The sequence below is a fragment of the Streptomyces sp. x-80 genome (assembly GCF_046549095.1).
In the GTDB taxonomy this organism is placed as follows: domain Bacteria; phylum Actinomycetota; class Actinomycetes; order Streptomycetales; family Streptomycetaceae; genus Streptomyces; species Streptomyces celluloflavus.
The window spans coordinates 286050-343720 of record NZ_JAJPWM010000006.1 but is presented as its reverse complement, the minus strand read 5'-3'; the positions used below and the strand labels follow the sequence as shown (position 1 = coordinate 343720).

The 57671-nt window shown below is 72.7% G+C and carries 38 protein-coding genes (2 of these 38 cut by a window edge); 31 read left to right on the top strand and 7 right to left on the bottom strand.

Features of this window, described 5'->3' with window-relative positions:
* The 17 genes from eccB to ACLJWH_RS14390 all read left to right on the top strand — a co-directional run.
* Window positions 1-535 carry the final stretch of a type VII secretion protein EccB gene (gene eccB, locus ACLJWH_RS14470; protein ID WP_411142071.1) on the top strand. Its footprint begins 977 nt before the window's first position, so only the last 535 of its 1512 coding nucleotides appear in the window; its start codon lies off the left edge, out of view; it ends in the stop codon at window positions 533-535.
* 130 nt (window positions 536-665) lie between these two features.
* Entirely contained in the window at window positions 666-965 is a 300-nt protein-coding gene (locus ACLJWH_RS14465) for a WXG100 family type VII secretion target (protein WP_411142070.1), read from the top strand.
* An 82-nt stretch (window positions 966-1047) separates the two neighbouring features.
* Window positions 1048-1347 carry a WXG100 family type VII secretion target gene (locus tag ACLJWH_RS14460; RefSeq protein WP_411142069.1) on the top strand — a complete coding sequence of 100 codons (300 nt, stop codon included), beginning with the start codon at window positions 1048-1050 and terminating at the stop codon, window positions 1345-1347.
* Between the two features lie 102 nt (window positions 1348-1449).
* The gene (locus ACLJWH_RS14455; protein ID WP_411142068.1) at window positions 1450-1902 is read left to right on the top strand and encodes a hypothetical protein; all 453 of its coding nucleotides are present in this window, start codon (window positions 1450-1452) and stop codon (window positions 1900-1902) included.
* A gap of 132 nt (window positions 1903-2034) precedes the next feature.
* Window positions 2035-4224, top strand: a complete 2190-nt coding sequence (locus ACLJWH_RS14450; RefSeq protein ID WP_411142067.1) for a hypothetical protein — start codon at window positions 2035-2037, stop codon at window positions 4222-4224.
* Window positions 4115-4477, top strand: a complete 363-nt coding sequence (locus tag ACLJWH_RS14445) for a YbaB/EbfC family nucleoid-associated protein (RefSeq protein WP_411142066.1) — start codon at window positions 4115-4117, stop codon at window positions 4475-4477. The genes ACLJWH_RS14450 and ACLJWH_RS14445 overlap by 110 nt, the downstream gene beginning before the upstream one ends.
* A gap of 133 nt (window positions 4478-4610) precedes the next feature.
* Complete coding sequence (locus ACLJWH_RS14440; RefSeq protein WP_411142065.1) at window positions 4611-4940, top strand: hypothetical protein; 330 nt, start codon at window positions 4611-4613, stop codon at window positions 4938-4940.
* Between the two features lie 19 nt (window positions 4941-4959).
* The gene (locus ACLJWH_RS14435) at window positions 4960-17508 is read left to right on the top strand and encodes a glycosyltransferase (protein WP_411142064.1); all 12549 of its coding nucleotides are present in this window, start codon (window positions 4960-4962) and stop codon (window positions 17506-17508) included.
* Window positions 17505-19277: a hypothetical protein gene (locus ACLJWH_RS14430; RefSeq protein WP_411142063.1), complete on the top strand. Its 1773-nt coding sequence runs from the start codon at window positions 17505-17507 to the stop codon at window positions 19275-19277. The genes ACLJWH_RS14435 and ACLJWH_RS14430 overlap by 4 nt, the downstream gene beginning before the upstream one ends.
* Before the next feature lie 52 nt (window positions 19278-19329).
* Window positions 19330-22749, top strand: a complete 3420-nt coding sequence (locus ACLJWH_RS14425) for a right-handed parallel beta-helix repeat-containing protein (RefSeq protein WP_411142062.1) — start codon at window positions 19330-19332, stop codon at window positions 22747-22749.
* Between the two features lie 274 nt (window positions 22750-23023).
* The gene (locus ACLJWH_RS14420; protein ID WP_411142061.1) at window positions 23024-24463 is read left to right on the top strand and encodes an MFS transporter; all 1440 of its coding nucleotides are present in this window, start codon (window positions 23024-23026) and stop codon (window positions 24461-24463) included.
* 24 nt (window positions 24464-24487) lie between these two features.
* Complete coding sequence (locus tag ACLJWH_RS14415) at window positions 24488-26083, top strand: FGGY family carbohydrate kinase (RefSeq protein ID WP_411142217.1); 1596 nt, start codon at window positions 24488-24490, stop codon at window positions 26081-26083.
* 114 nt (window positions 26084-26197) lie between these two features.
* On the top strand, window positions 26198-27901 hold the full coding sequence (locus ACLJWH_RS14410; RefSeq protein WP_411142060.1) for an FAD-dependent oxidoreductase: 1704 nt from the start codon (window positions 26198-26200) through the stop codon (window positions 27899-27901).
* A gap of 89 nt (window positions 27902-27990) precedes the next feature.
* Window positions 27991-29547 (top strand): FAD-binding oxidoreductase, encoded by a 1557-nt coding sequence (locus ACLJWH_RS14405; RefSeq protein WP_411142059.1) that lies wholly within the window; start codon window positions 27991-27993, stop codon window positions 29545-29547.
* A gap of 27 nt (window positions 29548-29574) precedes the next feature.
* Entirely contained in the window at window positions 29575-30225 is a 651-nt protein-coding gene (locus ACLJWH_RS14400) for a glycerol-3-phosphate responsive antiterminator (RefSeq protein WP_411142058.1), read from the top strand.
* Window positions 30226-30228: 3 nt separating this feature from the next.
* Window positions 30229-30531 carry a putative quinol monooxygenase gene (locus ACLJWH_RS14395; RefSeq protein ID WP_411142057.1) on the top strand — a complete coding sequence of 101 codons (303 nt, stop codon included), beginning with the start codon at window positions 30229-30231 and terminating at the stop codon, window positions 30529-30531.
* Window positions 30528-31682, top strand: a complete 1155-nt coding sequence (locus tag ACLJWH_RS14390; RefSeq protein WP_411142056.1) for a zinc-binding dehydrogenase — start codon at window positions 30528-30530, stop codon at window positions 31680-31682. The genes ACLJWH_RS14395 and ACLJWH_RS14390 overlap by 4 nt, the downstream gene beginning before the upstream one ends.
* 397 nt (window positions 31683-32079) lie before the next feature.
* Here the strand turns inward: ACLJWH_RS14390 and ACLJWH_RS14385 are convergent, their stop codons facing one another.
* Window positions 32080-32616, bottom strand: a complete 537-nt coding sequence (locus ACLJWH_RS14385) for a DUF4232 domain-containing protein (RefSeq protein ID WP_411142055.1) — start codon at window positions 32614-32616, stop codon at window positions 32080-32082.
* 511 nt (window positions 32617-33127) lie between these two features.
* Here ACLJWH_RS14385 and ACLJWH_RS14380 point away from each other — a divergent pair.
* The 5 genes from ACLJWH_RS14380 (at window position 33128) to ACLJWH_RS14360 (ending at window position 41318) form a co-directional block, all read left to right on the top strand.
* Complete coding sequence (locus tag ACLJWH_RS14380; RefSeq protein WP_411142054.1) at window positions 33128-34864, top strand: purple acid phosphatase family protein; 1737 nt, start codon at window positions 33128-33130, stop codon at window positions 34862-34864.
* A gap of 203 nt (window positions 34865-35067) precedes the next feature.
* A complete protein-coding gene (locus ACLJWH_RS14375; protein WP_411142216.1) occupies window positions 35068-35901 on the top strand; it encodes a M55 family metallopeptidase in 834 nt (277 codons plus the stop codon).
* On the top strand, window positions 35894-37228 hold the full coding sequence (locus ACLJWH_RS14370) for a M20/M25/M40 family metallo-hydrolase (RefSeq protein ID WP_411142053.1): 1335 nt from the start codon (window positions 35894-35896) through the stop codon (window positions 37226-37228). The genes ACLJWH_RS14375 and ACLJWH_RS14370 overlap by 8 nt, the downstream gene beginning before the upstream one ends.
* Before the next feature lie 69 nt (window positions 37229-37297).
* Window positions 37298-39325: a S9 family peptidase gene (locus ACLJWH_RS14365; protein ID WP_411142052.1), complete on the top strand. Its 2028-nt coding sequence runs from the start codon at window positions 37298-37300 to the stop codon at window positions 39323-39325.
* Between the two features lie 175 nt (window positions 39326-39500).
* On the top strand, window positions 39501-41318 hold the full coding sequence (locus ACLJWH_RS14360) for a CocE/NonD family hydrolase (RefSeq protein ID WP_411142051.1): 1818 nt from the start codon (window positions 39501-39503) through the stop codon (window positions 41316-41318).
* Between the two features lie 109 nt (window positions 41319-41427).
* On the opposite strand, the gene ACLJWH_RS14355 is transcribed toward ACLJWH_RS14360, so the two are convergent.
* Both ACLJWH_RS14355 and ACLJWH_RS14350 read right to left on the bottom strand, forming a co-directional pair.
* Entirely contained in the window at window positions 41428-41622 is a 195-nt protein-coding gene (locus ACLJWH_RS14355) for a ferredoxin (protein WP_052858286.1), read from the bottom strand.
* Between the two features lie 35 nt (window positions 41623-41657).
* Window positions 41658-42845 carry a cytochrome P450 gene (locus ACLJWH_RS14350; RefSeq protein ID WP_411142050.1) on the bottom strand — a complete coding sequence of 396 codons (1188 nt, stop codon included), beginning with the start codon at window positions 42843-42845 and terminating at the stop codon, window positions 41658-41660.
* A 356-nt stretch (window positions 42846-43201) separates the two neighbouring features.
* Here ACLJWH_RS14350 and ACLJWH_RS14345 point away from each other — a divergent pair, with 356 nt between their 5' ends.
* From ACLJWH_RS14345 to ACLJWH_RS14325, 5 genes are all read left to right on the top strand, one after another.
* A complete protein-coding gene (locus ACLJWH_RS14345; RefSeq protein WP_411142049.1) occupies window positions 43202-44614 on the top strand; it encodes a CoA transferase in 1413 nt (470 codons plus the stop codon).
* Between the two features lie 88 nt (window positions 44615-44702).
* Window positions 44703-45254: a GNAT family N-acetyltransferase gene (locus ACLJWH_RS14340; protein ID WP_411142048.1), complete on the top strand. Its 552-nt coding sequence runs from the start codon at window positions 44703-44705 to the stop codon at window positions 45252-45254.
* A 32-nt stretch (window positions 45255-45286) separates the two neighbouring features.
* Window positions 45287-45655, top strand: a complete 369-nt coding sequence (locus ACLJWH_RS14335; protein WP_411142047.1) for a glyoxalase superfamily protein — start codon at window positions 45287-45289, stop codon at window positions 45653-45655.
* A 275-nt stretch (window positions 45656-45930) separates the two neighbouring features.
* Window positions 45931-47982, top strand: coding sequence for a DUF5107 domain-containing protein (locus ACLJWH_RS14330; RefSeq protein ID WP_411142046.1), 2052 nt, complete (start codon window positions 45931-45933; stop codon window positions 47980-47982).
* A 98-nt stretch (window positions 47983-48080) separates the two neighbouring features.
* Complete coding sequence (locus ACLJWH_RS14325; RefSeq protein WP_411142045.1) at window positions 48081-49001, top strand: NADP-dependent oxidoreductase; 921 nt, start codon at window positions 48081-48083, stop codon at window positions 48999-49001.
* 69 nt (window positions 49002-49070) lie between these two features.
* On the opposite strand, the gene ACLJWH_RS14320 is transcribed toward ACLJWH_RS14325, so the two are convergent.
* On the bottom strand, window positions 49071-49424 hold the full coding sequence (locus tag ACLJWH_RS14320) for a VOC family protein (protein WP_411142044.1): 354 nt from the start codon (window positions 49422-49424) through the stop codon (window positions 49071-49073).
* Between the two features lie 174 nt (window positions 49425-49598).
* On the opposite strand from ACLJWH_RS14320, the gene ACLJWH_RS14315 reads away from it, so the two are divergent.
* Entirely contained in the window at window positions 49599-50198 is a 600-nt protein-coding gene (locus ACLJWH_RS14315) for a TetR/AcrR family transcriptional regulator (RefSeq protein WP_411142043.1), read from the top strand.
* A 92-nt stretch (window positions 50199-50290) separates the two neighbouring features.
* Window positions 50291-51019 carry a hypothetical protein gene (locus ACLJWH_RS14310; protein WP_411142042.1) on the top strand — a complete coding sequence of 243 codons (729 nt, stop codon included), beginning with the start codon at window positions 50291-50293 and terminating at the stop codon, window positions 51017-51019.
* Window positions 51020-51095: 76 nt separating this feature from the next.
* On the opposite strand, the gene ACLJWH_RS14305 is transcribed toward ACLJWH_RS14310, so the two are convergent.
* The gene (locus ACLJWH_RS14305; RefSeq protein ID WP_411142041.1) at window positions 51096-51911 is read right to left on the bottom strand and encodes a class I SAM-dependent methyltransferase; all 816 of its coding nucleotides are present in this window, start codon (window positions 51909-51911) and stop codon (window positions 51096-51098) included.
* 257 nt (window positions 51912-52168) lie between these two features.
* Entirely contained in the window at window positions 52169-54526 is a 2358-nt protein-coding gene (locus tag ACLJWH_RS14300; RefSeq protein WP_411142040.1) for a collagenase, read from the bottom strand.
* Between the two features lie 402 nt (window positions 54527-54928).
* On the opposite strand from ACLJWH_RS14300, the gene ACLJWH_RS14295 reads away from it, so the two are divergent.
* Both ACLJWH_RS14295 and ACLJWH_RS14290 read left to right on the top strand, forming a co-directional pair.
* Window positions 54929-55642 (top strand): GntR family transcriptional regulator, encoded by a 714-nt coding sequence (locus tag ACLJWH_RS14295; RefSeq protein ID WP_411142039.1) that lies wholly within the window; start codon window positions 54929-54931, stop codon window positions 55640-55642.
* 130 nt (window positions 55643-55772) lie between these two features.
* Entirely contained in the window at window positions 55773-56231 is a 459-nt protein-coding gene (locus tag ACLJWH_RS14290; RefSeq protein WP_411142038.1) for a GNAT family N-acetyltransferase, read from the top strand.
* 51 nt (window positions 56232-56282) lie between these two features.
* On the opposite strand, the gene ACLJWH_RS14285 is transcribed toward ACLJWH_RS14290, so the two are convergent.
* Window positions 56283-57671 carry the 3' portion of a DUF6297 family protein gene (locus ACLJWH_RS14285; RefSeq protein WP_411142037.1) on the bottom strand. 291 nt of this gene lie beyond the right edge of the window, so the window shows 1389 of its 1680 coding nt (coding positions 292-1680); its start codon lies beyond the right edge, outside the window; it ends in the stop codon at window positions 56283-56285.

Genomic DNA, 57671 nt, shown 5'->3' with positions numbered 1-57671 from the left:
CGCGCCCAAGGACGGCGCCGGACCGGCCGCCGGCCTGCCCGCCACCCCGCCGAAGGACGTGACGCGCCAGGCGGGCACGGTCCCCTGTCTGCGGGTCACCCCGCAGGGCGGTACGCCCGACCAGCAGCTCACGCAGGTGCCGGTGCGGTACGCGGTCGGCCAGCCGGCCGCCGAACGCGACGGCGTCACGGCCGGCTGCCCGGCCCCCGAACTCATCGGCGCGCGCCCCGGCTTCGGCGTCCTGGCCGAACCGCTGCCCTCCGGCGCGGGCTCCGGGACCCGCTACCTGGTCACCGGCGAAGGCATCAAGTACCCGCTGGCCTCCGCCGATGCGGCCAAGCGGCTCTCCTACGACGGGGTCGAGCCCGTACGGCTGCCGTCCGCGCTGCTGCGGCTGCTGCCGACGGGACCGGTCCTCGATCCGGCGCGGGCGGCCCGGCCGGCGGACGCGGGCCCGGCAGCCAAGCCGGACCCGGGGTGCGCGAACGCCGCGGCGGCCGGCAAGGGCGTGCAGAAGGGCGGGGCGTCCGGATGAGCGCGGGCACGAACCGGCGGACCCGGCCCACGCGGGGCCGCACCACAGACCCGGACGGCGGGAGCACCTCTCCCGGCGTCCGGCAGGAGATCCGATACGAGTCAAGGGTGTGAGCGTCATGGTTGAGCGGATGCGCAGTACCGAACACGCGATGAACGTCGGCAGGGATGCCATCAGCGAGGCGGAAGCCTCGTGCCGGAAGATCTACACCGAGGTCGAGAACAGCAAGCAGACCCTCAGCGGCGGCTGGACCGGCGACGCGTCGACCGGCTTCGGCGCCTCGGTCTCCGAGTGGCTCGTGCAGCTGAAGGCGCTGGGCCAGAGCATGGACGAGATGGGCGTGCAGCTCGGCGGCACCCGGCACGAGTTCACGGCGAACGAGGAAGAAGCGGTCATCAAGGCCCAGTGGACCCAGCGGGTGAACCGCTGACCGGCACCGCCCGGCTGAACGGGCGCACCGGACCTCCCGGGCGCCCCACGCGTAACGACCCGATCCGAGGGAGCAGGAGCAGATGACCAACTTCAGCGTTCAGTACGGAGTTGTCGAGCAGGCGCGGGACTACATGATCCAGCAGACCAACGCCATCCAGACGGCCATCGACGACCTGCACGACAAAGTCAAGGTGGTGCTCACCGAGCTGGACGGTGTGACCGCCCAGGCGTACGAGGCCAAACACCGTGAGTGGCTGGCCAAGGTCGAGGAGATGCGGACCACGCTCACCGCCGGCCACCAGGTCCTCGGCGACATCCGGGACGGCTACAAGACCACCGACACCCGCGAGGGCAACCGCTGGGAGTCGCTGCGCGCCTGACCCCGGTCACGGCGGTGCGGGCGGGACCACCGCCCGCCCGCACCGTAGCCCCTGCGGCGGACAACGTTCCGCTCTCGTCCCAGGTTTGTGGAGGCAGACACCATGGCGAGCAACGACAAGACGACGTTCACGAAGCAGACGCTTCAGAACTACCGCGATTCGCCCAAGTATTTGAACGGGTTGCAAACGGACGCGAACGCCGCGCTGTACGACCTCGTGGGATTCCAGGAGGAATACGGCAAACTGCTGCCCGGTGGGCCGACCTTCGGGGCCGCCGTGGAGCTTCAGAAGTCGCTGCTGGCGGTCGACACCTCGGTCAAGGAACAGCTGGACACCGCCTACAACCTCTTCAACAAGATGGTCATCATGCTCCGGGACACCAGCACGTCGATGACCGAGATGGAGGACTCCACCGCCCAGCTCTCGGTCGAGCAGCTCAGGAAGCTCATCGGCGGCGCCCTCCAGCCGACCACCCCGCCCCCCGCGACGACCCCTCCGCCCAGCACGACCCCGCCGGGCACGACCCCGCCCCCCACCACCGAGCCGCCGAGCTAGCACGACGTGACACACCGGACCGATCCGTCGGTCACCGGCCGGCTTCCCGGCCACTGACCGATTCGCCGGTCAACGCACGGTCCGCAGCGCGGCGGACCTGCGGATCCGATCCGCGGGAGAAGGAGAACGAGGGTGGCAGACCCCACTCGCTGGCACGAGCTGATGGCTGTCTTCGCCAACTCGGGGCAGAAGGGCGCCAGTGGGCTGCTCGTCACGGTCCCCAGTCCGGAGGAGGTGACGGCGCCGCGCTGGACGCGTGCGTACTGGAACTACTGGGCGGCGTTCCCCTGGTCCGCGATGAAGACCTGGAAGTACTCCGACGGCAAGTTCTTCACGCTCCAGCGGCAGGCGGGAATCGGCCTGGCCGACGGCGAGAACAACCTCGACCGCGAAGGCGGCCCCTGGCCGAACTTCAACATGGGCAGCTCCCATCTGCTGAGCGCCCTGGGCGGGGCCGGCACCAACACCACCAGCCTGCCCAGCTTCGCCGAAGCCAGGAAGCAGCTGACGGCCGCCATCAACTTCTTCCACACCTGGCAGCCGGAGCTGGAGAAGTGGCAGAAGGACCTCGGTGAGCCGTCCCAGGGCTGGGAGGGCTCGGCCGCCGGCGCGTTCGCCGGGATCCTGGGGAAGCTCTCCAACGCGTACAAGGACATCCTGAGCTTCACCGGCGATGCGACGGGCACGTCCAAGAGCGGCTATCTGTACGAGCTGGAGCAGGCCGAGACGGGGCTGCGGACCGCCCTCACCTCCATGTGGAGCGCCTACGACAGCTGGCAGCAGGACCCCACGTTCTCGCCCGCCGGGGCCATCGAGGCGTACATCAAGGACCTGACCGTGGACCAGGTCTCCGCCGAGAAGGACCGGGTCGGCAAGCTCATCCACGGCGCCGACGGCGAGGTCGGCTACGTCGACCGGCAGGCCACCTGGGACACGGTCGAGGCCAAGGCCAAGGCCATCTGGGCGAAGACCGTCGCCGACAAGCTCGACAGCCAGGTGCCGGCGATCGTCACGGCTCTGAACACGGCGTACCGCACCTCCGCGCTGGGGCTCAAGCCGCTGCCGCAGAGCATCCAGGAGGCCCTGGCGAGCGGCGGATACACCGTCACCACCCCGCCGCCGACCGGCCCCGGGGGCGACACGGGGGGCGACAAGGACGGTCCGGGCGGCACCGACGACAAGGACGGTCCCGGCGGCAAGACCGACACCGACGGCCCGCCCGGCGGCAAGACCGACACCGACAGTCCGCCCGGCGGCACCGGGGGAGACGGCCCGCCGCCGCCCGGGTCGAAGGGCGACGGTCCCCCGCCGACCGGCTTCCCGCCGCCCGGCCAGACCAAGACGGACGGCAAGGGCGCCGACGGCAAGGGCCCCGATGGCAAGGGTCCGGACGGCAAGGGCCCCGACGGGCCCAACCTGAAGAAGCCGCCGCCGTTCAACCCCAACGACCTCCCGCCCGGCCAGACGCCCCCGGACAAGAAGGGCACGGGCAACAACGGGCAGGGGCCGGGCAACAACGGCCAGGACAAGAACCATCTGCCACCGCCCTTCGTGCCCCCGCCGTTCAGACCTCCGGGCCAGACGCCGCCGGGCACGGGCCCGGGTACCGGGTCGAACAAGAACTCCTGGGACCACCGCAACCAGTACCAGCCCCCGGACCTGCACGACTTCACCGGTCCCGGCGGCACCCACAAGGACCACGACTGGACGCTGCCGCCCGGCACCCAGGGCAGTAACCAGAGCCGGGAGAACCACGCCCCGCCGGGGCAGACCGACCTCTCGCGCTACGAGCCGTACAAACCCGAGGACTACACGGGCGACAACGGCCCGCAGACCTCCTCCACGGGGACCGGCTACTCCTCCGGCTCCGGCGGATCGTCCGACGGCACCGACGGCCTGTCGCTGGACAGCAACGGCAACCTGGTGCGTGGCGGCGCGGGCGGAACGGGGGGCGGGTCCGGCGCGAGCGGCGGCGGCGCCGGCTCGCAGATGCCGTACATGCCGCCGATGGGCGGTATGGGCGGCGGGGGCGGTGGCGGCGGCAAGGAAGGCCAGGAGCGCGAGCGCACCACCTGGCTGTCAGAGGACGAGGAAGTGTGGGGCACGGACCCGGATCTGGCACCGATGGTGCTGGGCCGCCCGACCCCCGAAGACACACGTGGCGGAGGCTACCGTGAGCAGCAACCCCTTCCAGGCACGGCTGGACGAGGCCATGGCACAACTGGAACAGGCCCGCGAACAGGCACACCGAACCCAGCAGGCCCTCGCGGAGGTCAGCGCGACGGCCACGTCCCGGGATCGTATGGTCAGCGCAACAGTTGACGCACAAGGCGCGGTGACGGGGCTGAAGTTCCACAGCACCCGTTACCGCTCCATGGCGGCGGCGGAGCTGTCCGCGGCCCTGCTCGACACGATCCGGCAGGCGCAGGACGAGGCCACCGCGCAGGTGTCGCAGCTCCTTCAGCCGGTGATGCCGGGCGGGCTGGACATCGGCGACGCGCTGGGCGGGCGCGGGGACCTGTCCGAGATGCTGGAGGCGTTCACCCACGGTTCGCTGCCGGGACAGCGCGGCTGAATCCGGCGGGGCAGCGGGGACGGGCAGCGGATCGAGGGACCGGGGGACGCCGTACGGAGGCGTCCCCCAGGGCTCGGCCGGCGGAGCCCGGCCCGGACGCCGTAAGAGTTGGTGACGAGAGAGGAGAAACGCGGTGACGGACGGATACCTGGCGGCCAACCCGGAAGGGATGGCCAAGAAAAGCACACACATCGATGACCTGGTCTCGTACACGGCGGACATCCGCGCCTACCACGAGAGCGGGCTCAGCGGCCTGGGCACCCCGTGGGGGGACGGCGACGAGACGGCGAGGGCGTTCGAGGAGGTCTACTTCCCGGGGCACCGGAACCTGACGGTCCTGATGGAGGCGCTGGAGACCGGCTTCGAGCAGTCCACGGACCAGATCAAGGAGACGGCCACCCACTTCTCCCGTACCGAGAGCGCCAACACCGAGGAAGTCCGGCGGCTGCGGACGCACGGCTGAGGAACGCAGGAAAGACAGCATGAGCATCGAGGCGTCGGACGATTTCCGCAGGCTCTGCCTGGCCCTGACCGGCTCGGAATTCCCGAAGGCCAACGAGGACGGACTGCGCCACCTGGCCGATCACCACGGCCAGGTGGCCAGGCGGTTCGCCAGCATGCCCGACTACCTCATGCACGCCGTCAACGGCATCCGGACGGACTTCGACGCCAAGGCCGCCGACGACTTCTCCGCGTCGCTCGCCGAGTTCACCTCCGGCGGGACCAACTACATCGAGGCGGCGGCCAAGGCGTCGCGCGATATCGAGCACTACGCGCGCGTGACGGCCACGAACGTCGAGTACGCGAAGCTGATGGGCATCGCGCAGCTCGTCCAGATGCTGCTGGAGATCGCCTGGGCAATCCTCCAGGGGCCGTACGGCTGGGCCGAGATCCCCGTCTTCCAGATGCTCACCAAGGTGTTCCTGCTGAAGGTGTTCCGGGGGCTGGTCGGGCACATCCTGGCCGGTGTGGTGATCAGCGAGGTCGTGTCGCTGTCGCTGGACGCCCTGATCCAGCGAATCCAGATCGCGAACGGCACCCGCGACTCCTTCGACAGCGAGCTCACCAAACAGGCCGGTCTCAGCGCGCTGCTCGACGGTGTGCTCGGCGGTGTGCTGGGCGCCGGCACCGCCAAGTTCGGCAAGGTCTTCGGCAGTTCGGCCGGCGGCAAGGTGGGCAAGACGCTCACCAAGCACCTGGACGAACTCGGCACTGTGCCCCCGGGCCTCGCCAAAACCCTGGGCAAGGACGTGGGCGGAGCGCTGGGCAAGCACTCCGACGACATCCTGCGTCCCCTCGGCGGGGCGCGCCACGCGCTCGGCGACGAGGCAGCCGACCGTTTCCGGAAGACCTTTGGCGACGTCTTCGAGAAGAACTTCGGGGACACGCTGGGGTCCGGGGCCGCCCGCGAACTCGGCCAGAAGTACGGCGACACCTTCGCCCGCAACTGGGGCCGCGAGGGGACCAAGGAAGCGCTGGCGAAGACGCTGGACGGCCCCGCGGGCAAGAAGCTGCCCGACGGGGTGCGCAACTCCCTGAAGGACCTGCCCGACACCGTCCTCGACGCGGTGACCGACACCCACCGGACCGTGGCGGGCAAGGTGGGCCACTGGGTCGGCGAGGCCGCCACCGACGCCGCCCACGGGTACCTCTCCGACGGCCTCTACAACCTGATCTTCAGCGATGAGCACCAGTTCACGGTGGACCCCTGGAGCGGTGCCGCCGGCGCGATAGCGGGGCGGGTGACGCATCACGTCACCGAGGCGGGCAGCGGACTGGTCGGGCACTTCCGGGGGGCCGGGGACGGAGGGGGCGCCGGGTCGCACGCCTCCGGGACGGGCACGGGTACGGGTACGGGGACAGGGTCGGGATCGGGGGAGAAGGCAGGTCAGGCCGGCGCCGGTTCGGGCGGCACCGGTCCGGCGGGCGGTACCGGCAACGACGGGACGAACGGCGCCGGCTCGAACGGCGGCGAAACGCACGGCACCGACAAGTCCGGCGGCGGGGCCAACGGCGACGGGGCGAACGGCGGCGGCACAGCCACGAGTTCCGACGGGCCCGGCACCTCGGCCGACCGTGACACGCACGGCACGGGCAAGGACGAACCGACCGCGGGGAAGGACGGACAGCCGGCTCCCGCCCCGGCCCCCTTCCCGACCACGGGAACCGGGCAGCAGACCGCCGGCGGCCAGACCACGGACAGCGGCCAGAACCGCGCCGGTGGTTCTTCGGCCACCTCGAAGACCGGCTCCACCCCGTCCACCACGTCCACCTCCTCGGCGGACGGGCGGCAGACGGGCAAGCCCGGCGGCGGCTCCGACAAGCCCGGTGGCAGCACCGAGAAGTCCAGCGGCAGCACCGGCAGATCCGGCAGCACGGACACACCCGGTGGCACCGACAGGCCCGGCTCCACGGTCAAGACCGGCTCCACCGATTCCCCCGGCACTCCGTCCACCGAGTCGCACCACACCGAGCGGGAATCCGGCGACCGGCAGGGCACGCCGCCGCCCTCGGCGATCTCCACGTCCTCGTCCACGGACTCCGCTACGCAGCACGGCAACACCCATGGCGACGAGACGCACCGCACCGACTCGGATACCGGCTCGGAACCCCCGGCCCCGTCGCAGGTGAAGACCGGGTCAACGGAGACCACGGAGTCACCGGGGACAGCGGGGAAGGACGACCCGGCGGGGACGGAAGCGGTCGCCGCCGGCGGGGCGGCGAAGCAGGATTCCGCGCCGGGGCCGCACCCCACCGGCCAGGACGGCACCACGCACCACGACACGGCCACGGAACGCACCACCTCGGACGAGACGCACCCGGGCACCGAACCGGGCACCCACCCGGGCACCACGGATTCCGTCACCAAGCCCGACACCAGGTCCGGTACGAAGTCCGATACGAAGTCCGATGCAAAGTCCGATACGAAGTCCGATACGAAGTCCGCCAGGGATTCCGACACCAAGCCCGATACGGAATCCGACACCAAGTCCGACACTGAGTCCGACACTGAGGCCGCTACGGAATCCGATGCGAAGTCCCGTACGGAATCCGTGGACAAGCCCGTCAGCCATGAGCAGGCCACCGGCCACCACATCACGGATGGCACGGACGGCACGGGCGGCGGCGCTGACGAACACCACAACAAGGGCTCCGACACCGACGGCACGCCCGACCGGCGGGCGCGCCAGTCGCCGCCGCGGCCCTACGTCGAGCCGGCCACGAAGCCCGACTGGCTGACGATCGGTGGCCCGGGGGCCGACGCGGCGACGCACGAACCCGTGCCGAAGACCGTGCACTTCATCTGGCTCAACGGAGAGCTCTCGCCCGCGGCGCAGGCCAACCTGCACGAGTGGGCCGCGCTGGCGAAGAACGGCGACTGGCAGATCAAGCTCTGGACGGACGAGCGCGCCAACACGGTCAACAAGGCGTTCCTGGCGGGCCTGCCCCCGCACGTGCAGCCGACCCTGATCACCGAGAAGCTCTTCGAGGACCCGCCGGCCAAGGGCAAGAACTCGACGATCCGCAAGATCAAGAACATCTTCAATTCCCCGCCGCAGCGCAATACGCGCCATATGTACGACTACGCCCGGGAGAAAAAGGGCTACGCGATGGCGTCGGATGTGGCGCGCTATCAGATCCTCAATCTGCACGGTGGCATCTACGCGGACGTGGACCTCGGGCCGGGCAGGCTGACGCTGCCCAATGAGTCGTGGACGATGCCCAACGGCCCTTCCACCGCGCCCTTCTTCGGACCGGAGCTGCGCGACAAGGGGTCCGTGGCCTTTGTGCTCAAGAGGGGGAGAGAGGAGCACTTCGGCGACGACGATGTACAGCGGGCCGCCGACGAGATGTACGAGAAGGGGGAGCTGGGCAACCAGTTCATCGTCACGCCGCCGCGCAGCCCGTTCCTGGGGCATCTGCTGGACAATCTCCAGAACCCGGAGAAGAACCAGGCCAGCTGGGCATATGTGAACGCCGCCGTCGACGCGGCGGACCGTACCGGCCCCGGCTACATCCGCAAGCAGGCGCTCAACTATCTGCGGGACCACGGCCACCCGGTGGCGCGAGCGGTCACACCGTGGCAGGTGGACCGCACGGCGCGGGACAGATGGGGCTCGCTGAAGTGGATCACGGACGAGAGTGAATCCCAGGAGCATGCCGCCGGCCCGCCTCACACCAAGCCCGTCACCACCTCGTCCGGGACCGGCGATACGCCAACCGGTACGGGCGCGGACGCCGCACGTCCCCGTAAGGCACCGCCCGCGACGCACACCGAAGGACAGCCGCAGCACGTCGCGTCGGAGGACACCCACGACGCGACGGGTGACACGCACGCGAACCACACGGCGAACAACACGGCAGAGACTCCCGGTGGCCAGGGGGACAACAACCCCGAGGGCGGCACGGACGACGTCGCGCACGGCGCGCCGGACGACACGCAGCAGCCCGCCGCGCCGCAGCCCTCGCCCGACCCCAGCGAGTCCTGGGCCCACCTGCGGGCGGAGGCTCCGGTCCATCAGGTCGGCAGCCCCACGGACACCTCGGGCGTGGAGGTGTCGCGGTTCGAGGGCTTCGAGGACAGCGCCATCACGTTCCTGAGTCAGCCCGACGGCTCGGCACTCCACCACCTCAGGCTGCGCGGGACCGACGGGCAGGTGCGGTTCGAGTGGCGGCGCATACCGCTCCCGGGCCCTCATCAGGAAAACAGTCCGACCCATGTCCGCGAGGTCACCCTGCGGGTCCGCTTCGACCGCGGTCCGGGTGTCGGACCCGATGAGGCCGCGGCCCGTATGCGGTCGTACACCGAGGCCCTCGACCAGCACCTCAACAGCGGATACCGGCTCCCGGGCGGCGGCGACCTGCTGCACATCCGGGTGGCGGAAGCGGGCCCGGAGACCCCCGTCCGCGATGTGCACGCCACCGTGCGGTGGACGGCCGCCGATCCGCGGACGCCGCCCCGCTCGGACGAGGACAACTGGCGGGTGGACGACGACCCGGAGACATGGATCCACGAGACGCTGCACCGGGTCGGCCTGGTGGACGAGTACCACGAGAGCGCGACGGACAACGAGGGTGCGCCGCGCAGCCTGTTCCGCCGGAACCCGGACTCCACGGCCGTGCACGGCCCCGACAGCTTCATGGGTCCGCGCACGGCCGGACCGGGCGGCACCGATCACCTCGTCGCGCAGGTGCGGGACGACCAGCTCACCACGATCGAATCGATCATGGACAGCGGCTCGGCCCATCTGCCGGCCCCCCGCCTGGCCGATCTGCCGGATGCCGCCCGTAACCACCTCGCCAGGATCCTCCAGCCGTCGCCCGGCCCGGTCGAGACGCACTCCGTGGTGCAGCGCTTCGGGGCGCTCTTCGACCTGACCGTACGCGGCCGCCGGGAGGACCACGTACTGAGCGATCTGCCGGAGGGAGACCGGGACCCGGCCGCCCTCTACACCATGTACGAGGAGTGGAACCGGGACGGCCGCTGGAACCGGGCCATGGACCTGCTGCGCGAGCACGGCGTGGAGGTGGACGACCGGGGCGGCCCCGCCAATCCGGCGAACGATCCCGCGCACGGTCCGGCGAGTGATCCGACGCAGGTCCGGAACACCGATCCGGTGACCGGTCCGACGACCGGCGAGGACGCCGGTCCGTCGAGCGGGACGCACCACCAGGACGAGCATGAGGGCACCGATCGGGACACGTCGGAGGGGGAGTTCTTCGACGCCCGGGAGCATCAGCCCTCCTCGTCGGAGGACGATTTCTTCGACGCCGTGGAGCATCAGCCCGATACGGACGGCGAGGAAGCGACGCCGCAGGACGTCACTGCGCCGGAGCAGGAGGCGGCGTCGGAGCACGGTTCCTCGTCGGAGCACGGCTCCACATCGGATCAGGGTGCCGAGTCGGAGCAGGACGCCGCGTCGGAGCATGGTGCCGCGTCGGAGCACGGCGGTCCTGCGGAGGACAACGGCTCCACGTCGCTTCATGAGGACGAGGAGGCCACCCAGGAAACACCGGGTGACGAAGCCGAACCGTCCACCCCGGACGACAACTCGTCCCACAGCAGCGATGACCATTCGTCGGACGCCGGAACCGGCGCCGGCACCGAGGATGAACACGGCGCGCACGACAGCGATTACGACGCGGATCAGGAGGCGTCCAACGCCTCGCCCCCACCCTCCCCGTCCGGCTCACGCCCCCGCACACCCGCCTCCGAGCGCGGTCGTGACGAGAACTCGGACAAGGGCTCGGACAAGGTCTCGGACAAGGTCTCGGAGGTCTCTGAGGACGCGCGTGATGAAGTGCGCGACGAGAACTTGGACAAGGTCTCTGAGGACGCGCGTGATGAAGTGCGCGATGACGTTTCCGACAACGTTTCCGACAACGTCTCGGAGGGCGGTCAGGACCACGTCTCGGATGACGCCCACGATGGCGCGTCCGACAACCATCGGGACGAGACGTCCGACGACGGATCTGACAACCACCAGGACGAGGCTGCCGACGAGACCACCGGCGACACCGTCAACGAGACCACCAACGACACGACTGACAACACCCACAACGAAACCACCCACAACACCCCGGACGGCAACCCCGGTGACGACCCCGGGGACGCTCCGGCCACTACGGGGCCGCCCGTAGGCGCGAACTCCGTGCACCTCGGTCGTACGCTCGCCGGGGCGAAGATAGTCGAGGACCCGGGCCCCGATGCGGTGCGGCAGCGGGTCGGCCAGTTGCTCGGGGACGGGCGCACCCAGCCGCTGGCCGCGCGGCAGTTGGACGCCGCGTTCGATCCCGCCAACTTCCGTGCGATGCACCCCAAGATGGTGAACGGCGACTGGCGCTTCCCGGTCCATATCGATGGCCGGGTCCACGAAGTGGTCATCAAGGCTCACCCCGGTGAGTGGACCTGGCGGGAGCGGAAGGAGAGCGGGGGGTCCGCGGCCAGCGCGAAGGTCAAGCAGGCCACCGCCGAGCCCCGTAAGACGACCTTCACCACCACGAAATCCGCTGTCGACGAGTCCTCAAGCTACGCTCACCCGCTCTCCACCGAGGCGACCGTGCTCGCCTCGGTATCGGTCAAGGCGGGGGCGATGAGCTACGACGGGGAGAGCTCGGCGACCTCCGATCGTGAGGCGAGCCGGGAGACCTCCCCGAGCGGCGAGGTGAACACGTATGTGTCCACGTTCAGGTACGAGGTCTCCGTCCTGGACCAACACGGCGTCGAGCTTCCGCACACCGGCGGTGACACCCCGCAGCCGACCGGGCAGGTGGCCGCGGAGGTGGCCCATCCCTCGACGGCTTCCACCGACCAGAACGCCAACCGCTCACAGGGCTGGGAAGGCTGGAACCCGCAGACCGCCGGGCAGCGGCAGCCCAACGGTTACGCCCTGGACGTGACCGGGCTCGGCAACGTACGGGACGCCGTCTTCGGGCAGTTGCCCGACGAGTTGCCACCCGGCAGCAGGGCACACCAGAAGATCAATGACTTCTTCGGCCCGCAGAACGTGCTGGACGGACTGGAGCAGGCCGCGGGCAGTGGCCTGCTCTCCCCGAAGTTCACGCTGAGCGACGGCCGCCCCGCCTGGATCAACCTCAAACTCGAACCCGAGCACACCACCGTGGAGTCCGGCTACGAGACCAAGGACAAGATCGGTTCGAAGTCGACGTCGCTGCTCTCCGGCAGCCTGAACAACGGCAGTTCCTGGTCGCTGGGCGGTTCCCTGGGCGGCGCGGGCCGGGTGCAGATGATGCTCCAGAAGTGGGTCACCGGCACCCTCGGCTACACCTACAGCGGGACGCACGCGTACAAGTCGGCGGCGAAACTGTCGTCCACCGTGGAGCGGAACGTGGAGCACGGGGAGTCCTCGCGACTGGTGCGTACGGGCGTCCGGTTCCGCGCGGAGGTGATCACGGGTTCCCTCTCGCCGCACAGGGACGGGCTCCGGGCGGTGACCACCACCCCGGTCGGCGCGCACAACGAGCCGCACCGGACGAACGGGACCGAGACGCCCCCGCCGCCTGCGTCTTCACCACACCCGCAGAACACGGATGAGCACGCGACCACGACGACGGACGCGAGCAACACCACGGACGCGGTCACGACGAGGACCACGACGCCCGCCCCGAACACGGACCCGAACGCCACCACGAACGCCAACGTGAACGCGAGCACGGATGACATCGAGATGCGTCCGCTGCCGCAGCGCAACGCGGACCATGTCGCCTTCCAGATCGATCCGCCGGAGACCACGACCCACGTCGGGCCGGAGGACACCGTCGGCCGGACAGGCGCGCAGGACACGATCATCCAGATCGAATCGGAGAACACCTCCGTCCAGACCGATTCGCGGAACACCTCTGGTCAGCCCGAATCGGGGAACACCTCCGGTCGGTCCGAGTCGCAGAACACGCACGGTCAGTCCGAGTCGCAGAACACCGTCGGCCGGACAGCGGCGCAGAACACGCACAGCCAGGCTGAACCGCAGCACACGGCCGGTCGGACGGAGACGCAGCACACGGCCGTACAGACAGCGGCGCAGAACACACCCAGCCAGACCGAAGCGCAGCACACGGCCGTACAGAACGAACCCGAGCACACCGTCATCCAGATCGAGGGCGGCGATCTGACCGGCGAGCTCTACCGCCTCTACCCCGAGGAGATCACGCCGCCGCAGCCCGACGACGTACGGCATGTCCCGCAGCAGACGGAGCTGCGTGACCCGGTGCACGCCCTGCGGACGGCGTATCTCGACTTCCCCGGCTCGACGGAGCTGGAGCGGCACGTTCGCGAGCGGCTGGCACAGCAGGCGCCCGGTCTGCTGCCGCCGCTCGGCCACGGGCCCGGTGACCGGCCCCTCGAAGGCGACGCCGCGAACGGGCGCCGACCTCTTATCACGCCCCAGGCGATGGACAACCTGCGCAAACTGCGGCAGGAAATATCCGCCTCGTCGCTGCGCGGCGGCGCGGACAGCCTGCTCGACGGCACCTTCCACTTCACCCTGGACTCCTCGCACCTCCCCCTGATGTCGTCGAAGAAGTACGAGGTGCTCATCAAGGCCGACCTCTCCGAGGGTGAGCACCAGGGCACCGTCACGTCCAAGACGAAGAACGCGGTGACCCGGACGAGCACGGCGGACCGCAGTGTGACGCACGGCAGCAAGCACGCGCTCGCCCTGTCCGTCAACTACCGCCAGCAGCTGCCGGATTCGTCGGGCAACCAGTCCACCACCCGCAGTATCGGCAAGGGCGACGCCGGCTGGACGTTCCTGAACAAGACGCAGCAGACGGCCTCCGGGCGGGAGACGGAGACCAGCCGGAGTTTCGAGAACAAGGGACCCGCCGACGCGTTCGGCTACCGGGTGAACTACCAGGTCCTGACCCGTTCTCATGAGAAGGACGGCCCCACTCTGAACGAGGTGCTGGAGTCCGACGCCTCCCTGCCGCAGGAAGAGCGGCAGGCGCGGCCGGTCAGCATCACGGACAGCCGGGCGACGGTGGAGGTGCAGCGGCCGGAGCAGGGCATGCAGCCCCCGACGACGCCGCATTTCACGCGGCTGCCGCCGTTCCATTTCGTCCAGCACGTCAGCGACGGCGCGGGGCTGCGGGACGGCGTGGACCGGGCGATCCGCGGCGCCTACCGCGCCCGCGAACAGGCGGGCAAGTCGCAGCGGGAGGGCGGCGGAACCGAGGGTGCCCGCGAACCGCGGGTCCCGGACCTGAAGGCGACGCTGGACTCGCTGACCAGCACCCCGCGGATTCTTTCCGATGTCTCCGCATCCTCCGGTGGCTGGTCCAACTCGCCGGACCAGCACGTCGGTTCGGGAGGCAACCGCGATTCCGTGGGCGTGTCCCGGCGCACCACCCTCGCCGACGACTATCAGTATCGCGGCACGCTCTCCGAAGGCACCCTCGAACTGGTCCTCAAGGGGTCCACGTCCACCACCGTGGTGGGCAAGAGCGGCAAAGCGCTGAGCGGGAGTCTGGGCCCCGACTTCGGGCATTTCCCCGAGAGCCAGACGGGCATGACGATCGAGAACGTGCAGTTCCGCGGCGGCTTCGTGGTGAAGGGCTCGCACACCGCCGCGTTCGCGGACTCCCATCTGGAGCAGACGTCGGCGGGGCTGAAGATCAAGCGCGAGGGGCCGTGGCACCTGTACGAGGTCCGGGCCGAGAGCACCGTGGTCGGCAGGGTCACCAGCCCTGACGGCACCGTGCACTACGGCACGCCCGAGCAGAGTGAGCACACGGTGTACGTCCTGCTGTCCGACGCGGATCTGCGCGCAGCGGGACAGCAGGGCCCGCAGGGTGCGCACGACGCGCAGGAGCCGCACGGCACGGAGAATCCGGCCGGGACGCAAAACCAGACCGTTGTGCATGAGTCGCAGGGGTCGGCCGGGACTCAGGACCAGACCGTCACGCACGAGACACATGAGACACACGGGACACACGAGTCGCAGGAGTCGCCCGTCGCGCAGAACCCGCCCGTCCCGCAGAACCCGCCCGTCGCACAGAATTCGCCTGACCAGGGGGACGAGAACCTCACGGAGACTCCGCCGTCGCCCCTCACCGCCCCGCTTCTGGAGGCCAAGGTGGCCGCGGGATGCCTGGCCGAGGTACCGGGTTCCGAGGAGATCCTGACGGAGGTGCACCGCCAGCTCACCGGGGGGCGGCCGACCGGAGGCGTGCCGACCCACGCGCTGCCGTTCGCGGAGGCGTTCTCGCCGGACGCGCTCTCCGCGGGCTTCGACTCCCTGCTGACGGTCGGGCTGACCGATCGGCATGTCATCGAGACGCGGACCGGCCGCACCATCACGGAGGTCAGAGTTCGCGCGGTCCCGCAGGGCGGCTGGCAGGACACCGGGAAGCGCGAGGACCAGTCGGTCACCCGCAGTCTGGAGTCGGTGGAGACGCTCAAGGGCACCGGGAACGCGACGTGGATGGGCGGTATGGACGCGAACTTCCGAGGCGCGTTCAACCCGCGGACCAATGTCGGCTTCGTGAGCTGGGATCCGAAGGCCAGCACCGAGGCGGGCTTCGACAACAGCAGCGGGTCCAGCACGACCAGCACCACGGGGCACAGCACTTCGGGCTTCGGCAAGAGCGCGCTGTTCACCGGCGATATGCGGTTCGAGGTGATCGTCACCCAGCGTACGGAACCGTTGGGCACGTACACGTCGCTGGCGGCACCCGAAGAGGTCGTGGCACCGTCCCCGACCAGCGTGTGGGTTCCCGAGTCGCTCACCGCTCCCGTGCCGGCGCCCGGCACCACCACGGCGCCCGCTCCCGGCGGCACGCAGGAGCACGTCACCACGCCCGCTCCCACATCTGACACCACGGCCACAACGACACCCACGCCCACGCCCACGCCGGCTTCCGGCACGGTGCGGCCGACGCCCCCCGACAACGCCCTGCACCACGAAGCGGCAAACGACGGCGGTCAGAACCACGAAGCGCAGAACGGTGACGGTCAGAACCATGAACCGGCGAACGGTGGTGACCAGAACCACGAAGCGCTGAACGGCGGCGGCCAGAACCATGAACCGGCGAACGGTGACGGTCAGAACCACGAACCGGCGAACACCGGCGGCCAGAACCACGAAACGCAAGACAATGGCGGCCAGAGCGACGAAGCGCAACGCCGATGGGCCGAATCCCTCCGCAGCGGGCACGACATGCTGGGGTTCGACCACGGGTCGGAGCTGCTGGACATCAGCCGACAGGTACTGACCACACCACGGCCCGGTCCCGAAGGCGGGCTCGGCTCCTGGATCCACTCGGCCTACACGACCATGGGCACCTCGCTCCACCACGTCGTGGAGACCTTCCTGCCCGCGACGGACCGGCGCATCCCGCAGAACTCCCCGCTGCGTGACGAATACCGGCTGCCGGTGGAACAACGCCAGGCGCTGCGCCAGCTCATGGGCCCGCAGGCGCTGCCCGCCGTCTTCCATCTGCTCCAGGAGGAGGGCGGCTACCGGACCCCGCCGCTGGCCGGCGACGGCGATGTCGGCCTCCAGCTCACGCTCGGCGCGACCGGCACGGCGGAGCAGGTCGGCCGCCGGGAAGAGGGCGAGGACGAGCTGTCCGGCGGGCTCAAGCAGGAGGTCGCCAACGCCGCCACGCTCAACATCAAGAAGGGCGTGAGTCCCCTCACCTTCGGCATCGGTGCGGACAAGCCGAGCCTGACGTTCCCGTTGAACACCATGAACATCTCCCGGGACTCGACCCAGGACAGCGACCGCCATGTCACCCGCACCCCCGCGACGCCGAGCGGTCACGCGCGCCCGGCCCCCGTCCCGCACGGCAAGACCGAGAGCGAACCGGGCAAGGCCAAGCTCAAGGGCCCGCAGGTGCTGATGCGGCAGCCGGTGCGGTTCCAGGTCTCGGCGGTGGACGAAAAGGGTGCGTACGGCGCCCGGAACGTCGACGGCAATCTCTATTACTGGGTCGCCGAGGAAACCCCGCAGACGACGACGGAGACCCCGCAGCCCACGACGGCCGTCACGGAGACCGCCCAGCCCACGACGGTGCCCGTGGAAACCCCGCACACGACGACGGAGCCCACCCCGACCCCACCGGCGACCACCCTGCCCGTGGACCTCCCGGCCCCGGCCCCGGCCCCGGCTCCGACTCCGGTTCCGACCCAGAGCCAGACTCAGAGCCAGAGCCACACTCAGAACCAGAACCAGAACCAGAACCAGACTCGGACTCCGGCCCCGGTGGAGTTCTCCGAGCAGCCGGTCGACGTCGTCGAGCCGCCGGTCGTGGTGGAGAATCACGCCCAGGTCACCATCGATGTCTCCGAGCCGGAGGCGGTCGAGACCCCCGCACCGGACGTCGTCGAGAACTCCGGATCGACGACCTCGGACGCGGCTGCCGGCGCGCCGTCCAAGAAGCCGGTCACCGGCCCGCCGGTACCGGCGAACAACGCCCAGGCGTGGTTCGCCGCCCTCAATCCCTCGCACGCCTCGCGCGGTCCCCAGCCGGGCGCGCACCAGCCCACCACGAGCGAAACGGACAGGCCATGAGCGACACAGCAGCGAAAGCAGCCGAGGCCGCACCATCGAGCGGAGCTGCCGGGTCCGAGCAGCCGGCGCCCACCGCCGCCGCGCGGGCCGCCGCACTGCCGGACGGGCCCAAGCCGGCAGAGCGGGCGAAGCCGGCCGGGTCGGCCGAGCCGGGCGGCGCCGCGCCGGCGGAGGCCGCAACGCACGGTTTGACCGGTACGGTGCTGCGCCCCGGAGCCCCGCTGGTGCCCGTCGACACCACGCCCGGGACGGACGGCGAGTCCGCGGCCAGGGGCGACGGCAAGAGCGCGGGCGACGACAAGGACCCGGGTGGCGGGACGCGCGCGGGCGCGGCCCCCGCGGAGGTCGCGGCGGCAGGCGCGGGAGCGGTGGCGGTAGCGAGGCCGGAAGCGGGCGCACGCGCGGACTCGGACTCGGACTCGGACTCGGGCGGCGGAGCCGGAAAGACCGCGCCCGCCACCCCGGAAGCCGGCGCCACCCCCGGAGCCGGCGCCACCCCCAAGACGGAGACCACCCCGGAACCCGGCGCCCGGACCGGAGCGGCACCGGCCGCCGAGGTGCCCGCACCGGCCACCGGAACCCCCGCACCGGCCGCCACCCCCGCCCGTCAGAGCCGTCTCCTGCGCGCCGTACACAAGACCCGTGCCGCGGCGGGCGCGGCGGGGGCGGCCGGTGTCGCGAGGGCCGGTGCGGCTGCGGGGGCCCGTGCCGAAGGGGACGCCGCGGGTGCGCAGTCGCGGGCCGGGAAGCTCTCCCCGCGGGTGCTCGCGGGCGCCGCGATCGCCGGTGTCGTCCTCGTCGCCGCCCCGTTCGGCATAGCCGAGTTGAGCAAGCGCGTCTCCGGCGATTCGCCCGCCCATCCCGGGGACCCCCTCCTGGCGGCCGAACAGAACGGCGGCGGGCCGGGGTTCGTCCCCGTACCCGGTGCGACCACGCCGGGGGAGGGCGGGGGTGCCGCCCCGAACGGCAGCACCGCCGACCAGGGCGGCGGGCCGGCCGGCGGCTCCGACGGTCCCGGTGGTCCGGGAGGTCCGGGCGGGGCCGGTGCGGCGCAGCCCGACGGTGCGAAGGGGGCCCAGGCAGGCGAGGGACCCGGTACCCCGCAGGACGGCGGTACGGTACCGGCCGGCGGTGGCGATGTCGCCGGGAAGCCCTTGTCCCCGGGCACCAAGGCGTCGCCGGGGACGGATTCCGGCGGCGGCTCCGGAGGGAAGACCGCGGTGGGACCGGTCAACCGTGCCGTCGCCAAGACCTATACCGCGGTGGCCGGTCCGTGGTGCGGCCAGGGCAACGGCCAGACGTACAAGGAGGTCGGCAAGTACTCGCAGGGCAAAGAGGGCTGGCTGACCGGCTCCGGCGGTGCGGCCGGCAACGGCTGTGACGGCCGGTTCCGCGCGCTGCCGATGTCGGGCGCGAAGACCCCCGACTCCAGCCTGTTCTCCTACTGGACCTTCAACACCGGCTTCTCCAGTGCCAGTTGCAAGGTGTCGCTGTTCATCCCCGACGACTCCTCCAAGCAGCGGGTCGGCGGTGAGCCCGCCTACTACTCGCTGCACAAGGGCCCCAAGTGGAACGGCGACCACCTGGCCGGCTTCCATATCGACCAACCGGCAAACCGGGGCAAGTGGGTCAACGCCCCGACCATCACCGTGCCGGGCGGCACGTTCACGCTCCGGCTGACCAACGCGGGCCTTGACTGGACCAGCAAAGGAAAGACATACGCTCATGTAGCCGCCGCTCAGGTCAAGGCCCAGTGCACGGCGCAGTGAACGCGTTCGGACCCGCGGCAGCACGGCTGCGGGCAGGGGAGGAGAGACCGTAATGACACGCCAGGTTTTGGCCGTCGACCCGAACAGCCCCGGCTGCTACGCCACCATCGCGGAGGCGGTCGGTGCCGCCCAAGGAGGCGCGCTGATCACGGTGGCACCCGGGCGCTACGCCGAAACCCTGGTGCTCACCGCCGTGGTGACGGTCATCGCGGCCGAAGGCCAGGGCAGCGTCGAGCTCGCCCCGCGCTCGGGCACCGCGGTCACCGCGGCGGCGGAGGCCGTCAAGCTCACCGGACTGGTCATCCGCGGCCAGGACGGTGAGCGGCCCGCCGTCGACGTCCCCGACGGGCAACTGGAACTGGACGGCTGCGAGATCAGCGCCCGGTCCTGGGCCACCGTCCTGGCCCGGGAGTCCGGCGCGCTCGCCATGCGGGACTGCCGGGTCACCAACCCGGGCGGCGCCGGCATCGTGGTCACCAGCGAGGCCGAGTCCGTCATCGAGGGCTGCACGCTGGAGGACCTGGCGGACTCCGCGCTGGTGATCGGCGAGCGCGGCAATCCGCTGATCCGCCGCTGCACCGTACGCGACGCGGGCGGCAACGGGCTCTTCGCCAGCGGCCAGGCGCGCGGCACGGTCGAGGACTGCGAGTTCCAGGGCACCGGCAAGCCCGGTATCGCGCTGGAGGAGGAGAGCGCCACCCGCGTCCTGCGCAGCCGGGTCCGGGACGCCAAGACCATCGGCATCCACATAGCCAGCCGTAACCGCGTGCTCGTGGAGGACTGCACGGTGCAGGACTCCGTCGGGCACGGTATGACGCTGACCGGCGACGCCGACCCGGTCGTCCGCCGGCTGCGGGTCACCGCCCCGGGGGAGCAGGGCATCCGGATCGACGGCAAGGCCCGCGGCCGGTTCGAGGAGTGCGAGGTCGAGGACGCCGGGCAGGCCGCGCTGTGGATCGGCGGCACCGCCGCCCCGGTCCTCACCGGAACCCGGCTGAGCGGCGGCCCGGTCACCGGTGCGCAGCTGACCGAGGACTGCGTCGCCGAACTGGACCAGCTGCGGGTCAACGGGGCGGGCGGCAGCGCCGTCACCGTCGACGAGAGCGCGAACCCGCTGCTGCGCCGGGCCACCCTCGCCGGGTGCGAGGGCCACGGCATCGAGGTGCGCGACGAGGCCCGCGGACGGTACGAGGACGTGGAGATCAGCGAGGTGCGCAAGTCCGGGGTGCAGGTGACCGACTCCGCGCGCCCGCACCTGAGCGCCGTCGTGGTCCGCGACAGCGGCATCAACGGCCTCGCGGTCGCCAAGAACGCCGCCGCCAAGTTCCGCGAATGCGATGTGTTCCGGGCCGGCGGGGACGGCCTCTCGGTGACCGCCGGGGCGAGCGTGACCGCCACCCGCTCCCGCTTCCACGGCTGCGGGCGCAGCGGCGTCATGGTCGCGGCCGGCGGCACCGGCACGCTCACCGGCTGCGAGGTCTTCGAGAACACCGGCGACGGAGTGCTGCTGCACACCGCCGAGCGCCTCGTGCTCAAGGACTGCGCCGCCTTCGACAACGGCCGCTCGGGGCTGCGCCGCACGGTCGTCAGCGCGCAGACCGTACTGGAGAACCTGGTCAGCCGGTCCAACGCCGCCGAGGACGTACACGGCCTGCCGGCCGGGGAGGCGGCCGGGAGCGACGCGGCGGCGGACGGCGCGGCGCCGCCCGCCGGGCCCGCCGCGGACCCGGACGGCCCCGCGGCGCCCGCCGGGGACCCCGCGCGCCCGGCGGCCGCCGACAGCAAGGACGCGCCGCGCCGGAACAAGAAGCTGACGCCGCTGGAAGAGCTGGATTCCCTGGTCGGGCTGGAAGCCGTCAAGCGCGATGTGACCACGCTGGTGAACCTCAGCCAGATGGCCCGCCGGCGCACCGAGATGGGCATGTCCGTGGCGCCGATCAGCCGCCACCTGGTCTTCGCGGGGCCGCCCGGCACCGGCAAGACCACCATCGCCCGCCTGTACGGCAGCATCCTCGCCGAGCTGGAGGTGCTGCGCTACGGGCACATCGTCGAAGTGGCCCGGCAGGACCTGGTCGCCCAGGTCATCGGCGGCACCGCGATCAAGACCACCGAGGCGTTCAACAAGGCGCTCGGCGGAGTGCTCTTCATCGACGAGGCGTACACCCTCACCGCGCAGTCGGACAGCGGCGGCGGACCGGACTTCGGGCAGGAGGCCGTGGACACGCTGGTGAAGCTGATGGAGGACCACCGTGACGACGCGGTGGTCATCGTCGCCGGCTACTCCGTCGAGATGCGCCGCTTCCTGGCCTCCAACCCCGGTCTGGCCTCGCGTTTCAGCCGGACGATCGAGTTCCCCAACTACTCGGTGGACGAGCTGGTGACCATCGTGGAGCGGGTCTGCCGGCGCCATGAGTACGAGCTGGGCCCCGGTACCGCCGAGGCGCTGAACCGCTACTTCGAGAAGATCCCGCGCGATGAGACGTTCGGCAACGCCCGCACCGCGCGCCGTACCTTCGAGGAGATGGTCGAGCGCCAGGCGTTCCGCCTGGCCGCCCAGCCCGACGCGGCGCCCGCCGAACTCGTCCGGCTGCAACCGGAGGACCTCGCCGCACCCCCCGCCACCGGTATCGGCTCCGACACCACCGGCGGCGACCAGGAGAGCCTCGACGCGCTGCTCGCCGAGCTCGACGCGATGGTGGGTCTGCCGGAGGCCAAGCGCACCGTCGCCGACCTGGTGCATCTGCTCGCCAACGCGCGGCGCCGGGCGGCGGCCGGGTTGCCCACCCCGGCCCTGAGCCAGCACATCGTCTTCACCGGCCCGCCCGGTACCGGCAAGACCACCGTGGCCCGCCTCTACGGCCGGCTGCTGGCGGCCCTCGGCGCGCTGCCCAGGGGCCAGGTGGTCGAGGTCGCCCGCGCCGACCTGGTCGGCCGCTACGTCGGGCACACCGCGCAGATGACGGCCGACGCGTTCGACCGGGCGCGCGGCGGGGTGCTCTTCATCGACGAGGCGTACACGCTCACCCCCACCGGCCGCGGCGGCTCGGACTTCGGGCAGGAGGCCGTGGACACGCTGGTGAAGCTGATGGAGGACCACCGCGACGACGTGGTGGTCATCGCGGCCGGCTACGCCGAGGAGATGGACGGCTTCCTGGCCTCCAACCCCGGCCTCTCCTCGCGCTTCGCGCACCGCGTCGAGTTCACCGACTACTCGGCCGACGACCTCGTCGTCATCGTCGAACAGCAGGCCCTGTCCGGCGGTTACGTCTGCGGGCCCGAGCTGTCGGGGCTGCTGCGCGCGCACTTCGCGGCCGTACCGCGCGACCGCTCCTTCGGCAACGCCCGCTACGCGCGCAAGGTCTTCGAGTCGATGGTCACCCGCCAGGCGGGCCGGCTGAGCCACTCGGCCGCCCCGACCCTGGACGAGCTGCGCCAGCTGCTGCCGGCGGACTTCACGCCCGCGGCACACTGACGGCGGGGGCGCGGCGGGACGGCCCCGGCGGCGGAGAGCGCGGCCGGGGCGGGCGGCGGAGCACGCCGCCCGCCCCGGCCGTCACGTCCCGGCAACGTTCCCGAAACCCTTGACGCCGTTGAAGTTTCCTTCTTAACCTTCGGGAGCAATTCCGTCCGCGGCTCTTCGTCCGCGGCATTTAGGCAGGCACAGACGCAGACCACCTGTCGGTGGCCTCGCCGTGCCTGCTTTTTCTTCGTCGTGCCATCGACCGGTCTTCCCCGAAGGCGGATTCATGGCACAACGTCCGAGCGTCAACGGCGTCGCCGATGTCGTTGCGCTCATCGATGGGCTCACCAAGATCACCGGCCGGGCGCGAATCATCTGGTACCTGGTGTTCGGCGGCCTCTTCCTCGACGCCTACTCGAACGCGGCGCTGAGCGCGGGGCTGTCCCCCATGACCGCCCAGATGTCCCTGAGCAGCACCCAGATATCGGTGCTGACCGCCACCGCACCGGCGCTGGCGATCGTCTTCAACCCGGTCGGCGGCTGGCTCGCGACGCGGTTCGGCCGCGTCCCCCCGCTCCTGCTGGCCAAGGTCTTCGCGCTGGCCGGCGCGCTGCTCGCCGCGTTCGCCGGCGACTTCACCACCGTCTGGCTGGGCCGGGTGCTGGTCGGCGTCGCGTACGGCATCGACTTCGCCGTGGCGATGGCGCTGCTGGCCGAGTACACGCCCGCGTCGCTGCGCGGCCGGCTCAACCTGTGGCAGGCCGTCTGGTACATCGCCGCCACCAGCAATCTCGCGCTGGCCCTGGTGTTCTTCCACTTCGACGTCGGCCCGGACATCTGGCGCTGGTCGGTGGGGTCGGCCGGGGTGGTCGCGGCGGTCCTGCTGGCCTCGCAGTCCCTGCTGCTGGTGGAGAGCCCGGCATGGCTGGCGGCCAAGGGGCGGCTGTCGGACGCGGCGGACAGCCTGCACCGGATCTTCGGCATCGAGGCGGTGGCCGGTACGGCCGCGGCGGCGGTCGCGGAGCACCGCGCCCCCGAGATCGGCATGCGGCAGGCCGGGGTCCTCTTCCGGGGCGCCTACCTGCGGCGTACCGCGCTCTCCTCGGTGATCTCGCTGGGCCAGTCGATGCAGTACTTCGCGGTCGGCTGGTACCTGCCGCTGATCAGCCTGGCGATCTTCGGCGAGAGCTTCGAGAAGGCCACCGTCGGCTCGATGGTGTTCAACGCCTTCGGCATCGCCGGCGGCTTCGGCTCCGCCTACCTCGGGCGCCGGCTCGGCCTGCGGATCAGCTCGGCCGCCGGCTTCGCCGGAGTGTTCGTGGTGCTCGTCGCGATGGGGCTGACGTTCGGCCGGGTCCCGACCGCGGTCGGCTTCGTGCTTCCCGCGCTGTTCATCCTCTGCCACTCGGCCGGGCCCGGCGCCAACGGCAAGTCCATCGCGGCGCTCTCCTACCGCAGCGACGTCCGCGCCCTGGGCACCGGCGTCACCGGCATGGTGGGCAGCTTCGGCAGCGTCGCCGGGCTGTACCTCTTCCCGCAGATCAAGGACGCCATCGGGCTGGACCACACGTTCCTGGTCCTGTCGGCCGTGCCGCTGCTCGGGCTGCTGACCTGCCTGCTGATCAAGTGGGACCCGACGCGGACCACGGAATCGCCGGACGAGCCGGCGCGGCAGGCGGCCGACGGCGGCCCGTCCGGAACCCCCGTCGTCGCCGGCACCCGCTGAACCGAAAGGGCTGCAATGACGCAGATGTTCCCCGGCCCGGAGCACGGCACCGGGCCTCACCCCGCCCCATCCCACGGCGGTGGCGCCGGCCGGCGGCTCGGCGTGCTGGCCGTGGACGAGGGCACGACGGGCACCAGGGCCGGTGTCGTCCTGGACTCCGGCGCCGCCGGACCGGTCCGCTACCGGCCGATCAAGGTGGCCCGCCCCGACGCGCACTCCGTCGAGCAGGACCCGATGGAGATCTGGACCGCCACCCTGGAGGTGTGCCGGCAGGCGCTGGCCGCGGCGCGTGCGGAGGGCATCGAGGTCCGGGCGGTCGCGCTCTCCACCCAGCGGGCGACGGCCATGCTCTGGGACCGGGTCACCGGCCGCCCCCTGCTGCCCGCCGTGGTCTGGCAGGACCGCCGCTACGCGCAGGAGCTGCTCGCCTTCGAGGCCGCCTGGGACCAGGTCCTCATCGGGCGCACCGGCCGCCCGGTCGGCTCGCGCGCCCCGTTCTACTGGGCCGCCCGGCAGCTCGCCGGACACCCCGCGGTACGGGACGCCCACCGGGCGGGCCGGCTCGTCTTCGGCACCGTCGACACCTGGCTGATCTGGCAGCTGACCGGCGGCGCCGTGCACGCCACGACGGCCACCAACGCCTGCTCCACCGGCGGATATCTCCTGGAGCGGCACGCCTGGGACGAGGAGTGGATCGCGCACCAGGGCTTCCCGCCCGAGCTGCTGCCCCAGCTGTGCGCCGACGACGCCGGGTTCGGCACCACCGACCCCGCCGTCCTGGGCGTCCGGGTGCCGATCGCCGCCTCCATGGGCGACCAGCACGCGGCACTGGTCGCGCTCGGCGGTCTCGCCGCCGGGCACGGCATGTGCGTGTACGGGACCGGCGCGTTCGTGGACGTCGCGACCGGCCACCGCCCCGCCCTGCCCCGGCCCGGGATCTCCGGGGTGCTCGCCCAGCCCGGCTGGCGGCAGGGCACGACCACCCAGTACAGCCTGGAGGCGTACAGCTCCACCACCGGCTCCGCGCTGCGCTGGCTCTGCGACGACCTCGGCTTCTTCACCTCCCCGCAGGAGATCGGCGAGCTGGCCGGCCGGGCGGAGCGCGCACCGGCGAGCGGCGCCTGGTTCATCCCGGCGCTGGTCGGGGTCCGTACGCCCGACTGGCACCCCGAGGCCGCGGCCGCGCTCGGCGGTCTCACCCTCGCCACCGGCCGCGCGGACGTCGCCCGAGCGGTCTTCGACGGCATCGCGCACTCGGTGTGCGACCTCATCGACGGGGTGGCCGGCACGATGGGCGCGCCCTTCCGGCAGCTGCGGGTCGGCGGCGGGGTGTCCGGCAGCGATCCGCTCCTGCGCATCCAGGCCGACCTCACCGGCCTCCCGCTGGAGCGGGTCACCGACTCCGCCACCGCCAGTCTGCGGGGCACCGCGTATCTGGCGGGCGTGCACGAGGGCCTGTGGTCCTCGCTCACGGAGGTCGTCGAGGCGCAGCCCCGGGGCGAGGTCTTCGAACCGTCCACCGGACCGGACGACCGGGCCGAACGCCGGGCGTGGTGGCGGGAGTTGATGGCCCGGCATCTGCACGAACCCGGCCGCGGAGCGGCCCCGGACGGTCCGTGACACGGCCCGCCCGGATCACCCCGGCTCACCGGCGCCCCCGCCCCACCGGCGCCACTCCCACTCACCGCACCACCCGATCCACCAGCACCACCCGAACCACCAGGAGTTGATCTCGTGATCACCATGCCCGCCCGCAAACCGCGGCGCACCGCCGCGGCCGCCGCCCGCGGCAAGCCCCTGCTCCTCGACCGCGACCGGATCAAGCGCCGGCTGGCGGACGAGGTCTTCGACGTGCTCGTCATCGGCGGCGGCATCACCGGGGCGTACGCCCTCCTGGACGCCGCCTCCCGGGGACTGCGCGCCGCGCTGGTGGAGAAGGACGACTTCGCCTCCGGCACCTCGTCGAAGTCCTCCAAGATGGTGCACGGCGGGCTGCGGTACATCGAACAGGGCAACGTCAACCTCGTACGGCACTCGCTGCTGGAACGCCACCGCTTCCGCAAGAACGCCCCGCACCTCGTCCAGCGGCTGCCGTTCCTCTTCCCCGTCCTGGAGAAGGAAGGGGTCTTCGACCCCCGGCTCGCCAAGGGCTTCGAGGGCCTGCTGTGGACCTACGACCTGGTCGGCGGCTGGCGCATCGGCAAGCTCCACCAGCGGCTGACCGTCCCCGAAGTCCTCGGGCACGCCCCGACGCTCCGCGCCGAGCACCTCACGGGCGGACTGCTCTACTTCGACAGCCGCGCCGACGACGCCCGGCTGACCCTCACCGTCATCCGTACCGCGGCGGCGCTGGGCGCCACCGTACTCAACGGCGCCACGGTGAACCGGCTGATCACCCGCAACGGCCGGGTCGGCGGCGCCGAGGCGGGCGCCGACGGCGAGACCCTCACCATCCGCGCGAACGCCGTGGTCAACGCCACCGGCGTGTGGAGCGACAGCGTCGACTCGATGGCCGACGACGGACACCGGCCGCAGGTGCGCCCGGCCAAGGGCGTCCATATCGTCGTGCCCTGGCACAAGATCCGTAACGACTGCACCATCACCGTCCCGATCCCCGGCCGGGCCCGCCGGGCCACCTGCACCCGCTGGGGCGACACCGTGGTGCTCGGCACCACCGACAACGACTACCAGGGCTCCACCGACGATGTGCACTGCACCCGCGAGGAGATGGAGTTCCTGCTGGAGGGCGCCAACACCGCCTTCGACACCACACTCGGCCCGGACGACGTGGTCGGCAGCATCGGCGGGCTGCGGCCGCTGGTCGGCGGCAAGGAGGGTGCCACCCTCGACATGCGCCGCGACCACCACATCACCATCGGCGCCGGCGGCATGGTCACCGTGACCGGCGGCAAACTCACCACCAGCCGCCACATGGGCGAGCTGGTCATCGACAAGGTCCTCACCGTCCTCGGCCGCAAGGGGCAGGCCCGCAGCCGCACCGCCCACCTGCCGCTGCTGGGCGGCGCGGGCTACGACGCCGAAGCGGTCGCCGCGACCGGCGGGCTCGCCGCGCACTTCGGCGAGCGCTACGGCACCGAGGCGCGCTTCGTGCACGACCTGATCAGCGAGGACCCGACCCTCGCCGACCCGGTCGTGGCCGGTCTGCCCTACACCCGCGCCGAGGTCGTCTACGCGGCCCGCTGCGAACTCGCCCGCTCGGTCGACGACGTCCTCTCCCGCCGCACCCGCGCCCGGCTGTTCGCCCGGGACGCCTCGGCCGCCGCGGCGCCGGCCGTCGGCGCGCTGCTCGGCCGGGAACTGGGCCTGACCGACGCCCAGATCGAACAGCAGGTCAGCGCCTACCTCGCCGACGTACGCCACGAGCGGACGGTCCTCTTCGAGGGCGCCGCCGCGGCCACCGGCCCCGGCACGGCCTGAGCGGCCGGCCCCTCGCGCGGACCACCGCGTACCCCTCGCGCCCCCGCCGCTCCCCACCGAGCGGCCCGTACCACCCAAGGAGCAGCACCGTGATCAGCCGACAGACCATCACCCACCCCTTCAACCGCGGCGACTACACCGTCGGCGCACCCACACCGCCGCGCTGGGCCCGCACCACGCCCATCGGTGACGGTGCCGCCGCCCTCCAGGCCGCGGACCCCGTGCCCGTCCCCGATGCGGTGCTGGACGCGCTGCGCGACGCCGCGCACACCGTCCACGTCGAGCGCGCCGAGGTCGTCGCCCGCACCCGCGACTGGTGGGCCGGCTCGATGATCGGCGAGACCGACGGCCGCCCGGCGACCCCGGACGCCGTCGTCGTCGAGGCCACCGACGCCGACCAGGTCGCCGCCGTCCTGCGGATCTGCCACACCGCCGGAATCCCGGTCACCCCCTCGGCGGGCCGCAGCAACGTCACCGGCGCGGCGCTGCCCGTCTTCGGCGGCGTCGTCCTGGACCTGTGCGGCCTGAACCGGATCACGTCCTTCGACGCGGAGTCGAACGTCGTGGACGTCCAGGCGGGCATGTTCGGCGACCTCTTCGAGCAGGAACTCCAGGAGACGTACGGCGTGACCACCGGCCACTGGCCGTCCGCGTTCGCCGTCTCCACCGTCGGCGGCTGGATCGCCTGCCGCGGCGCCGGCCAGCTCTCCACCCGCTACGGCAAGATCGAGGACATGGTCGTCGGCATCGACGTCGTGCACGCCGACGGCACCCGCGCCACCTACGGCGACTACTCCCGCGCCGCCACCGGCCCCGACCTGCGCCAGCTGTTCATCGGCTCGGAAGGCACACTGGGCGTCATCACCGGCGCCCGGCTGCGCGTCCACCCGCTCCCCGGTCACGCCAAGGCCCTCGCCTTCGGTTTCGCCACCTTCGCCGAGGGCCTCGAAGCCTGCCGCCGCATCCTCCAGCGCGGCGCCACCCCCGCCGTACTGCGGCTGTACGACGCCCTGGAGAGCAAGGTCCACTTCGACCTGCCGGACACCAACCTGCTGCTCATCGCCGACGAGGGCGACCCCGCGCTGGTGGCCGCGGGCCTGGCGGTCAGCGCCGAGATCTGCGCCGAATACGGTCCCGAACTCGACAGCGACGCCGTCTTCGCGCGCTGGCTGAACGACCGGATGCTGGTCGGCAAGTCCGCCGACGGCTTCACCCCGGGCCCCGGCTTCGTCGCCGACACCCTGGAGATGGCCGCCTCCTGGGCCGAACTGCCCGGCATCTACACGGAGGTGACCGCCGCCATCCAGTCCGTACCCGGCACCCTGGCCGCCTCCGCCCACCAGTCGCACGCCTACACCGACGGCGCCTGCGTCTACTTCTCGCTGCGCGGCGATGTCGAGCCCGGCCGGCGCCGCGAGTGGTACCGCGCCGTCTGGGACGCCGCCAACGAGGTCCTGCTGCGCCACGGCGCGGCGATCAGCCACCACCACGGCTGCGGTCTGCTGCGCGGCCCCTACCTGCCCGAAGCCCTCGGCGCCGGGTTCGCCGCCTTCGCCGCCGTCAAGGAGGCCCTCGATCCGGCCGGCATTCTCAACCCGGGCAAACTGGGCCTGCCCAGCCGCTTCGGCACCGCACCGCTGGCCTGAGCCGGCGCCCTCCACCACAGGCAGGCCATGAATCCTCGACCCCGGCCCGGCGTCGCCCTCGACCGCCGGCTCTCCACCGCCTTCTCCCAGGTCCCCGTCATCGCGTCGGTCGTCGGGGCGCAACTGGTACGGCAGTTCGCCGAGGCCCCCGCGTCGGTGGGCATCGTCGCCTCGCTGCCGGTGGGGCAACTGCCGCAGATCGTGCCCGCGCTCGGCCGGGCGGGCAAGACGGTCTTCGTCAACGTCGACAGCAGCCCCGGCCTGGCGCAGGACCGCGGCGCGCTGGAGTTCCTCAAACACATGGGCGCGGCCGGGGTGGTCAGCACCCGGCTCAACCTCATCGAGAAGGCCCGGCCGCTGGGCCTGCTGTCCATGATGAAGGTGTTCGTCACCGACCGGTCCAACCTGCGGCGCAGCACGGACGCGGTGGCCCGGGGACTGCCCGACCTGGTGGAGGTCATGCCCGCGCCGATCGTGGCGCATATGAGCCCTCAGGCGCAGCGGGCCATGACGCCCTTCGTCGCGGCCGGTTTCGTCGAGACGGCCGCGGACGTGGCCAAGGCGATCGCCCTCGGCGCGGTCGCCGCGGCCACCTCCGACCCCCGGCTGTGGGAGCTGCGCCGCGACCAGCTCCCGGCGGTGCCCGCCGCCCCCGCCCGCACCACCCCTTTGGAGTAGGACATGAGTTATGTCGTCATCGCCCGCTACCGCACCCTGCCCGGACGTGAGGAGGAGGTCCTGACCCTGCTCGACGCCATGGCGCGGGCGTCCCGCCAGGAGCCCGGCTGCCGCCGGTACCGCGTCCACCAGGGCACCGAGGACCCGCGCGCCATCGCGCTGTACGAGGAGTACGACGCCGAGGCCGGCTTCACCGCGCACTGCGCCTCGGCCCACTTCCAGGACCTCGTCATCGGCCGGATCGTGCCCCTGCTGGAACAGCGCGACGTCCTGCGCTGCACCCCGCGCGCGGAGGCGGCCGCATGAAGATCGCGGCAGCCGTCCTGCGCGAGGTCACCGGGCGCCGCCCCTACCGGGACAGCCGGCCCGTGGAGATCGAGGAACTGACGCTCGGCGCGCCCCGGGAGGGCGAGGTGCTGGTCCGGGTGGCCGCGGCCAGCCTCTGCCACTCGGACCTCTCCGTCGTCAACGGCGACCGGGTCCGCCCGCTGCCGATGGCGCTGGGCCACGAGGCGGTCGGCGTGGTGGCGGAGACCGGTCCCGGCGTACGGCGCGTCGCCCCCGGCGACCATGTCGCGCTGGTCTTCGTGCCCAGCTGCGGACAGTGCCGCCGCTGCGGTGAGGGCCGTCCCGCACTGTGCGGCGCGGCCGCGGCGGCCAACGGTTCCGGCGGTCTGCTGCACGGCCCCGCGCTGCTGCGGGACGCCGCCGGCCGGACCGTCCACCACCAGCTGGGGGTCTCCGCGTTCGCCGAATACGCCGTCGTCGCCCAGGAGTCGGTGGTCCCGATCCCGTCCGACATCCCGTTCGCCGTGGCCTCGATGTTCGGCTGCGCGGTCCTCACCGGCGCGGGCGCGGTGATCAACACGGCGGCGCTGCGCCCCGGCCAGTCCGCGGTGGTGTACGGGCTCGGCGGCGTCGGCCTCTCCGCCGTGCTGGGCGCACGGGCGGCCGGTGCCTTCCCGGTCATCGCCGTCGACCCGGTGCCGGCCAAACGCGACCTGGCCCGGCGGCTCGGCGCCCATCACGCGATCGCCCCCGACGGCGCCGTCGAGGCGATCCGTCAGCTCACGGACGGCGGCGCCGACCTGGCCGTCGAGGCGGTCGGCAGCCCGGCCGTGACGGGGGAGTGCCTCCAGGCGGTCGACCGGGGCGGCAGGGTCGTCTCGGTGGGCCTGCCGGCCCCGGGCCGCACCCTGGAGGTGCCCGCGCTGGCCTTCGCCGGCGAGGGGAAGTCACTGATCGGCTCGTACATGGGCGACGCGGTCCCGCGCCGGGACATCCCGCGCTACCTGGACCTCTGGCGGGCCGGGGCGATGCCGGTGGAGGAACTGCACACCGGCACGCTTCCGCTCAGTGGGCTCAACGAGGCGCTGGAGGAACTGGCGAGTGGGGTGGCGATCCGGCAGGTGATCGACACCTCCGGGCTGCTGGCGCCTGGGGCCGCGTCGGCGTAGGGCGGACCGTATCGGTCCTGGCGGCCGGGTGCGGCGGTGTCCGGCTGGGGCCGTGGACCGGTGGAGCACGGGCCGTGGACCGGTGGAGCGCGGGCTGTCGCGCACACCGGGCGCGCGTACCCCGAGCGCGGTTACCTCACGGCGGCGAGACCTGCGCGGACTCCGCACAGGTCTCGCCGCGCCGCCGCGCCGGGAGGAGTCAGAACCAGAGTCCGCAGTGGTGGGCGGCCGGCGCGAACTCGACCTGTTCGTCGTGGGTGTTGCCCTGGAGGAGGGGGACGGCCGCCTCCTATTCGGCGGCGGGCGCCGCGAACCGTCGTGGCACGCCGGACACCCCGGTCTCCAGGAGGAAGGGAGACCGGGGTGAGTTCGGTGCCGGCCGTGTGCCGGGGCCGGGTTACCAGGCGAGGGCGTCGGCCGCGGTGGTCTGCCAGTAGGTGACCGTGGCGGAGTCGTCGACCCAGGTGCCCTTGGGGACGGCGGGGGAGACCATGGGCCCGACCGAGCCGGCGAGGTCGCGGCCCTGGAAGCCCAGGGACAGCTCCGCGCCCCAGTGACCGTGGCCGCCGTCGCCCGAGGTGCGGACGCCGGCGTAGGCGGACTGCCCCGGCTCCAGGGTGACGACGGCCTGCGGGATGCTGTCACGGAGGATCGGCAGGGCGGCCTGCGGCTGGTCGAAGCCCAGCAGCGGGGCGCCGTACGCATAGCAGGGCACCGTGCCGGTGTTGGTGGCCTTGACCAGCAGGTGGCTGACGGGACGGCTCACCCGGGAGACCTCGACCCTGGTGTTGGCGCCGGTGCAGGTGACGGGCGCGGCGGCCTTCGCCGTGGCCGGCGCGGCGGTCGCGGCCCCGGTCGACAGACCTGTGAGCGCGAGGGCGCCGACGAGGGCGGCCGCGGCGGCGGTGGCGATACGGGTGCGGCGGATGTTCATGTGTGTGCTTCTCCCCGGTGTGTGTCCGTGGCGGATGCGGAAAGCGACGATGACGCATGCGGTACGGCGCCCGCGGCGACGGACGGCGTGCCCGCGGCCGGTACGTCGAAGGGGCCGGACCGATACCGCTGCGACTGTGACTGCGACTGCCGCTACGACGCGGCCGACGCGGCGGCGGCCGGCGGTGGACTCAGCTTGCGGGGCGGCGGGTTCCGGCGCCAAAGGTTCCCGGGCATTCGGGACGCCGGAACGCCCACGCACGCTGTGACCTGGGGAAAGAGAAAGCCCGTGGAACGTTCCCCTGGAACGCGGGCGGCCCTGTGCCACCCGCCTCCGCTGCCCTGCGACCGGGTGTCCGGGCGCGCCACCGGCATCCACCGCCGCCGGTAAGCCGCCGGTAAGTGGCCGATAGATGGCGACTCGTGGACATGTTCCGGTCGGTCTCACGCACAGTGATCTTTTGCCGGTCGAACCTCTTGTTGAGTTCGACGGGTTCCCCTAGCGTCCGGGCATGTACGAGACGTCAGCGCACGGTGAACGACCCGACGCAGCCGCCCCGTCGGCGCGGCCGAACGGGAAATCCGGCAGCGGCCCGGCCCGCCCGGTCGCCGCCGAGCAGCACGAGCGGCCCGCCGCCTCCGCACAGGAGGCCGGCACCGCTCCACCGGACGGGACCGCGTCCCGGCACTCCCGCCGCGGCATCCTCCGCATCGGCGCGTCGGGCGGCGCCGCGTGGGCCGCCGGTACGGTCCTGCTGCCGGGCGGCGCGGCGGCCGCGGTCGCGGACCCGCGCACCGCCCCGGCCCCGGCCGCCGGCCCGGCCGTCCCCTCCGCCGTCCGTACCGCGGGGTCCGCGCTGCGCCCCTTCGGACGGCACATCAACTTCGGGGCCGACCCCGCCCGGCAGATGGTCGTCTCCTGGCAGGTGCCCGCCGCCGTGGCCGACCCGTTCATCCGGATCGGCCTGAACCCCGGCGACCTGGGCAACCGCGTCCGCGCCGAGGTCCGCCCGCTGGTCAGCAAGCTCGCCTGGCAACACCCGGTGGAGGACCAGCCGTTGGTCAGACCGAAGAAGGTCACCCAGTACCACCTGCACGCGCGGCTGGACCACCTCGTACCGGACACGACGTACTACTACGTCGTCGGCCACCGGGGCTACGACCCGGCCGCACAGGGCGCCCGCCTCGGCGAGGTGGCCAGCTTCCGCACCGCCCCCGCGCCGGGGCACGGCGGCAGCTTCACCTTCACCGCCTTCGGCGACCAGGGCATCGGCTACAACGCCGCCGCGACGAGCAACCTGATCGCCGGTCTCGATCCCGCCTTCCATCTGCACATGGGCGACCTCTGCTACGCCAACACCGAGGGCGGCGGCACCCGCTCCGACAAATACGACGCCCGCGTCTGGGACTCGTTCTTCGTACAGAACGAGCCGGTCTCGTCCCGCACCCCGTGGATGATCTCGATGGGCAACCACGAGATGGAGGCGTGGTACGGGGAGGACGGCTACGGCGGTATGCGCGCGCGGTACGCCATGCCCGACAACGCCTGGGAGCGCTCCACCGGCATCTACTCCTGGCGCTACCAGAACGTGGGGCTGCTCAGCCTGGACGGCAACGACGTCTGCTTCAACACCCCGGCCAACCTGGACTACACCAGGGGGAAGCAGACACCGTGGCTGCGCCGCCGGCTGGCCGCCTTCCGCGCCGACCCCACCATCGACTTCATCGTCGTCTACTTCCACCAGTGCACCTACTCCACCTGCCACGACAACGGAGCCGAACTGGGCGCCCAGCAGGACTGGGCCCCGCTGTTCGACCGCTACCAGGTGGACCTGGTGCTCAACGGCCACAACCACGTCTACGAGCGGACCGACCCGATCCGGGACGGCAAGGCCACCCGCAAGCTCCCCTCCGGCGGCACCACCGACCCGGTGGCGGACGGCACCACCTACGTGGTGGCGGGCGGCGGCGGGGGCGGCCTCTACAAGTTCCCGGTGGGCGACACCTACCTGGGCCACGAGAAGCCGAACGACGAACCGGTCCCCATGGTGGTCTCCACCCGGGACGGCCATGAGCAGACCGTCAAGGTCGAATGGTCCCGGGTCCGGTACACGGGCTACGGGCTGGTGGCGGTCGACGTCACACCGGCCGCCGCGGGCCGCCCCGCGCAGCTGAAGGTCCGCTGTCTGATCGAGGACGGGTCCGCGGTGGACGAGTTCACGGTACGGCGCGGCCGCCGGGGACACTGACCGGATGGCCGCGGCCGACGGACGGGCGCCGTCGGCCGCGGCCACCGCCCGGCGGCGCGGCGGCGCGGCGGAAGTCCGTCCGCCCGGCCCGGCGTACGGCCCCGGGTAGGGTGGGAACCTGTCCGGTCCTCGCAAAAAGATGCCAATTCATGATGCCCGGACCGGTGCGTACTGCCTCCCACCTGCGATAGGACTGACGCATGGTGAAGATCCTTATCTCCGCGGACATGGAGGGCGCCACCGGCGTGACCTGGCCCGCCGACGTGCTGCCCGGCACGCCCCAATGGGAGCGCTGCCGCCATATGTTCACCTCCGATGTCAATGCGGCGATTGCCGGATTCTTCGACGGCGGGGCCGATGAGGTCCTGGTCAACGAAGCGCACTGGACGATGCGCAACCTGCTGCTGGAAAAGCTCGACGAGCGCGCGCAGCTGCTCACCGGACGGCACAAGTCGCTGAGCATGGTCGAGGGTGTGCAGCACGGCGATGTCGACGGCATCGCCTTCCTCGGCTACCACACCGCGGCCGGCACCGAAGGCGTCCTCGCGCACACCTACCTCGCCAACACCCTCACCGGTGTCTGGGTCGACGGCACCCGCGCCAGCGAGGGCTACCTCAACTCCCTGGTGGTCGCCGAGTACGGCGTACCGGTCGTGCTGGTCACCGGCGACGACCGGACCTGCCAGGACGCGCTGGGATACGCCCCCCGGGCGCGCGGTGTCGCGGTCAAGGACTATGTGTCGCGCTACGCCGCGGTGTGCCGCCCGCCGGCCCGTACCGCGGCCGACATCCGGGCCGCGGCCCGGGAGGCGACGCCGCTCGCGGTGCGCCACGAACCGGCCCGGCGCGGCCCGTTCCGCCTGGAGCTGGAGTTCGACGCGGAGCACCTGGTGGGCGCCGCGACCTGCGTACCGGGCGTGGAGCGCAGCGGAGAGCGCCGCGTCGCCTATACCAGTGACGACATGTACGAAGCCATCCGGTGCTTCAAGGCGGTCACCACCGTCGTCTCGTCCGCCGTGGAGGAACAATATGGCTGAGCACCCCGGTCCCGTCGACCAGCAGGCCCTCGACGAGGTCGTGCGGTTCACTTCCGAGCTGATCCGCATCGACACCACCAACGCCGGCGACGGCGAGTGCCGGGAGCGCCCGGCCGCCGAGTACGTCGCCGAGCGGCTGGCCGACGCCGGTCTGGAACCCACCCTGCTGGAGCGCACCAAGGGCCGTACGAACGTCGTCGCCCGGGTCGCCGGCACCGATCCAGCCGCCGACGCGCTGCTGGTCCACGGGCATCTGGACGTGGTGCCCGCCGAGCCCGCCGACTGGCGCGTGCACCCCTTCTCCGGGGAGGTCCGCGACGGTGTGGTCTGGGGCCGCGGCGCCGTCGACATGAAGAACATGGACGCGATGGTGCTCGCCACCGTCCGCCGGTGGGCCCGCACGGGCGTCCGGCCGCGCCGCGACATCGTGCTGGCCTTCACCGCCGACGAGGAGGCCAGCGCCGAGGACGGCTCCGGATTCCTCGCCGACCACCACCCCGGCCTCTTCGAGGGCTGCACGGAGGGCATCAGCGAGTCCGGGGCCTTCACCTTCCACGCGGGCGACGGGAAGCGGCTGTACCCGATCGCGGCGGGGGAGCGGGGCACCGCCTGGCTGACCCTGACCGCCCACGGCCGGGCCGGACACGGCTCGAAGGTCAACCGTGAGAACGCCGTCAGCCGGCTGGCCGCCGCGGTGGCCCGGATCGGCGCGCACGAATGGCCGGTCCGGCTCACCCCCACCGTGCGGGCCGCGCTCGGCGAACTCGCCGCGCTGTACGGCATCGACGTGGACGTGCACGCCGACGGCTTCGACGCCGACCGCCTGCTGAGCCGGCTCGGCCCGGCCGCCAAACTGGTCGAGCCGACCGTCCGCAACAGCGCCAACCCGACGATGCTGGCGGCCGGTTACAAGATCAACGTGATCCCGGGCAGCGCCGTCGCCCATGTGGACGGCCGGGTCGTCCCCGGCGGCGAGGCGGAGTTCCGCACGACCCTGGACCAGCTCACCGGACCCGATGTGACCTGGGACTACCAGCACCGGGAGGTCGCGCTCCAGGCACCGGTCGACGCACCGGTCTACACCGCGATGCGCGCCGCGATCGAGCACTTCGACCCGCAGGGGCACGTCGTCCCGTACTGCATGTCCGGCGGCACGGACGCCAAGCAGTTCTCCCGGCTGGGCATCACCGGGTACGGCTTCTCGCCGCTCAAACTGCCCCCGGACTTCGACTACCAGGCGCTCTTCCACGGCGTGGACGAACGGGTACCGGTCGACGCCTTGCACTTCGGCGTCCGCGTCCTTGACCATTTCCTGCGGCAGGCGTAGCGCGCCGCCGCCCACGACGAGATGGCTGACGGGCCGTACGGCCCGGTCCGGCCCGGGAGGAAGCCCAGCATGGTGACCACGGCCCCCTACGGAGCCTGGCCGTCCCCGATAGACGCCCGGACGGTCGCCGCCCACGACGGTCGCCCCGCCTTCCTCGGCCTGGTCGGCGACGACATCTGGTGGACCGAGCCCCGGCCCGCCGAGGGCGGCCGGCGCACCCTGGTCCGCAGACGGCCGGACGGCACCGAGGAACCGGAGCTGCCCGCGCCCTGGAACGTCCGCAGCCGGGTGCTCGAATACGGCGGCCGGCCCTGGACCGGCACGGTCACCGACCGCGGCACACTGGTCGTCTTCAGCAACTTCGCCGACCAGCGGCTGTACGCCTGGGAACCGGACAGCGGGGCCGCCCCGCGCCCGCTCACCCCGCTCTCCGCCGTCGGCGGCGGACTGCGCTGGGTGGACCCGGTGCTCCGCCCGGAGCGCGGTGAGGTGTGGTGCGTCCTGGAGGAGTTCACCGGCCCCGCACCCACCGATGTGCGCCGCGTGATCGCCGCTGTGCCGCTCGACGGCACCGCCGCCGAACACCGGGACGCCGTAAGGGAGTTGAGCGACGACCGGCACCGCTTCGTCACCGGGCCGCGAATCTCCCCGGACGGCCGGCGGGCCGCCTGGATCGCCTGGGACCACCCCCGGATGCCCTGGGACGGCACCCTGGTGATGCTCGCCGGGATCACCGCCGAGGGGGAGTTCACCGACTCCCGGCCGCTCGTCGGCGACCTCGGCCCCGCCGTCCCGGACGCCACCGCGCGGGGCGAATCCGTCGCCCAGATCGAATGGGCCGCCGACGGCTCGCTGCTCTATGTCTCCGACCCCGACGGCTGGTGGGAACTGCGCCGCGTGGACCCCGGCGCGGCGGCCGGCGGCCCGGCGGCGGGCCGCCGGCTGGGCCCCGCCCGGCAGGAGGAGTTCGGCGGCCCGCTGTGGAACGTCGGGCAGCGCTGGTTCCTGCCGCTGGAGAGCGGCCCCGTCGCCACCGTCCACGGACGCGGCGCCAACGCCCTGGGCATCCTCGACCCGGTCTCCGGCGAACTGGTCGACGCGGCGGGCCCGTGGACGGAGTGGGCGCCGGATCTCGCCGCGCACGGCAGCCGCATCATCGGCATCGCCGCCGGACCGCACAGCTCCTACGAGATCGTGGAGCTGGACACCTGCACCGGCCGCTCCCGGGCCATCGCCTCCCGCCACACCGATGCGCTGGACCCGGCGTACTACCCTCGGCCCCGGTCCCGTACGTTCACAGGCCCCGACGGCCGGGACGTGCACGCCCACATCTATCCGCCGCACCACCCCGACCACACCGGGCCCGACGGTGAACTGCCGCCCTTCGTGGTGTGGGCGCACGGCGGCCCGACCGGCCGCGCCCCGCTCGTACTCGACCTGGAGATTGCCTATTTCACCTCCCGCGGTATCGGCGTCGCCCAGGTCAACTACGGCGGTTCGACGGGCTACGGCCGGGAGTACCGCGAGCGGCTGCGCGGCCGGTGGGGCGTGGTGGACGTCGAGGACTGCGCGGCCGTCGCCCGGTCGCTCGCCGAGGAGGGCACCGCCGACCGCGCCCGGCTGGCCATCCGCGGCGGCAGCGCGGGCGGCTGGACCACCGCCGCCTCCCTGACCACCACCGACCTCTACGCCTGCGGCACGATCAGCTATCCGGTCCTGGACCTGACCTCCTGGGCGACCGGCGAGACCCATGACTTCGAGTCGCGGTACCTGGAGTCACTGGTCGGCCCGCTCGCCGAGGTGCCCGAGCGCTACCGCGAGCGCTCCCCGCTGCACCACGCGGACCGGATCGCCGCGCCGTTCCTGCTGCTCCAGGGCCTGGACGATGTGATCTGTCCGCCCGCGCAGTGCGAGCGGTTCGTCGCCGAGGTCGCCGGACGCGGTGTGGCGCACGCCTATCTCACCTTCGCCGGCGAGGGGCACGGCTTCCGCCGCAAGGAGACCATCGTCCGCGCCATCGAGGCCGAACTCGCCCTCTACGCCCAGACGTTCGGCATCGCGCGCGACGACATCCCGGCCCTGGAGCTGCGCACCTGACGGCGGCTCGGCCGGCCCCGCCGCACGCCCGCGCGCCCACCGCCCGGCGTGCGGCGCTGAACTGATGTCCTGGCGCCGACGCGGACCGCGGGCGTTGACTCGTCCGTCGTGGGTGGCGCAGCATGAGCGCGCCGTTACCGACTGTGTGGTACGACATTTCCTTCTGGAGGTCTTCGTGCCCAGCGCGCCCCGAGCCGCGTCCCGTCCCGTGCTCCGTATCTCCCTCGCCCTGCTGGCCGGTACCGCCCTCGCCGCCTCCCTCGCCCCGGCCGCCCCCGCGACCGCCGCGGGTCCGTACACCGTCACCCCGCTGAGGGTGACCGTACGGGCCGGTGACCGCGACTGCGCCGTGGACGCGGACCTCTACCGTCCGCACGGAGTGGACGCCGCGCACCCGGCGCCCGCCGTGCTGACCACCAACGGTTTCGGCGGCAGCAAGGCGGACGGCTCCACCGACGCCATCGCCAAGGCGTTCGCCGGCCGCGGCTATGTCGCCCTGGCCTACTCCGGGCTCGGCTTCGGCAAGACCGGCTGCCCGATCTCCCTGGACGACCCCCGGATCGACGGCAAGGCCGCGAGCCGGCTGATCGACTTCCTGGCCGGCACCACGGCCGCCGACAACGGCACCCGGATCGACTACGTCACCAAGGACGGCCGGAACGATCCGCGGGTCGGCATGATCGGCGGGTCCTACGGCGGGGCGATCCAGCTGGCCACCGCCGCCGTCGACCACCGCGTGGACGCGCTGGTCCCGCTGGTCACCTGGAACGACCTCTCCTACTCCCTCGACCCGAACAACGCCGGCCGTACGCGGGGCGTCAGCGGGCCGGTGCCCGGCGCGTACAAGTACCAGTGGACCGGCGGGTTCTTCCTGATCGGCGAGGCGCAGGGGCTGGTCCATCCGAACCTCGATGTGTCACGGATCGGCGCGGCGGGCTGCCTGCACTTCGTCGCACCGGCCTGCGACACCAAGCGGCTGCTGGATTCCGGGAGGTACCCGGCCGAGGGGACCGCGGCGATGGTCCGCTACGTCCGCAGCGTCTCCCCGGTCGGCCATCTGTCCTCCGTCAAGGCGCCGACGCTGCTCGTCCAGGGCCAGAACGACAGTCTCTTCAACCTCAACGAGGCCACCGCCACCTACCGGACGCTGACCGCGCAGGGCACCACGGCCAAGATGATCTGGCAGTCCTGGGGCCACAGCGGCGGCATCAAGAACCCGCCCGAGGGCGAACTCGACCTGGCCCGGGAGAACCTGGACACCAGCTACGTCGGCCGGCGGATCCTCGCATGGTTCGACCGCTATCTGCGCCACCGGACGGCGACCGACACCGGCCCGGCCTTCGCGTACTACCGGGACTGGGTCACCGAGGGGCCCGTCTACGCCACCGCGTCCACCGTCCCCGCGACCCGCAGCCGGCTCTACCTCTCCGGCGACGGCACGCTCGTGGCCCGTCGGGAGCAGGTCGTGCGCGGCAGCCGCACGTACCGCAACTGGGCGCTGGCCACCAGCCATTCGGAAACCTCGCTGGCCGGGATGCTCGGCCTGCCGGACCCCGTACCGTACGACATCGGGGGCACGTATCTGGACTGGACCTCCGCACCGGTCGCGGGCGGTCCGGTGGACGTGGTGGGTGCGCCCGAGGTGACCCTCAAGGTGGTCTCGCCGGCGGCCGAGCGGGTGCAGAACTCCTCGGACGCCGCCGACAAGCTGGTGCTCTTCGCAAAGTTGTACGACATCGCACCGGACGGCGGGAAGACGCTGGTGCACCGGCTGGTCGCCCCGGCCCGGGTGCCCGATGTGACCCGGAAGTTCACCGTGCAGCTCCCGGGCATCGTGCACCGGTACGAGCCGGGGCACCGTCTGCGGCTGGTGATCGCCGCGAGCGACACCGCCTATGCGGGCAATCGCGGCACGAAACCGGTGACGGTCACCAGCGCGCCCGAGGACACCGGGGTCCTCGAACTTCCCGTCGCCCAAGGGGTGTTGCGGTAGCGGATGGGTGGCTTCAGTAGGGGTGGGTCAGTGGTGGTATCCGCCGGACGCGGGCCGGCCGGGGACCGTGCGCCGGCCGTGGCGTCCGCCGGGGGCGCGCGGCGGGCCGTCAGCCGTCCGTGATCGTGATGGCCCCGACGGGGCAGGCGCGGGCGGCCTCCCGTACGAGCGGGTCGCCCGCGCCGTCCTCACGGCCGGGCAGCAGCATGCTGTAGCCCTCGTCGTCCTGGGTGAACACCCCCGGCGCGGTCAGTACGCACTGGCCGGCGCCGATACAGATGTCCGGGTCGATCTCGATCCGCATGTCGGACCCCTTTCTTCTTGGCTGCCCCCATGGTGCTACCAGGCCAGCGGCAGTTCGATCATTCCCTGCAATGTGTCGCCCGGCTTGAAGGGAATTTCCGCGGCCGGCACGGCGAGCCGCAGATCCGGGATCCTGGCGAAGAGCGAGCGCAGTGCGATCTCCATCTCGGCGCGGGCGAGGTTCTGCCCCAGGCACTGGTGAATGCCGAAACCGAACGCCACGTGATGGCGGGCGGAACGGTGCCAGTCCAGGTCGTCGGGTGACGCGTAGGCCGTGCCGTCACGGTTGATCGTGGAGTTGGCGAACACGACGCCGTCGTCGGCCCTGATGGTCCGCCCGCCGACCTCGATGTCCTCCGTCGCCACCCGCACCATGCCGTCGGCGATGGACAGGAACCGCAGCAGCTCCTCGACCGCGGCCGGCATCAGGCTCTCGTCGGCCCGCAACTGCGCGAGCTGGTCCGGGTGTTCGAGCAGGGTGAAGGTGCCGAGCGAGATCATGTTGGAGGTGGTCTCGTGCCCGGCGATCAGCAGGATCAGGGCAAAGGTGACCAGGTCCTCGCGGGTGAGGGTGCCCGTCCGCAGCTGGTCGTCGATCAGATCGTCCAGCAGTCCCTCGCCGGGCTTCCGCTCCTTGCCGGAGATCAGCTCGGCGAGGTAGTTCTCCAACTGCTCGCGGGCGTCCTCGAACTCCTCGGCCGAACCGCTGCGGAGCATGCGGCGCGACTGCTCCTCGAAGAACTCGTGGTCGGCGTACGGTACGCCGAGCAGCAGGCAGATCACCATGGACGGCACCGGCAGCGCGAAGGCGGAGACTAGCTCGGCGGGCGGGCCCTGGGCGAGCATCCGGTCGATGAGGCCGTCGACGATCCGCTGGATCTGCGGCCGCATCGCGGCGGTCCGCTTGACGGTGAAGCCGGGTATCAGCATCCGGCGCTGGGTGTTGTGCTCGGGGTCGTCCACACCGAGCAGCGGTGTCCTGGTCCGGCGGATCTGCGCGGCGCGTTCGATCGTGATCGGGAACGCCGGGTTCAGCCGGTCGGAGGACAGTCGCGGGTCGGACATCAGGGCCCGTGCCTCGGCGTGGCCGGTCACCAGCCAGGCCGAGCGGCCGTCGTAGAAGGTGACCCGCGCCAGCGGACCCTCTGTGCGCAGCGACTGATAGGCGGACGGCGGGTGGTAGGGACAGGTGCGGTCCTGCGGGAAGGAAACGGTTTCGGTCATGGCTTGCCTCCCGGGCAAGGGCCTGAGGTGCTCACGTGTAGGAGGGGAGTGGACGGGGACGCGCGCGTGTGCGACGCGCTGATCTCCACTTCATGCCCGGTGTGCCGGGATCGTCTACGCGCAGTCCGGCCAACTTCGCTCGTAATCGGCCATGTTCGGAACTCTCTGCCGGCGTGTCCTTACGGGGCCTTTACTTCTGGCGGTGCGCTGTGTAACGCGGTGCCGGCCGCCGGGTGACACCGCCGGCCGGGCGGCGGTGCGGCACCGTACCCCGCGGGCGACCGGTGCGCGGCTTCCGCGGTGCTCGCACCGCCCCCCGAAGTTGCCCCGGCGGCACGCGGTGCCACACTGGGTGTATGGGGCAACGACATGACACCGGTACGGAACTGGCCTGGGCGGCACTCGGCGGCGACCCGGATCTCACCCGGCGGATCTCCTACGGCGGACCGCCCGGTCTGCTCCCGGCCCGGCTCCCGGTGCTGGCGCTGGCCCGCTCCACGGTCGCCGTCTGCGCACTCGCCGCCGCCGAACTCGCCGCCCGGCGGACCGGCCGGCCGGTGCCCGCCGTACGGGTCGACGACGGCGCGGTGGCCACCGCCTTCGTCAGCGAGCGCCATATGCGGATCGACGGCCGGGCACCCTCGACGTTCGCGCCGCTCTCCCGCTTCTGGCGCACCGCCGACGGCTGGCTGCGGACCCACGCCAACTACCCGCACCACCGCGCCCGGCTGCTGACCGCGCTCGGCCTGCCGGCGACCGCCGGTGTGGCGGAGGTGGCGGCCGAACTGGCCGGCCGCCGGGCCGAGGAGGTCCAGGAGACGGTGTACGCGGCGGGCGGGCTGGCCGTCGCCGCCCGCACCCCCGAGGAGTGGGCCGCGCACCCGCAGGGCGCCGCGGTGGCCGCCCATCCGCTGCTCACGCTGGAGCCGCTGGGCACCGGCGCGCCCCCGCGCCCGCTGCCGGCGCTCGCCGGCGGTCCCGTGCTGCCCGCCGCGGGGCTGCGCGTCCTGGATCTGACCCGGGTGATCGCCGGACCGGTCGCCACCCGTACGCTCGCGCTGCTCGGCGCCGATGTGCTGCGGATCGACGCACCACAGCTGCCGGAGAGCCAGGACGCGCACAGCGACACCGGATTCGGCAAGCGCTCCACCGTGCTCGACCTCGGCGCGCGGGCCGGCCGGGCCACCTTCGAGGAGCTGCTGACCGGCGCGGACGCCGTGGTCACCGGCTACCGGCCGGGCGCCCTGGACCGCTTCGGTCTGACGCCCGAGGCGCTCGCCGCCCGTCGCCCGGGGCTGGTCGTCGCCCGCCTCTCCGCCTGGGGCGACGACGGGCCGTGGGGCGGCCGGCGCGGCTTCGACAGTCTGGTGCAGGTGGCCACCGGGATCGCCGCCGTCGAAGCGGACGAGGACGGGACCCCCGGCGCGCTGCCCGCCCAGGCGCTCGACCACGGCACGGGCTATCTGCTGGCCGCGGCGGTGCTGCGGGCGCTGACCGAGCAGGCCCGCACCGGCGGTTCGTCCCTCGCCACCCTCGCGCTGGCCCGTACCGCCCGGTGGCTGGTACACGGCCCGGCCGGCGACGGGCGGGCGGACGGCCCGGCGGATCCGGCCGCCGCGCGCTACGACGCCGCGCGCTACCTCCGGGACACCGACAGCCCGGTCGGACGGCTGCGCCACGCCCTGCCGCCGGTCTCCTTCGACGGCGGCCCGGCCACCTGGGCGACCCCACCGGGCCGCTGGGGCACCGATCCCGCCGCGTGGCGGTGAGCGGCCCGTTCCGCCGTCCGCGCGGCCCGGAGCACCGGCACCCGCCTCGGCCTGGCCCGACGCGGCCACCGCTCCGTACGATCTGCCGATGACCGATGATCACTACCTCGCACGGGGCCCGCGGGTGGGCATCCGGCACTTCACCGCCGCCGACCGGGACGAGTTCACCGCACGGGCCCGCGAGAGCGCGGAACTGCACCACCCCTGGCTCTACCCGCCGGACTCCGACGGCGCGTACGACACCTATCTGCGCAGGCTTCAGGAGCCGCCGCGCGAGGGCTTCCTGATCTGTGCGCACGACAGCGGCCGGATCGCGGGCTACCTCACCATCAACAACATCGTGCACGGCGCCTTCCGGTGCGGGGCGATCGGCTACGGCGCCTTCGCCCACGCCGCCGGGCGCGGTCTGATGGGCGAGGGGCTGCGGCTCGTACTGCACCATGCCTTCGAGGAGTTGGGGCTGCACCGGATGGAGGTCAACATCCAGCCGGCCAACGTCCTGTCGATCGCGCTCGTCAAACGCGCCGGATTCCGGCTGGAGGGGTTCTCACCGGACTTCCTCTTCATCGACGACGCCTGGCGCGACCACGAGCGCTGGGCGATCACCAGCGAGATGCTCCCGCCGGACGGGGCACGGTGACCGCCGGCCCGGCCGGGGTGCAGAGTGACCCCATGGACATCGAATTCCGCCGTACCGTACCGATCTTCCGCATCTTCGACGTGGCCAAGGCCCATGAGTTCTACCTCGGGTACCTCGGCTGCGCCGTCGACTGGGAGCATCGCCACGAGCCCCGGATGCCGCTCTACACCCAGGTCTCGCGCGGCGGACTGGTCCTGCATCTGTCCGAGCACCACGGCGACGCGACGCCCGGTTCCGCGGTCTTCGCGGAGGTGCGCGGGGTATCCGCCCTGCACGCCGAACTGACCGGCAAGGACTATCCGTTCCTCCGGCCCGGACTGGAGCGGGACGCGGACGGTACCTCGCTCACCCTCCTCGACCCGTTCGGCAACCGGCTCGTCCTCACCGAGCCCGCCGGCTGATCCGCACGGTGTCCGTGCCGGGACCGGGCGGCACGGTTCCCGGCAGTCCGGGCCCGGCCTTCTCCCCGGGCTCCGCCCCGGTCCCGGCCGTGGTCCGGTGCGCGCCCGAAGGTGCCGGCGCCGTACTCCCCGCCGGCCTTCTCGACGGCCTCTTTGCGCAACCCTGACCCGCCTCGTCGGCAAGAGGCCCTGTGCAGAGCGGCGATGACGTTGTTCCATGGTCAACAGGAGGCCGCCGCAGCCGGGGCGGCCCGGTCCAACCCTGCGAGGCAGCCGTGGCCACGAGTGTGCGACATACCACCCTGACCCTTCCCGCCGCCCCCATCGGCCCGGACAACCCCCTGCCCGCCCTGCGCGGCGCCGGAGATCCGCACCGCGTCGAGATCCCCGAGGACACCGGCCTGCCCCCCGACATGGCCCGCCAGCTCGGCTATCAGCCGCTGCGCTCGCTGCTGCCCACCCCGCTGCGCGACGGCTACGGGCGCCGCCGCCGCGCCACCGACCTCGACGCGATCGTCATCGAGAACGACCGGCTGCGCGCCACCGTTCTGCCCGGCCTCGGCGGCCGGGTGTACTCGCTGTACCACAAGCCCACCGACCGTGAACTGCTCTACCGCAACCCCGTGATGCAGCCCGCGGCGTTCGCCCTCAACGGCGCCTGGTTCTCCGGCGGCATCGAATGGAACATCGGCGCCACCGGCCACACCACCCTCTCCTGCGCCCCGCTGCACGCCGCCCGGGTCCCGGCGCCGGACGGCGGCGAGATGCTCCGCCTGTGGGAGTGGGAGCGGCTGCGCGATCTGCCCTTCCAGGTGGACCTGTGGCTGCCGGACGGCGCCGACTTCCTCTACGTCGGCGTCCGCGTCCGCAACCCGCACCACCACACCGCCCCGGTCTACTGGTGGTCCAACATCGCCGTCCCCGAACAGGCGGACAGCCGCGTCCTGGCCCCCGCCGACACGGCCTGGCACTTCGGCTACGCACGCACCCTGCGCCGCGTCCCGGTCCCCGGCTCCGACGGCGCCGACCGCAGCTATCCGCTGCGCAGCACGCACCCCGCCGACTACTTCTACGAGATCCCCGACGGCGCCCGCCGCTGGGTCACCTCCCTCGACGCCGACGGCCGCGGCCTGATCCAGACCTCCACCGACACCCTGCGCGGACGCAAGCTCTTCCTCTGGGGCGCGGCGCGGGCCGGCCGCCGCTGGCAGCAGTGGCTGACCGAACCGGGCACCGACGGCTACGCCGAGATCCAGGCGGGCCTCGCCCGCACCCAGCTGGAGCACGTACCGCTGGACGGCGGCGCCGAGTTCGCCTGGCTGGAGGCGTACGGGCCGCTGGCCGCCGACCCCGCGACGGTGCACGGCGACGACTGGGGCGCGGCCCGCGGCGAGGTCGCGGCCCGTCTCGAAGCGGCGCTGCCGCGCGCGGACGTGGACGCCGCGTACGCCGCCTGGCGCCCGTACGCCGATCTCGAACCGAAGGCGCACCTGGCCACCGGCTCCGGCTGGGGCGCACTGGAGGTCGCCCGCGCGGGCCTCGACCTGCCCGGTACCCCCTTCGACGCGGCGACCCTGGGCGAGGCCCAGCAGCCCTGGCTGACCCTGCTGCGGACCGGCGACCTGCCGGCCACGGGCCCGCTGCCCGGCCCGGCGCCGGTCGCACCGGCCTGGCGCGAACTGCTGGAGTCCGCCCGGCCGGGCCCGGCCACCGACTACCACCTCGGCCTCGCCCAGTGGTACGCGGGCGACCGCGCACAGGCCGTCCGCAGCTGGGAACGGGCCCTGGCGCACGGCGCCGGATGGCAGCCGCGGTACTGCCTGGCCGCCGCCGAGGCCGAGGCGGGCGAGACGGCCCGCGCCGCCGACCGGTACGCGGAGGCGTTCGACTGCGCGCACCGCTCGGCCGGGACCGGCCCGTCGGACGAGACCGCCGCGTCCGGCCCGGCCGCCCGCACCGGGCGGGGGGTGCTGCCCGCGCTCGCCCGGGAGGCGGTTCCCGCGCTGCTCGCGGCCGGCCGGAGCGAGGAGGCCGCGCGGCTGCTGGCGCGGCTGCGCCCGGCCGAGCTGACCGCCGGCCGGTTCCGGCTGCTGACGGCCCAGGTGCTGCTCGCCCAGGGGGCGGCGGACCGGGCGCGCGAGATCTTCGACACCGGTTTCGAGATCGCCGATCTGCGGGAGGGCGACGAGACGGTCAGCGACACCTGGTACGCCATCGCCGAACGCCTGGTGGCCGGCGCCGGGCCGGTCACCGACGAGGTGCGCGCCAGGGCCCGTGCCGAGCATCCGCTGCCGGAGCGCTACGAGTTCCGGATGCGGCCGGTGTGACGGGCCCGCCCCACGGTGCGCGGGCCCGGGTACGCCATCCGGGTGCGCTTGCCCGGGGCGGCGGAATCAAGCGGGACCGGTACTCGTTACGGCCGGTCATGAAAGCAATTGTCACCCATGGTTACGGCGGCCCGGAGGTCCTCGTCCACACCGACCGGCCCGACCCGAAGGTGGGTCCCGACTCGGTGCTGATCCGGGTCCGGGCGGCCGGCGTCAATCCCGTGGACTGGAAGATCGTCGCGGGCTATCTGGACCCGATGATGTACGTCCACTTTCCGCTCATTCCCGGCTGGGACGTGGCGGGCGTGGTCGAGGCGGTCGGCGCGGACGCCACCGAGTACCGGCCCGGCGACGAGGTCATCGGCTACGTCCGCAAGGACGAGGTCGAGCACGGCACCTTCGCCGAGCTGGTCGCCGCGCCGGTGCGGACGCTGGCCCGCAAACCGGCCGCGCTCAGCTGGCAGCAGGCGGCGGGACTGCCGCTCGCCGGGCTCACCGCCTACCAGACGCTCCAGCGGGTCGGCGGCAGGGCGGGCGAGACGGCCCTGGTGCATGCCGCCGCGGGCGGCGTCGGCTCGTTCGCCGTACAGGTCGCGGTGGCCCGGGGCCTGCGCGTCATCGGCACGGCGAGCGAGCGCAACCACGACTACCTGCGGTCCCTGGGCGCCGAGCCGGTCACCTACGGCGACGGCCTCGCCGACCGGGTACGGGCGCTGGCGCCGGAGGGCGTGGACGTGGCGCTGGACTTCGTCGGCGGCGTGGTGGACGTCTCGCAGCGGCTGCTGAAGGACCGCACCCGGATGGCGTCCATCGCCGACGACGCGGTCAAGGCGGCGGGCGGCCACCTGGTGTGGGTGCGCCCCGACACCGCCGGCCTGACGGCGCTCGGCGAGCTGGCGGAGGCCGGCCGGCTCACCGTGCCGGTCCACGCGACGTTCCCGCTGTCCGAGGCGGCCGAGGCGTTCCGGCTCAGCCAGGGCGGCCGGACCCGCGGCAAGATCGTCCTCGACGTGTCCTGACCACGGGCCGCGTCCCGCCCACCGCCGTCCGGCCGCCTCGGCGAGGGGCCGGACGGCGCGGCACGCCGTCTATCCGCCCGGCTTGCGGTCGACGTACTCGAAGATCGAGCCGTCCGGATGCCGGGCCACCAGATTGCGGCCGATCGGGGTCGGCAGGGGGCCCGCGATGATGTCCGCGCCGACCGCCGTCAGATCGGCCACCGCCTCGTCCACGTCCTTGACGGCGAGCGTCGCGGCGATCTTCCGCAGCACCGACAGCTCCGCTTCGGGACCACTCATCAGAAAGAAGCACCCGACGGCCGCGACCGCGACGTTGCCGCGCCGGAAGCGGACGGCCTCGGCGCCCGTCAGCCGCTCGTAGACACCGACCGCCGCATCGAGATCACTGACGCACACCCGCAATGAGGTCCCCAGAATGTCCATGGGGCAAGCCTAATGAACCCGAAGTCCCTTGTGCACCAGGTGGTTTGGGGTGCCCGGCCGGCGCACTCCGGCGGCGCGTCCGCCACACCCCCGTGGCGCGCCTGGCGTGCGTCCGCGGCGGGTGTGCGGAGCACCCGGAGGATTAATGGAGTGTGTGCTCTACTATTGACCGCGATGCGTACCGTCAATCCCGAACAGCACGCCCGCAAGCGGGCCCGGATCCTGCGAGCCGCCGCCGAGCAGTTCGCCGCCCATGGTGTGGACGGCACCTCCACCGCGGAGATCTGCCGTCGCGCGGGCATCGGCTCCGGCACGCTCTTCCACTACTTTCCCGCCAAACGCGACCTCTTCCACGCCCTGTTCGCCGACGACCTGCCGCGTAACGCCGAGATCTGCGCACAGGCGCTGGCCGCGCGGCCCGGAGCGGGTCTCGACCTCCTGGTGGACCATCTGCTCGCCGATCTCGCCGATCCGCTCGTGTCCGGACTCGCGGCCGCGGCCGTGTTCCAGGCCAACCGGGACGCGGAGTTCGCCCGGATGCTCGCCCTCGACGACGAGCGGAGCCGCACCACCCTCACCACGCTGCTGGTGCGGCTGGCCGATGAGGGCCGGCCGCTGCGCTTCGCCCCGGACCGCGTCGCCGGGTGGATCCAGCGGCTGATCGAGGCCGGCTGCACCGCGGCCGGGGAACCGGACTTCGACCCGGCGGCGCACACCGCCGAACTACGGCAGATCATCGACTGGCTGGTGGGGCGGCGGACGCGCCGGTGCTGAGCCTCGGTCCGTTCGTCCCGCCCCGCACCGCCCCGGGCGCACGCCACCTCTCCGGCGCCCACGCCCCCCTCCATGACCAGGAAGGCAGAACCATGTCAGCCGAGAACCCAGCGGCGAAGGACGCCACCCCCATCGCGCCGTCCACGCGTGAGCGCGTCCTCGTGTGGACCGGCTTCCCGCTGCTGGGGGCGGGCGTGGGCTGGCTGCTCAAGATGGCGGTGGGGTGGCTGGCGTCGCTGTCCTGGGTGCCGTGGCAGGGGCCGGTCCGGCTCGTCGCGTCGATTCCCGAACCGTACGCCGCCATCGGGTTCCCGGTGCTCGGGGCCGTCCTCGGGGTGCTGATCGCGTGCTACGCCGAGTTCGACTACGTGACCGCCACCGTCGCCCCCGGCCTGCTGACCGTCACCCACGCCGGGCGCACCCGGACCGTGCCGCGGGCGGCGGTCGACGCGGTGTTCCTGGACGGCAAGAAGCTGGTGCTGCTCGGTCACCGTACCGAGGAAGTGGCCCGGATCGGCGGCGACTTCGACCCCGAGGCGTTCGCGGCCGCGCTACGGGCGCACGGGTATCCCTGGCGAGCGGACGGTGACCCGCACGCGGATGCCTACCGGCGCTGGGTGGACGGTCTGCCCGGCCTGCCGGCCGCCGCGCAGGTGCTCCTCAAAGCGCGCGCGCACGCGCTGAAGAAGGACCGCACGGCGGACGCCGAACAACAGCGGGACGAACTGGCCAAGCTGGGGATCGTGGTCCGGGAGGAGAAGAAGCAGCAGTACTGGCGCCGCATCCCGGAGCACCCCGGAGACGGACGGCAGCAGCCGTGACGATGGCCGCCACCGGTGCCGACGCCGGTGGCGGCACCGGTGCCGCCGTGGGGGCGGGCACGGGTACGGGCCCTCGTCAGGCGCGGCAGAGGATCTCGCCGTGCAGGACGGTGAACCAGCCGTCCTCCTGGGCGCCCCACTCCCGCCACGCCCGGCCGATCCGGGCCAGCTCCTCCGGGGTGGCGTGGCCGCCGTCCACCGCGGTCCGGGCGAATGCCGAGGCGACGGTGCGGTCCGCCCACAACTCGCTCCACCAGGACCGCTCCTGCGGGGTGTGGTAGCACCAGGTGCCCGCGGTGGCGGTGATCCCGGCCGGGTCGAAACCGGCCTGGCGCGCCCAGGCGTGCAGCCGGCGTCCGGCGTCCGGCTCACCGCCGTTGGCGCGGGCCACCCGCAGATACAGGTCCTGCCAGCCGGCCAGCCCGTCGACCGCCGGATACCAGGTCATGGCCGAGTAGTCCGCATCGCGGACCGCGACGATGCCGCCCGGCTCGGTGACACGGCGCATCTCGCGCAGCGCCTGGACGGGGTCGCCGACGTGTTGCAGGACCTGGTGGGCGTGCACGACGTCGAACGCATCGTCCGGGAAGTCCAGCGCGTGGACGTCCCCGACCGTGAAGTGGACGTTCGCCACCCCGCGCGCGGTGGCCGCGTCGCGCGCCTGCGCCAGGACCTCCGGTGCGTACTCCAGGCCGGTGACCTCGCCGTCCGGCACCAGCGCGGCCAGGTCGGCGGTGATGGTGCCGGGTCCGCAGCCGATGTCCAGGATCCGCATGTCCGGCCGGAGCGAAGTCAGCAGATATCCCGCCGAGTTGGCGGCGGTGCGCCAGGTGTGCGAGCGCAGTACGGACTCGTGGTGGCCGTGTGTGTAGACGGCGGACTCCTGCGGCATGGCCGGCTCCTTCACATGCGTCGGGGGCGGCCGGGAGGGCCCGCCGGGCTCCTCCTGCCGCCGGTCGGCCGTCCGCACGGACCGTACGGCGGACGTCCTTCGGTGTGGCAGGCCACACGCTACGCCTGCATCTTGCATCATGAGAGTGGCGTCTCAAGATGCGAGCAACCCGGTGGCGGCGATCCGGTCGGGGCACGGCGCGGCCCCGGACGGCGGCAGGGCCGTCCGGGGCCGGCGGTGGGTGCCGCGGTCCGGGCTCAGCCCCGGAGCGGGCCCTCGCAGCGGTAGTCCGAGGTGCCCGTGCCTCCGTCGGAGGCGATCTGCGCGGTGGTGAAGGAGCAGTTCATATCGGTCAGGTTGTTGTCACCCTTCGCGGCGCGTTCGAGGATGCCGGAGTCGACGGTCCGGGACATGTCCTGGAAGACGCGGTCGGGGCTGGTGGCGTCGCTCAGCTCCGCGGTGATCCGGCCGGTGCAGACGAACCGCCGGCGCTCCGTCGCGGGGGTGGCCGCGCAGTCGGGGGCGATGCCGGTCGTCGCGGTGAAGGACGAGCGGACCTCGTCGGCCGAGGCGTCGCGCAGCTCGCCGAGGGGCGTGTAGGCGGTGTTGGGCACGTAGAGGTCGTCGACCTGCGCTATCTGCGCGTCCAGGAAGGTGTCGTAGGCGCGCTGGAGGCCGGTGTCCTTGCCGAGCCGGTCGCGCCAGGCGTCGAAGCCCGCCGGGTCGTCGGCGCGCAGCCGGCCGTACATCTCCGAGAGCAGGGCGGGGCGTTCGGTCCACAGGAACTCGAAGAAGGTGCCCGCGTAGTCGTAGAAACGGAAGCCGTCCGCGTCGTACCGGGCGTGCAGCAGCTGGTCCACGCTCATCCGCGGTCCGCCGCCCGCCGTGTCCCGGATGACGCCCTGGACCAGGGACTTGCGGACCTTGATGCCGTCGCCGCGGGTGGCGCCGTCGAAGAACTCCGCGGTGCCCTCGTCCATCGCCGTGGTCCGGTCACCCTCGTACCAGGGGCCCTCGCCGAACGAACCGGGCACCGCCCAGCGGCCGTTGAGGTAGTGCGTGTACTCGTGGCGGAAGAGTTCCTCCAGCGTCAGGGTGGAGTCCTGCGGGACGCGGCGCTGGTAGGTGTAGAAGGTGGCGCCCTGCTCGATGTAGATGCCGCCGTTGTTGGTGTCCATACCGGTCAGCAGCGGATGGAAGTTCTCGTAGTCGGCGCGGGAGGCGTACAGCACGATGTGCAGGGTGGTGTTGGGGTCACCGGCCAGCGGCTGTTCGGTGCCGAGCACCCGGTGGAACTGCGCCTTGACCTGCTTGCTCGCGTAGTAGAGCTGATCGACGGTGGCGCGGTCGAGGGCGGTGCGTACGGCGATGCCGTCCTTGTCGTACGCGTAGGTGTACGGGAAGAGGCGCTGCTCGATGTCCGCCTTGCACACGTGGTACTGCGCACAGGCGCCGAACTCGTTCAGCCAGGTGGCGACCTTCGCCCACGGTGCGCTGTCGTCCCCGAAGTTGCGGGCCGTGGTGTCCAGGAGGGGGCCGAGGGCGGCGACGATTTCGGCGCGGAGCGCGTCGATCTGGCCGATGCGGCCGTATTCGCCGAGCGCGTCACGTACCACCCAGGCGTTGTCCGTGTCCTTGAGGTGGATGTGGTCGGCGAAGGACCGGAAGACGGCGCGGTAGGAGGGATCGGCGGTGACCGCCGACCGGAAGGCGGCGTCCTGGTTGCCGGGGTAGACGCCCAGGTAGTTGAGGGTCAGCGCGGCGAGCGCGGCACCGCCCCAGGAGGCGTCCCGGGCGGTGTCCGGGTGGTCGGCGTCCATGGTCGCCAGGACCTTCTCGACCAGCGGCAGCTGGTACTGGCGCAGGCCGGCCGCGGAGCCCGCGTCGAGGGCCTCGCGCAGGGTCTCGGCGTTGCTGCGGGTCGCGTCGAAGCTGCGGGCCGCGGAGCCGAAGTCGTCGATGGCGCGGCGTACGGCGGCCAGCGTCGGCGGGTCGGCGAGGTCGACCTCGCTGTGCGAGAAGGCTTGGTAGGCGACGGCGTGGAGATAGGTGAACATCTCCAGCAGATGGCTGCCGTTACGGCCGTCGTGGGCGGCGGCGAGGCTGCTGACGCGGTGCGCGACGGCCTGGATGTGGTCCCGCGACATCACGGGCGCCAGTCGCTGGTCCCAGTTCCAGATCAGGGAGCGCAGGCAGTCGTCGGCGGTGACGGCCGGGTCGGCGAGGAAGTCGGCGAACTCGTCGGGGGCGAGGCCGGTGACGCCGTCGAGGGTGCAGGGGACGGTGACCGTGCCGAGGGTGATGCGCGGCGCGGGGGCCGTGGTCCGCTTCCGGGGGGTGCGCGGACCGGGGACGCGGCCGTCGGTGAGGCCGCCAGGTGCCGGGACCGTGCGGGCGGCGGGCTTCGGGGCGCGCGCCAGGTGGTCGACCCGGTCGGCGGGGCGCGGCGCGCGGTCCTCGGCGGGACCGGCGGTGGCTGGGGCGGCCGCGGCGGGGCGGGCCGCCCCGGACGGCGTGGGGGCGGCCGCGTGCCCGGCCGGGACGGCGGTCACACAGAGCAGTAACGCCGTCCCGGCGGTGAGCAGGGATCTGTGCAGGGTTCTCGACAGGACCACGGAGGACTCCTGGTGTGGGGGCATGAGACGTGCCGTGCGTAGCGGTGCGGGCGGTGCTTGGGTGCTTCGGCATCTCAACTGTCGTGCGGATGGCGGCACTTCACCGTGTCGGGGGTGCCACCATGTGATGCGTAACGTAGTAATGTGAAATGGCACTGACAACCCCTCGGCGGCCTCGGATCGTGCGGAGCCGGCCGTCCGCGCGGTGACCGGGAGCCCACACGGGGCAGTGACGCCTTGCCGAACGGGGCGCCACAGCACGGGAGTTGCCCCATCACCCCGGTCGGCGTCCGCCCTGCCGCGGAACGTCCCGGCGTTCCCGGAGGCCCTGGTGAAAAACGTGACATCGTACGCTGGTGGCTCGCTCGGGCACGGGGCACGGGGCACGAAGGGAACACCATCATGGGTCACCTCAAGCAGCGCAACCTCATCACCACCAGGGAGCGGCTGCGCGACCAGGTCGCCCACGCCCTGCGCGCCGCCCTGATCTCCGGCGAACTCCGCCCCGGCGAGGTCTACTCGGCGCCCGTCCTCGCCGACGACTTCGGCATCTCCGCGACACCGGTGCGCGAGGCGATGCTCGACCTCGCCCGCGAGGGCCTGGTGGAGCCGGTCCGCAACAAGGGCTTCCGGGTCACCGAGGTGACCGAGCGCGATCTCGACCAGTACACCGAGATCCGCACCCTGATCGAGGTCCCCATGACCGGTCGGATCACCCGCACCGCGTCCCGGGCGGATCTGGAGGCGCTGCGTCCGGTGGCCGAGGAGATCGTGCGCGCCGCCCGCGAACACGACCTCATCGGCTATCTGGAGGCCGACCGCCGGTTCCACCTCTCCCTGCTCGCGCTCGCCGGCAACGAGCGGCTGGTCGAGACCGTCGGCGAACTGCGCAAGCGCTCCCGCCTGTACGGCCTGACCGCGCTGGACGAGAGCGACCGGCTGATCCCGTCGGCCGAGGAACACCTCGAACTCCTCGACCTCATGGTGGCGGGCGAGGCCCGGAAGGCGGAGCGGTGTGTGGCCCGCCACCTGGGACATGTGCGCTCCCTGTGGGCCGCGGGCGACCGGGACCGGGAACCGCGCGGGTCCGGGAAGGGGCGGGGCGCGGCGCGCTGAGGGCGCGGGAGCCCAAGGGCAGCGGGCCCGCTCGGCCCCGCGGGACGTTCTGCCGGGCCCCCGCCAAGGCCCCTCCGGGGGCCGGGAAAACCGGGCGCCCACTCCTGGGTCGCTGTGGTTCCATGCCCGGATGATCAGGCGACGGAACGACAGTGACCTCGACGCGTGTGTGGCCGTCCTGGCCGAGGTGCACACCCACAGCGGCTATCCGCACCACTGGCCGGCCGACCCGGCGCGCTGGCTGACCCCCGACGGCCTGACCGCCGCCTGGGTCGCGGAGGCGGACGGCGCGGTCGTCGGACATGTGACGCTGTGCGGACGCGAGGTCAGCCGGCTCTACGTCGGCCCCGCCGCCCGCGGCCGGGGGCTCGGCGGCCGGCTGCTGCGCGGTGTCGAACAGGAGGCGGCGGCGCGCGGTCTGCGGCCCCTCCTGGAGGTGAAGACCACCGACACCGCGGCCATCGCCCTCTACGAACGGCTGGGCTGGCTCCGCCGCGCCACCGCGCGCCAGGAATGGGGAACGGGCGAAGTGGTCGAGGTGTACCACTACGAGGCGCCCGCCCCGGAGCGCGTGGACGGGCGGGGCTGATCCGGCGCGTTCCACCGGGCGGGCGCCCACGCGGCGGCGCCCGCCCGGCGGTCAGCGGCCGCGCAGTCCGGCGGCCCGGCGGTACGCGAGACCCAGCAGAACGGCCGTCAGCAGCACCGACGTCAGCGCGAACGTGGCCACCGAACCGGCCGCGAAGCCGTGCGCGAGGAGCGAGCCGACCGCGATCCCGAGCGTGCTGACCGAGATCAGCGGGGCCAGTACGTACCAGAGCAGGAAGACGAGGAAGCCGGGGTCGCCGACGGGCGTCGGGACGCCCAGGAACAGCAGCTCCGTCCGCACCGGGCCGCGCACCGCCGACAGCACCGCCGCCGCCGCGAACGGCACCGCGCACAGCGGCATCACCAGCAGCGCCCACGCTCCGCCGCGGAGCGCGAACGGCACGGCCGCGAGCAGCGCCAGCACCGCGCCCAGCGCCGCGGGCACGATCGCGTGCTGCACCATCAGCGTCGCGAAGCGGAACGGCGACCACGCCGAGCGCCGCAGATCGTCCCCCTCCAGCCGGGCCGGTTCGGCCAGCGCGCCGACCGCCACATAGCCGAGCACCAGCGCCACGACCACCGCGACTGTCCGCGCCGCGCCATCGGCCCGGACACCGAGCGCGGCCACCGCGGCGGCGACCACCGTCCACAGCGCGGCACCGCCGACCCGGCCCGGCGCGCGCAGCAGGGCCACCGCGTCCCGCCACACCACCACCAGATACCTGCTGCGCGGCATCGGCAGCCGCCGCCGGACCCCGGCACCGCGGTCGCCCAGCGCCTCGGACACCGCCAGCTTCGCGGCCCGCAGTTCCACCGACCAGAGCACCGAGGAGACGGTCGCCGCGGTCGCCGCGCGGGTCCGCAACTGCGCGTTGCGGACCGCCGGGACCCTGCGGTACGCGGCCACCAGCGCACCGGCGGTGACGGCCACCAGCAGGACGAGCGCGGCGAGGCGGCCGGGCGCGGAGCCGCCCGCGGCGTGGACGACCGGCTGTGCGGCCCAGCCCCACGGCCCGGACCACAGTTCGACCTGCTCCACCACGGGGAGCCGGTGCCCGGTCCACGCCCAAGCCGTCTGACCGGCCAGCGCCATCAGCAGCAGCACCCCGTACGGCGTCAGCGCCCGTACCCGGCGGGCGAGCCGGGGCCTGCTCTCGACCTGCGTCGCGAGCGCCACGGCCAGCAGCGGCAGACAACTGCCCGCGGGCAGCCACCCGGCGAGGGCGGCGCCCAGCGGCGACAGTCCGGTGACGCGCAGCAGCAGCGCCCCGGCCACCGCGGCCAACACCCCGGCGAGCAGCGCGAGCCCGGCCGTCAGCCGGAACCACGGGCGCAGCACCCGGCCCCGGTCGACCGGCTGGTCCAGCAGCCACGCCGCGTCCGGCCCCGGCACGACGACCGGGCCGCGCCACAGCGCGTCCCGCGCGGCGAGCAGGGCCAG

What these genes read in the sequence shown, in the direction of transcription:
- ACLJWH_RS14465 (WP_411142070.1), top strand. Translation starts at nt 666, where the DNA reads ATGCGCAGTACCGAACACGCGATGAACGTCGGCAGGGATGCCATCAGC.
- ACLJWH_RS14460 (WP_411142069.1), top strand. Translation starts at nt 1,048, where the DNA reads ATGACCAACTTCAGCGTTCAGTACGGAGTTGTCGAGCAGGCGCGGGAC.
- ACLJWH_RS14455 (WP_411142068.1), top strand. Translation starts at nt 1,450, where the DNA reads ATGGCGAGCAACGACAAGACGACGTTCACGAAGCAGACGCTTCAGAAC.
- ACLJWH_RS14445 (WP_411142066.1), top strand. Translation starts at nt 4,115, where the DNA reads ATGGCACAACTGGAACAGGCCCGCGAACAGGCACACCGAACCCAGCAG.
- ACLJWH_RS14435 (WP_411142064.1), top strand. Translation starts at nt 4,960, where the DNA reads ATGAGCATCGAGGCGTCGGACGATTTCCGCAGGCTCTGCCTGGCCCTG.
- ACLJWH_RS14430 (WP_411142063.1), top strand. Translation starts at nt 17,505, where the DNA reads ATGAGCGACACAGCAGCGAAAGCAGCCGAGGCCGCACCATCGAGCGGA.
- ACLJWH_RS14425 (WP_411142062.1), top strand. Translation starts at nt 19,330, where the DNA reads ATGACACGCCAGGTTTTGGCCGTCGACCCGAACAGCCCCGGCTGCTAC.
- ACLJWH_RS14420 (WP_411142061.1), top strand. Translation starts at nt 23,024, where the DNA reads ATGGCACAACGTCCGAGCGTCAACGGCGTCGCCGATGTCGTTGCGCTC.
- ACLJWH_RS14415 (WP_411142217.1), top strand. Translation starts at nt 24,488, where the DNA reads ATGTTCCCCGGCCCGGAGCACGGCACCGGGCCTCACCCCGCCCCATCC.
- ACLJWH_RS14400 (WP_411142058.1), top strand. Translation starts at nt 29,575, where the DNA reads ATGAATCCTCGACCCCGGCCCGGCGTCGCCCTCGACCGCCGGCTCTCC.
- ACLJWH_RS14395 (WP_411142057.1), top strand. Translation starts at nt 30,229, where the DNA reads ATGAGTTATGTCGTCATCGCCCGCTACCGCACCCTGCCCGGACGTGAG.
- ACLJWH_RS14390 (WP_411142056.1), top strand. Translation starts at nt 30,528, where the DNA reads ATGAAGATCGCGGCAGCCGTCCTGCGCGAGGTCACCGGGCGCCGCCCC.
- ACLJWH_RS14385 (WP_411142055.1), bottom strand. Translation starts at nt 32,616, where the DNA reads ATGAACATCCGCCGCACCCGTATCGCCACCGCCGCCGCGGCCGCCCTC.
- ACLJWH_RS14380 (WP_411142054.1), top strand. Translation starts at nt 33,128, where the DNA reads ATGTACGAGACGTCAGCGCACGGTGAACGACCCGACGCAGCCGCCCCG.
- ACLJWH_RS14370 (WP_411142053.1), top strand. Translation starts at nt 35,894, where the DNA reads ATGGCTGAGCACCCCGGTCCCGTCGACCAGCAGGCCCTCGACGAGGTC.
- ACLJWH_RS14365 (WP_411142052.1), top strand. Translation starts at nt 37,298, where the DNA reads ATGGTGACCACGGCCCCCTACGGAGCCTGGCCGTCCCCGATAGACGCC.
- ACLJWH_RS14355 (WP_052858286.1), bottom strand. Translation starts at nt 41,622, where the DNA reads ATGCGGATCGAGATCGACCCGGACATCTGTATCGGCGCCGGCCAGTGC.
- ACLJWH_RS14350 (WP_411142050.1), bottom strand. Translation starts at nt 42,845, where the DNA reads ATGACCGAAACCGTTTCCTTCCCGCAGGACCGCACCTGTCCCTACCAC.
- ACLJWH_RS14345 (WP_411142049.1), top strand. Translation starts at nt 43,202, where the DNA reads ATGGGGCAACGACATGACACCGGTACGGAACTGGCCTGGGCGGCACTC.
- ACLJWH_RS14340 (WP_411142048.1), top strand. Translation starts at nt 44,703, where the DNA reads ATGACCGATGATCACTACCTCGCACGGGGCCCGCGGGTGGGCATCCGG.
- ACLJWH_RS14335 (WP_411142047.1), top strand. Translation starts at nt 45,287, where the DNA reads ATGGACATCGAATTCCGCCGTACCGTACCGATCTTCCGCATCTTCGAC.
- ACLJWH_RS14325 (WP_411142045.1), top strand. Translation starts at nt 48,081, where the DNA reads ATGAAAGCAATTGTCACCCATGGTTACGGCGGCCCGGAGGTCCTCGTC.
- ACLJWH_RS14320 (WP_411142044.1), bottom strand. Translation starts at nt 49,424, where the DNA reads ATGGACATTCTGGGGACCTCATTGCGGGTGTGCGTCAGTGATCTCGAT.
- ACLJWH_RS14315 (WP_411142043.1), top strand. Translation starts at nt 49,599, where the DNA reads ATGCGTACCGTCAATCCCGAACAGCACGCCCGCAAGCGGGCCCGGATC.
- ACLJWH_RS14310 (WP_411142042.1), top strand. Translation starts at nt 50,291, where the DNA reads ATGTCAGCCGAGAACCCAGCGGCGAAGGACGCCACCCCCATCGCGCCG.
- ACLJWH_RS14305 (WP_411142041.1), bottom strand. Translation starts at nt 51,911, where the DNA reads ATGCCGCAGGAGTCCGCCGTCTACACACACGGCCACCACGAGTCCGTA.
- ACLJWH_RS14295 (WP_411142039.1), top strand. Translation starts at nt 54,929, where the DNA reads ATGGGTCACCTCAAGCAGCGCAACCTCATCACCACCAGGGAGCGGCTG.
- ACLJWH_RS14290 (WP_411142038.1), top strand. Translation starts at nt 55,773, where the DNA reads ATGATCAGGCGACGGAACGACAGTGACCTCGACGCGTGTGTGGCCGTC.